The organism is Streptomyces sp. ITFR-6, assembly GCF_031844725.1.
In the GTDB taxonomy this organism is placed as follows: Bacteria; Actinomycetota; Actinomycetes; order Streptomycetales; family Streptomycetaceae; genus Streptomyces.
On record NZ_CP134612.1, the window covers coordinates 5,700,817 to 5,758,487 of the forward strand.

38 protein-coding genes, 1 tRNA gene and 4 pseudogenes (2 of these 43 only partly in view) are annotated in these 57,671 nt (G+C 70.7%); 13 read left to right on the forward strand and 30 right to left on the reverse strand.

All coding sequences use genetic code 11. From position 1 onward, the window contains the following. The 5 genes from RLT59_RS26060 to RLT59_RS26080 form a co-directional block, all read right to left on the reverse strand. A protein-coding gene (locus RLT59_RS26060) for an ABC transporter permease (protein ID WP_311305649.1) crosses the window boundary here: on the reverse strand, positions 1–479 show its 5' end (the start). It extends 577 nt beyond the left edge of the window; 479 of the gene's 1,056 nt are visible here — the first part of the coding sequence; the start codon lies at positions 477–479; its stop codon lies beyond the left edge, outside the window. Continuing rightward, complete coding sequence (locus RLT59_RS26065; RefSeq protein ID WP_311305650.1) at positions 476–2,017, reverse strand: sugar ABC transporter ATP-binding protein; 1,542 nt, start codon at positions 2,015–2,017, stop codon at positions 476–478. Before RLT59_RS26065 ends, RLT59_RS26060 begins: the two co-directional genes overlap by 4 nt. Before the next feature lie 370 nt (positions 2,018–2,387). After that, positions 2,388–3,242, reverse strand: coding sequence for an ABC transporter permease (locus RLT59_RS26070; protein WP_311305651.1), 855 nt, complete (start codon positions 3,240–3,242; stop codon positions 2,388–2,390). Continuing rightward, positions 3,202–4,062 carry an ABC transporter ATP-binding protein gene (locus tag RLT59_RS26075; RefSeq protein WP_311305652.1) on the reverse strand — a complete coding sequence of 287 codons (861 nt, stop codon included), beginning with the start codon at positions 4,060–4,062 and terminating at the stop codon, positions 3,202–3,204. Before RLT59_RS26075 ends, RLT59_RS26070 begins: the two co-directional genes overlap by 41 nt. Then, positions 4,059–4,514 (reverse strand): MarR family winged helix-turn-helix transcriptional regulator, encoded by a 456-nt coding sequence (locus RLT59_RS26080; protein WP_311305653.1) that lies wholly within the window; start codon positions 4,512–4,514, stop codon positions 4,059–4,061. The genes RLT59_RS26075 and RLT59_RS26080 overlap by 4 nt, the downstream gene beginning before the upstream one ends. A gap of 228 nt (positions 4,515–4,742) precedes the next feature. Here RLT59_RS26080 and RLT59_RS26085 point away from each other — a divergent pair. Continuing rightward, positions 4,743–4,943: pseudogene (locus tag RLT59_RS26085) on the forward strand (IS1380 family transposase); the annotation flags it as partial. Positions 4,944–5,280: 337 nt separating this feature from the next. On the opposite strand, the gene RLT59_RS26090 reads toward RLT59_RS26085, so the two are convergent. The 5 genes from RLT59_RS26090 to RLT59_RS26110 form a co-directional block, all read right to left on the reverse strand. Further along, positions 5,281–8,952, reverse strand: coding sequence for a discoidin domain-containing protein (locus RLT59_RS26090; RefSeq protein ID WP_311305654.1), 3,672 nt, complete (start codon positions 8,950–8,952; stop codon positions 5,281–5,283). Positions 8,953–10,044: 1,092 nt separating this feature from the next. After that, positions 10,045–12,123: a beta-galactosidase gene (locus RLT59_RS26095; RefSeq protein ID WP_311305655.1), complete on the reverse strand. Its 2,079-nt coding sequence runs from the start codon at positions 12,121–12,123 to the stop codon at positions 10,045–10,047. A 57-nt stretch (positions 12,124–12,180) separates the two neighbouring features. Further along, positions 12,181–13,518 (reverse strand): ABC transporter substrate-binding protein, encoded by a 1,338-nt coding sequence (locus tag RLT59_RS26100; RefSeq protein WP_311305656.1) that lies wholly within the window; start codon positions 13,516–13,518, stop codon positions 12,181–12,183. Positions 13,519–13,605: 87 nt separating this feature from the next. After that, positions 13,606–14,562, reverse strand: a complete 957-nt coding sequence (locus RLT59_RS26105; RefSeq protein ID WP_311305657.1) for a carbohydrate ABC transporter permease — start codon at positions 14,560–14,562, stop codon at positions 13,606–13,608. An 11-nt stretch (positions 14,563–14,573) separates the two neighbouring features. Continuing rightward, a complete protein-coding gene (locus RLT59_RS26110; RefSeq protein WP_311305658.1) occupies positions 14,574–15,500 on the reverse strand; it encodes a carbohydrate ABC transporter permease in 927 nt (308 codons plus the stop codon). Positions 15,501–15,789: 289 nt separating this feature from the next. Here RLT59_RS26110 and RLT59_RS26115 point away from each other — a divergent pair, with 289 nt between their 5' ends. From RLT59_RS26115 to RLT59_RS26130, 4 genes are all read left to right on the forward strand, one after another. After that, a complete protein-coding gene (locus RLT59_RS26115; protein ID WP_311305659.1) occupies positions 15,790–16,794 on the forward strand; it encodes a LacI family DNA-binding transcriptional regulator in 1,005 nt (334 codons plus the stop codon). Positions 16,795–17,439: 645 nt separating this feature from the next. After that, positions 17,440–17,592 (forward strand): helix-turn-helix transcriptional regulator, encoded by a 153-nt coding sequence (locus tag RLT59_RS26120; RefSeq protein WP_399126973.1) that lies wholly within the window; start codon positions 17,440–17,442, stop codon positions 17,590–17,592. Positions 17,593–17,838: 246 nt separating this feature from the next. Then, positions 17,839–18,078, forward strand: coding sequence for a hypothetical protein (locus RLT59_RS26125; RefSeq protein WP_311305661.1), 240 nt, complete (start codon positions 17,839–17,841; stop codon positions 18,076–18,078). Positions 18,079–18,171: 93 nt separating this feature from the next. Next, positions 18,172–18,954, forward strand: a complete 783-nt coding sequence (locus tag RLT59_RS26130; protein WP_311305662.1) for a tyrosine-type recombinase/integrase — start codon at positions 18,172–18,174, stop codon at positions 18,952–18,954. A gap of 263 nt (positions 18,955–19,217) precedes the next feature. On the opposite strand, the gene RLT59_RS26135 is transcribed toward RLT59_RS26130, so the two are convergent. Continuing rightward, positions 19,218–19,293, reverse strand: a tRNA-Arg gene (locus tag RLT59_RS26135). Positions 19,294–19,609: 316 nt separating this feature from the next. Here RLT59_RS26135 and RLT59_RS26140 point away from each other — a divergent pair. From RLT59_RS26140 to RLT59_RS26170, 7 genes and pseudogenes are all read left to right on the forward strand, one after another. Continuing rightward, positions 19,610–21,262: a dynamin family protein gene (locus RLT59_RS26140; RefSeq protein WP_311307860.1), complete on the forward strand. Its 1,653-nt coding sequence runs from the start codon at positions 19,610–19,612 to the stop codon at positions 21,260–21,262. Beyond that, positions 21,259–23,313, forward strand: a complete 2,055-nt coding sequence (locus RLT59_RS26145) for a GTPase (RefSeq protein WP_311305663.1) — start codon at positions 21,259–21,261, stop codon at positions 23,311–23,313. The genes RLT59_RS26140 and RLT59_RS26145 overlap by 4 nt, the downstream gene beginning before the upstream one ends. Positions 23,314–23,416: 103 nt before the next feature. Next, a pseudogene (locus tag RLT59_RS39445) lies at positions 23,417–23,800 on the forward strand (single-stranded DNA-binding protein); the annotation flags it as partial. A 447-nt stretch (positions 23,801–24,247) separates the two neighbouring features. Further along, the gene (locus RLT59_RS26155; RefSeq protein ID WP_311305665.1) at positions 24,248–25,702 is read left to right on the forward strand and encodes a Cys-Gln thioester bond-forming surface protein; all 1,455 of its coding nucleotides are present in this window, start codon (positions 24,248–24,250) and stop codon (positions 25,700–25,702) included. Positions 25,703–25,909: 207 nt separating this feature from the next. Beyond that, positions 25,910–27,574, forward strand: coding sequence for an energy-dependent translational throttle protein EttA (gene ettA, locus RLT59_RS26160; RefSeq protein WP_311305666.1), 1,665 nt, complete (start codon positions 25,910–25,912; stop codon positions 27,572–27,574). Between the two features lie 5 nt (positions 27,575–27,579). Beyond that, positions 27,580–28,002 (forward strand): acyl-CoA thioesterase, encoded by a 423-nt coding sequence (locus RLT59_RS26165; protein WP_399126114.1) that lies wholly within the window; start codon positions 27,580–27,582, stop codon positions 28,000–28,002. Continuing rightward, positions 27,999–28,691 (forward strand): DUF8010 domain-containing protein, encoded by a 693-nt coding sequence (locus RLT59_RS26170; RefSeq protein ID WP_311305667.1) that lies wholly within the window; start codon positions 27,999–28,001, stop codon positions 28,689–28,691. Before RLT59_RS26165 ends, RLT59_RS26170 begins: the two co-directional genes overlap by 4 nt. A gap of 22 nt (positions 28,692–28,713) precedes the next feature. On the opposite strand, the pseudogene RLT59_RS26175 reads toward RLT59_RS26170, so the two are convergent. The 18 genes and pseudogenes from RLT59_RS26175 to RLT59_RS26260 form a co-directional block, all read right to left on the reverse strand. Then, positions 28,714–29,675, reverse strand: a pseudogene (locus RLT59_RS26175) (ABC transporter ATP-binding protein). Further along, entirely contained in the window at positions 29,672–32,446 is a 2,775-nt protein-coding gene (locus RLT59_RS26180) for a permease-like cell division protein FtsX (protein ID WP_399126975.1), read from the reverse strand. The pseudogene RLT59_RS26175 and the gene RLT59_RS26180 overlap by 4 nt, the downstream one beginning before the upstream one ends. Before the next feature lie 16 nt (positions 32,447–32,462). Further along, positions 32,463–35,602, reverse strand: a pseudogene (locus RLT59_RS26185) (FtsX-like permease family protein). A 162-nt stretch (positions 35,603–35,764) separates the two neighbouring features. Then, positions 35,765–36,169, reverse strand: a complete 405-nt coding sequence (locus tag RLT59_RS26190) for a globin (RefSeq protein WP_073738979.1) — start codon at positions 36,167–36,169, stop codon at positions 35,765–35,767. A 110-nt stretch (positions 36,170–36,279) separates the two neighbouring features. Further along, a complete protein-coding gene (locus RLT59_RS26195; RefSeq protein WP_311305669.1) occupies positions 36,280–37,641 on the reverse strand; it encodes an FHA domain-containing protein in 1,362 nt (453 codons plus the stop codon). A 107-nt stretch (positions 37,642–37,748) separates the two neighbouring features. Then, a complete protein-coding gene (locus RLT59_RS26200; protein WP_311305670.1) occupies positions 37,749–39,107 on the reverse strand; it encodes a vWA domain-containing protein in 1,359 nt (452 codons plus the stop codon). Positions 39,108–39,196: 89 nt separating this feature from the next. Beyond that, positions 39,197–40,447 carry a PP2C family protein-serine/threonine phosphatase gene (locus RLT59_RS26205; RefSeq protein ID WP_399126977.1) on the reverse strand — a complete coding sequence of 417 codons (1,251 nt, stop codon included), beginning with the start codon at positions 40,445–40,447 and terminating at the stop codon, positions 39,197–39,199. Then, the gene (locus RLT59_RS26210) at positions 40,444–43,197 is read right to left on the reverse strand and encodes a serine/threonine-protein kinase (protein WP_311305672.1); all 2,754 of its coding nucleotides are present in this window, start codon (positions 43,195–43,197) and stop codon (positions 40,444–40,446) included. The genes RLT59_RS26205 and RLT59_RS26210 overlap by 4 nt, the downstream gene beginning before the upstream one ends. A 124-nt stretch (positions 43,198–43,321) precedes the next feature. Next, positions 43,322–44,653: a coiled-coil domain-containing protein gene (locus tag RLT59_RS26215; protein WP_311305673.1), complete on the reverse strand. Its 1,332-nt coding sequence runs from the start codon at positions 44,651–44,653 to the stop codon at positions 43,322–43,324. 66 nt (positions 44,654–44,719) lie between these two features. Then, entirely contained in the window at positions 44,720–45,772 is a 1,053-nt protein-coding gene (locus RLT59_RS26220; protein ID WP_399126117.1) for a glutamate ABC transporter substrate-binding protein, read from the reverse strand. Positions 45,773–45,783: 11 nt separating this feature from the next. After that, positions 45,784–47,199 (reverse strand): GlnX family signal transduction membrane protein, encoded by a 1,416-nt coding sequence (locus RLT59_RS26225; protein ID WP_399126119.1) that lies wholly within the window; start codon positions 47,197–47,199, stop codon positions 45,784–45,786. Between the two features lie 340 nt (positions 47,200–47,539). Further along, positions 47,540–48,514 (reverse strand): N-acetylglucosamine kinase, encoded by a 975-nt coding sequence (locus RLT59_RS26230; RefSeq protein ID WP_311305674.1) that lies wholly within the window; start codon positions 48,512–48,514, stop codon positions 47,540–47,542. Further along, positions 48,505–49,770, reverse strand: a complete 1,266-nt coding sequence (locus tag RLT59_RS26235; protein ID WP_311305675.1) for a 6-phospho-beta-glucosidase — start codon at positions 49,768–49,770, stop codon at positions 48,505–48,507. The genes RLT59_RS26230 and RLT59_RS26235 overlap by 10 nt, the downstream gene beginning before the upstream one ends. A gap of 5 nt (positions 49,771–49,775) precedes the next feature. Then, entirely contained in the window at positions 49,776–50,678 is a 903-nt protein-coding gene (locus RLT59_RS26240) for a carbohydrate ABC transporter permease (protein WP_311305676.1), read from the reverse strand. A gap of 1 nt (position 50,679) precedes the next feature. Then, a complete protein-coding gene (locus RLT59_RS26245) occupies positions 50,680–51,678 on the reverse strand; it encodes a carbohydrate ABC transporter permease (RefSeq protein ID WP_311305677.1) in 999 nt (332 codons plus the stop codon). An 11-nt stretch (positions 51,679–51,689) separates the two neighbouring features. Next, a complete protein-coding gene (locus RLT59_RS26250) occupies positions 51,690–53,030 on the reverse strand; it encodes an ABC transporter substrate-binding protein (RefSeq protein WP_311305678.1) in 1,341 nt (446 codons plus the stop codon). A gap of 133 nt (positions 53,031–53,163) precedes the next feature. Continuing rightward, entirely contained in the window at positions 53,164–54,324 is a 1,161-nt protein-coding gene (locus RLT59_RS26255) for an ROK family transcriptional regulator (protein ID WP_311305679.1), read from the reverse strand. A 289-nt stretch (positions 54,325–54,613) separates the two neighbouring features. Continuing rightward, complete coding sequence (locus RLT59_RS26260; protein WP_311305680.1) at positions 54,614–55,681, reverse strand: mechanosensitive ion channel family protein; 1,068 nt, start codon at positions 55,679–55,681, stop codon at positions 54,614–54,616. 355 nt (positions 55,682–56,036) lie between these two features. On the opposite strand from RLT59_RS26260, the gene RLT59_RS26265 reads away from it, so the two are divergent. Beyond that, a complete protein-coding gene (locus RLT59_RS26265; RefSeq protein WP_073738992.1) occupies positions 56,037–56,573 on the forward strand; it encodes an HNH endonuclease in 537 nt (178 codons plus the stop codon). 19 nt (positions 56,574–56,592) lie between these two features. Here RLT59_RS26265 and RLT59_RS26270 read toward each other — a convergent pair whose 3' ends face one another. Continuing rightward, on the reverse strand, positions 56,593–57,671 hold the 3' portion of the coding sequence (locus RLT59_RS26270; protein WP_311305681.1) for an FtsX-like permease family protein. Its footprint extends 265 nt past the window's final position; only the last 1,079 of its 1,344 coding nucleotides appear in the window; the start codon falls outside the window, past its right edge; the stop codon is at positions 56,593–56,595.

Consider the following 57,671-nt stretch of genomic DNA (forward strand, 5'->3'; position numbering starts at 1 on the left):
TGCGCCCACCAGTAGTCGACGCCCTGGATGATGTAGAGCATGCCGAGCGTCACGACGAGCGCCGGCACCTTGCCGAAGCTGACGAGCGCGCCGGAGACCAGCCCGCAGACCACCCCGATGGCGATGCCCAGCAGCATCACGGTGAGCACACCGTGGTCGGTACCGGCGACGAACTTGCCGCAGGCGAAGGCCGAGAGCCCGACGACGGAGCCGACAGACAGGTCGATGTTGCGGGTGATCACGACGGCCGACTGGCCGACCGCGAGCAGGACCAGGATCGATGAGTTGAGCAGCAGGTCCTTGATGCCCTGGTCGGACAGGAAGCGCGGGTTGGCCAGGTAGGTGCCGAGGATCAGCAGGAACAGCGCCCCGGCGATGGAGATCTCGCGGGCCCGGAAGACGGTGTCCACGAGCGAGGCCGCGCTGCGGGCCGGCGCCTCCGGTCCGCTGTCCGGCGGGCTTGCGACGGTGGTGGTCATGCCGCTTTCCTTTCACCGAGTCCGGTCGCCGCCGCCATGACGGTCTCCTCGGTGGCGTCCGCGCGCGGGAGTTCGGCGGCGAGCCGGCCCTCGTGCATGACGAGAACCCGGTCGGCCATGCCGATCACCTCGGGCAGATCGGAGGAGATCATCAGCACCGCGAGCCCGTCGGCGGCGAGTGCGGACAGCAGCCGGTGGACCTCGGCCTTGGTGCCGACGTCGATGCCTCGGGTCGGCTCGTCGACGATGAGTACGCAGGGTTCGGTCGCCAGCCACTTGGCCAGCACGACCTTCTGCTGGTTGCCGCCGGACAGGACTCCGGCGGAGTCGGCCAGCCGGTTGTACTTGAGCTGGAGGCGCAGCGCCCAGTCGGCGGCCCGGTCGTGCTCCAGGGCCCGGCTGACCAGCCCGCGGCGGCGGACCCTGCCGAGTCCGGTGAGGCCGATGTTGCGCTCGATCGACATCTCCATGACGAGCCCGCGCTGCCGGCGGTCCTCGGGGACGAGGGCGAGCCCGGCGGCCATCGCGGCGGTGGGCGAACCGGCGCGCAGCACCGTGCCGTTCACCCGTACCTCGCCCGCGTCGGCGCGGTCGACGCCGAAGACGGCCTGCGCCACCTCGGTGCGGCCGGCCCCGACGAGCCCGGCCAGTGCGACGATCTCGCCCCGGCGCACCTCGAACGACACGTCGTGGAAGACGCCCTCCCGGGTCAGGCGCCGCACGGAGAGGGCGACTTCCCCCACGGCGGCGTCCTGCTTCGGGTAGAGCTCGTCGAGGTCGCGGCCGACCATGAGCCGCACGAGCCCGTCCTGGGTGAGCCCGTCCAGCGGCTCCGTGGAGATCCACCGGCCGTCCCTGAGCGTGGTGACGCGCTGGCACAGCTCGAATATCTCGTCCAGCCGGTGCGAGATGAACAGCACGGCCGCACCCTCGGCGCGCAGCGCCCGTACGACCGAGAACAGCCGGGCGGTCTCGCTGCCGGTGAGCGCGGCGGTCGGCTCGTCCATGATCAGGACGCGGGCCTCGAAGGAGAGCGCCTTGGCGATCTCGACGATCTGCTGGTCGGCGATGGACAGCCCGCGGGCCGGCCGGTCGGGGTCCAGATCGACACCGAGCCTGCGCATCAGTCCCGCGGTCGTGCCGTGCACGGCTCTGCGGTCGATCCGGCCGAGGGAACGCCGGGGCTGGCGGCCCATGAAGATGTTCTCCGCGATCGACAGATCGGGGAAGAGTGTCGGCTCCTGGTAGATGACGGCGATACCGGCATCGCGGGCGGCGGCGGGGCCGTTGAAGACGACGGGCTTCCCGTCGAGCAGTACGACACCGTTGTCAGGGCGGTGCACCCCGGCGAGCGTCTTGATGAGGGTGGACTTTCCCGCGCCGTTCTCCCCGGCGAGTGCGTGCGCCTCACCGGGGAAGAGTTCGAGTGACACGTCTTGCAGGGCCCGTACGGCGCCGAAGGATTTGCGCACCTCCTTCAGCGCCAGCACCGGGGCCGGCTCCGGGGCCGAGTCCGGGCCCTTGGCGGACTTGTTCATGAGGGGCTCCTGAGCGGTGGACCGAACCGGCGGGAGGCCGTAAGGACCCACACGTCGTGAAAGGTTTCAACCGGGCTCCTCGGAAGCTAGACGGGGATCGCGGGCGTAGTCAATGGGTGGGCAGCGGTAATTTCCTGAGGTTGGAGGGAAGCGTGAAAGGGGATTGGCTGCCGGTGGCCCGCCTGGTCGCGGATGCATGGTGACGCTGCGGGGTGTCGATACCGGTGTGGATATCCACCACGGTGGTGAATCGATTCACATACGCAGTCGATGCCGGGCTGCCGCAGCGCGAACGCCGGTGCACGCGCGGGGTCTTGTGACGTACGGGATCGCGGGCCCCTGTACGGAGTACCGGATATGGGCGCCGGTGTCAGCGGGCGAGCCGGCCGAGCAGGGAACCGGCGGCCACGATGCCGACGGCGGCGGCGAAGGCCAGCACCCCGAAGTCCAGGCCGAGATGGGACGGCGTGCCGATGAGCAGGCCGCGCAGGGCGTCGACCTGGTAGCTCAGCGGGTTCACCTTGCTGACCGCCTGGAGCCAGCCGGGCATGAGGGCGACGGGATAGAGCGCGTTGGAGGCGAAGAACAGCGGCATCGTGATCGCCTGGCCGATGCCCATCAGCCGGTCACGGGTGAGTACGATCCCGGCGATCGTCATCGACAGGCACGAGAAGAACGCAGAGGCGAGCACGACGACCACGGCCACGCCGAGCAGATGCAGCGGGTTCCAGCTCATGCCGACGCCGAGCAGGGCGGCGATCACGATGACGACGACGGCCTGGATCACGGCCTTCACTCCGGCGGCGAACGCCTTGCCGGTCACCAGGGCCGACCGGGGGGTCGGCGTGACCATGAGTGTGGTGAGGACGCCGGAATCGCGCTCCCAGATGATCATGATGCCGTAGAAGATCGCGATGAACATGGCCGACTGGGCGATGATCCCGGGCGCGAGGAAGTCCAGATAGGGGACGCCGCCGGTGGGGATCGCGTGGATGCGGGAGAACGTCGTACCGAAGAGCAGCAGCCACAGCGCGGGCTGGACGGCACGGGTGTAGATATCCGTCCGGTCGTGCATCAGCTTCTGCAGTTCGACGGCGCACATCGCGCCGACCCGGGCCGGTACCACCCGCCAGCCGGTGCGCGGCGGTGGCGGGGCGAGCAGCAGGGCGAAGCGCGGATCGGGCTCAGCCGCGCCGGGTCGCGGTGCGGCGGGTACGGCGGACATCGTTGAACGCTCCCTTCTCCGCCTCGGACCCGGGGTCGTCCAGTCCGCTCCCGGAGTGGTACCGGAAGACGTCCTCCAGGGACGGCGGCGGGGTGGCGGGTTCGCCGGATTCCCGGCGGTGGGCGACCAGTTCGCCCTTCAACTCGACGGGGGTGCCGAGCGCGCGGAGCCTGCCGAGGTGCATCAGGGCGAGCCGGTCGCAGCGGCGGTCGGCCTCGTCCATGGAGTGTGTGGTCACCAGCACGGTCATCCCGGTGCCGGTCCGGATCTCGTTGATCCGGTCCCAGACGCTGTCCCGGGCGATCGGGTCCAGGCCGATCGTCGGCTCGTCCAGGATCAGCAGTCGGGGGGCGCTGACCAGGGCCTGGGCCAGTTCGAGGCGGCGCACCATGCCGCCGGAGTACGTGCCGGCGAGCCGCCCCGCGACATCACCGAGGCCGACGGCGTCCAGCGCCTGGGCGACCCGGGCCGCGCGCTCGCGGCGGGGCACGTCGTACACCCGGGCGAAGAGCTGGACGTTCTCCAGGCCGGTGAGCCCGGCGTCGGCCGACAACTGCTGCGGTACGTAGCCGAGCAGGCGTCGCACCGCCATCCGCTCCCGGGCGGCGTCATGGCCGAACACCTCGACGGCCCCGGCCGGGACGGGCAGCAGGGTGGTGATGGCGCGCATCGTGGTGGTCTTGCCCGCGCCGTTCGGCCCGAGGAGCCAGAACACCTCCCCGGGCCGGACCAGCAGGTCCAGCCCGTCGACCGCCTTCGAGCTGCCGAAACGGTAGGTCAGGCCGGTGCAGCGGACAGCGGGCGCGGTGTGTGTGGTCACGCGGTCTCATCCCCCTCACGCATGGACGCGGCGAGTCTGTGCAGGGCCGGGAGGGCGGCGGCGAGCGCCGCGCGGTCCTCGGCGTCGAGCCCGGCCAGGTGGTGGCGGAAGAGCGCCGCCCGGCGGGCGTGCCACTCACGCAGCCGCTCCACCCCGGCGGGCGTGAGGTACAGCAGCGCCGCGCGCCCGTCCCCTGGGTCCTTCTCCCGCCGCAGCAGCCCCTCCGCGGCCAGGTGGTTCACCAGTGTGCTCACCGAGTTGGCCGCCAGGGAGAGGCTCCGCGCGGCCGACGAGACGCGCACGCCGGGCTCGGTGACCACCAGTCGCAACAGCTCGGCGTGCGCCCCGCGCATCCGGGGAGCGGAAGAGCCGCTCCACAGTCTGCGCCGGGCGAGCCGCTGGATACGGGGCAGGAGTCCGGCGAGCTCGTCGGAGAGTTCGCTCGCCTTCACCGCTCCATTTTAGCTCTGCATACGAACTAATGTCAGCGGCTGCGACCCCGCTGTCATCGTTCGCGCCCCCGCCCGTACGCTGAATCAGCGCCCGCCGGCCGCGCGCCCAGGCCCGCGCCCAGACCTGTACCGGGTCTCGCGAACAGCCTTACGCCGTCACTACGCCGGACTGGCTAGCGTCCCTTTGGCCAGCGAAAAGGCCCTGTCGTGGGAGGGCCCGGCGTGCAGCTGACGCGCTTCGCCACCAACACCTCGGGCCGGCCGATCCCCGAACTTGAGCTCCGTCACCGACTGCGAGCCCTGGCCGAGGACCGCATCCGAAACGCCCGCGCCACCGGCCTGCGCAACCTTCCCCTGCACCACACCACCCAGAACCGGATCTGGCTGGAGATCGTGCAGATCGCCCTCGACCAGCTCGCACTCCTGCCAAACCCCGGATGACCAGCACTTTTCCCGTCCCTACGACAGCAGTCCGACACCGGAGCACTGGAACCCGGCGCCTCCCCGAGACGACACTCGTGCCCTCGACCTGCCCACGGCACGAAAACGGTTCACCGACTCCGTCGGCGGACCGTCATGAAACTTCGAGGTTAGAGCCCGCGGTCAGCAGACATGGGCGAGGGGCCCGTCCCAGCTTGGGTCGGGCCCCTCGTTACGGATGCTGCGTCGGTGCTGATGTCCAGCCGACTTGGCAGGCTGCGCGGCTCTCAAGCCCTGTTGCCTTCGCGCATCCTGCTGCCTGCCAAGCCAGCCGGCTTTGCGTGCTTCAGTGGCGGGTGCCGACGAGCTCTCCTGCGCTCAGGTTGAGTTGGTTGAGTGCTCCGACGACCTGCTGCTGGGTCTTGGGCGCGTCAGCGACACGCTTGGCGGTGTCGAGTGCGGTGTCGAACTCCTCCCACACCTTCGGCGTGTAGTTCTTCTCCTCTATCTTCGATGCCTGCTCGACCGCGTCTTTCAGCGTCGAGGCGTCGACGTGGGGAGCACTCGCCTTGACCGGCTGAAGGCCGGCAATCGCCTTCTTGATGGACTTCGTGGCCGCATCGACCTCAGCCTGTGTTGTGTCGGAGTCGTCTGAAGCCGCGAGGACCTTCTTGCCCTTCTTGACAGCGCTCTTGAGGTTCTGGATGGACTTCTTCGTGTACTGGTGGGGCCTGTCGAGCTTGGTCTCGCCGTTCTCGATGGCCTGCGCCAGCTTGGTGACGTCGACCTTCACCTCGGCGCCGATACCCTGCAGGTTCTTGATCGCGGTTGCGAGCGCGGTCGCAGCCTTGTCGGCCTCGGCCTGCGTGTGCTTGGTGCCCTGGCCCTCCTGCTGCAGCGCGTCGAGCAGGTCCTTGGCCGGCTTCAGCTTCTTGTTGAGCGCCGTGAGGCTCTCCTTGGTGAAGGTGTCGGTCATCGCCGAGAGCGTGGTGGCCTGCTCAACAGCCGGCTTCAGCTTGGAGACATCCAGGGGGATCACCTTCTTCGCCCTGATCGTCATCTCGTAGAGGCCGCGGGCCCAGTCGGCGCTCCTGTTGTGGACCACGTCGTAGCTGTCCTTGTTCTGCAGCTTGACGTAGCGGTACTGCTTCCCGGTGACGTCGTGGGCCTGGAAGCCGGGGAAGTTGTTCTGGTTGTTATTGACGATCGTGGTCCAGGTCTTGTTGTCGTTGGACCCCAGGATCGTGTAGCGGTGGGCGTTGTCGGACCCGCCGACGGACTTGAACGACATGGCGACGTTCGTCAGATCACGCTGCTGGCCCAGGTCCACGGTGACGTAGAACTGGTTGTTGCGCCCCTTGTACGCCTGCTCGGTTCCGTCGTAGTTGTCCATGTCGGAGTCCAGGCCGTTGAATGCCTGGCCGATGTCGTAGCGGTGGACGATCCCCTGCTGCTCCAGCTCACCACCGGGGCAGGTGACCCAGTCAGTGCTGCCTGAGACGCCGTTGGGGTCGTACTTGTCGCACTGGTAGTACTCGTCGGGCTTCTGGTAGTCGATCACGCGCGGCGTGTGGTTGGCGGGGTCCACCTTGCCCAGGTCGCCCTCGGCGGTGCTGATATGAACGGCCTCGTCGGTGCCGTCGCCAATGGTGACTGTGCGGTTGTTGAGGCTGATGCTGAGCTTCTCGGCGTACTTCACTGAGACCAGGCCCGGTGCCGGTGCGTAGGCCGGGGCCTTGATCTCTGTGCCCTCCTTGTCTTTCCCGATCAGGACCTGCTTACCGGTTGCCGCGCCGAGCCCCGGAGCGTTGTCGTCGATCGTCATCGGTAGCCAGACAGTGGTCGAGCTTTCGAGATCGCCGGCGATCCAGCGGCTGCCGTTGAAGAGATAGACGGGTTTGTCCTTGGTTCCCAGGTTCCACACCCCGCCGACCTGGCTGTTGTAGGTCGTGTTGTCGGCGAAGGGCTGCAGAGGCGTCCACTTGTCCTCGCCGTTGCGGTAACCGTACTTGTCACGTGCCGCGTCGAGGCCGTCCGCGAGGTTCTTGGTGCGGTTGTACATGGCCTGGTTCTTATACCAGCCGGACTGACCGGAGGTGAAGAGGTAGACGTACTTGCCGCCGGGGCTGCGGACGACCTGCGGGGCCTCCCGCTGGGCGGTGACGTTGATGTCGTACTCCTGGGCCGGCACGACGGACGTCATGTCTTCATTGAGTTCCCACACCCTCATGTAGAGGTGGTCCTGACCGGTAATCAGGTAGGACTTGCCAGTGCCGCCGAACTCCTTCTCGTCCGTGTACATGGAGTAGTCGCGGCTACCGAAGCCCAGGTTCTGGCCGTAGCGGGCCGGGACCGGGTTGGCGCCATCCATCGTGTAATAGACCTCGGCGTTGAACGTCGGAGACAGCACGCGCAGCTCTGCGTAGCCGAACATGCCGCTGTCGTTGTCCTGCCAGTCGCCCGACTTGAAGTTCATGACGGGCTCGAACACCGGTACATCTGCTGCCTGTTCGCTGCCTCCCTTGGCGAGGGTGAAGCTGGTGGTGGCGACGTCGGAGAACTTGGTGTTGTCGAAGTCCGCCGCCACCGTCTTGAACACCAGGCCGTCAGTGATGGGTACGTCCGGCACGTTGTAGCGGCTGTCCCACTGCCAAGCGGTCTCGCTCGTCCGGGGGTCGGTTCCGTCGGTCGTGACCAGAACCTTGTACTTTGCGGGGTCTATGTCCGCCGTCACGTAGGCGCGGTCGCCCTGGTTTGCGACGACCGACTTGCTGTCCTTGTTGACGCCGGTGTTCTCGTCCACGCGGGGCGCGATCTCCGGGGTGGCGAGCTCCTTGCGGGCGTCGCTGTCGTCCTCGACCGCCGTGTACTTCTCGCTTGCGACCGCGGAGTGGTCGATCTCGTCCAGGACCGGGGTGGTGTCGTCGTCCGGGTTGGGGTCGTACGCCTTGTCAGCGCTCTCGCCGTACCCCTTGGCCGAGACTCCTGCGGCCTTGGTGTGGTCGGACTTCGCGGCCGGGTATCGGACGATGTAGCTGCTCGCGTTCGGGCTGATCCCCGCAGCCTTCGCATCGTCGTAGGCGGACTGGTCGTACGGCGTCATGCGCACGGCGCTCGCCTTGAGCGTCATGTCGTCATGCAGGTCGTTGAAGTTGTAGATCCACCAGTTGCCCTCCTGCACCGACGTCCCGTACGAGCCTTCGTCGTTGCGACCGTCCGGCTTGTCCGGGTCGTAGCCGTCGCTTCTGGGACCACTGGGCTTGGGGAAGGTGGCGATCTGCGGCGGGTAGTCACTACCGGTAGCCGGGGCTTCCGCGCTGCCGTCGTACTCGCCGCTCTTGCCGGGGGTGTCGAAGTCCTTGCGCAGCTGGCCGACGCGGTCACCCATGGCGTCCTTGGAATCGGTGGACCCTGCCTCGCCCTTGGCGCCGACGTTCAGGCTCGCACCGGGGCGTGCGTGGGTCGTGACGATCTTGTACGGCCCCTCAGGCTTGTCGGAGACCAACGCCATGGTCTGCGATGCGTTGTAGGTCGCCTTGAGTTCCCAGTGCATCCAGATGACGTACTTGCCGCTCGGGGAGCGCTCGAAGTCGACGCGCTCCACCTTGGCGTTCGCCAGGGGGTGCGTCACCGTTCCGTCAGGCATGGTGTACGGGGTCTTGGGACCCACGACCTCGCCGATGAACTCCTTGTTCCGCCAGTCCTTTCCTCCGTAGAGGCCGAGGCTGGTCCCGCCTGCCGAGGAGTCGAGCTGGCTGGCGCCGATCGAATAGTACTTGCCGTCGACATCGGTGTTGTCGAGGCCGGGGCCAGTCATCGGACTGCCGTCCGATGCCAGGCCGGTCGAGTTGTCAACGGTCAGCGTGTCGTCGGCTGTTGCCGCAGGCGCGGTGTCCGCAGCGACGGCTGCCGCCGGCGCGAGGGCAACCGCCATCGACACCGCCAGCGCCATGCCCGTCCACCGCGCGGCCGTGCGTGCCACGGCCCGCTGCGGCTTGATTCCGGGATCGGTCCTCATCCGAGATCCTCCTTACCGCAACCGTGCTGCGGGTCGTCTGTGGTGTTCAGGTACGCCGTCCCGCACGGGACAGCTGCGTCCCCCGTCAGGGCGGACTGCCCAGCCTTGAGCAAAGCTGCAGCAGCGAAGGCTGCGGCGGCTTCCTTTGCGTTGGCCATGGTGGATCGAGATCCTCTCCAGCGCTTCCGACTCCCCTAGGCAATTCGGGAGTTGAGGTGTCATCACACAGCAGCGTGCGCAAATCCGTGGTCAGGAACCTGTTCCGTACAGGCACTGCGAAGCCCTGGATGTTTACGCAAACATAACGAGGAGGATGTCAAACCATCACGGCGTTAGGCAATGGGTGTGACAAGGGTTTTTGACTCAGGCGTGTGCGGCTCTGTTTGGTGATGAGCGTTCGATGCACATCTCCGCAGATGAGACGCGGTGTACCCCGAAGGGCCTCAGCTTCACTGCCTTGCAGAAGACTTATGCCCCAGCGGTCCGATCCGGCGATAGTGCGGGTCTCAGTCGCGTCTGACGCGCCACGCCTTGGGATTGTTGGTCCGGACCGCCGGGTCGGCTGTTCGTGACCGCCCATGCGCCGGACCGGCCCAGACCTCTTCGAGTGCCGGTTCCCGGGGGCGTCGCCCGTACGGAGGCGAGGCTTCCCACCCGGGAGGCTCTCGGCGTTTCGTCGAGGAAAGGGTGTTTTGTCGCGACAGGCGTGAATGGCGGCGACGATTCCCCATGCTGGTGGAAGATGTTTAAACCTGATCGCCTTTGCGTTTCGGGTAGTAGCTCGCTCGCGGGTGCCGAGAGTCGACGCACATCGGAGGGCCGTGGGACCAGGGTCGGGTTGAAGCGGCGCCCCCATCTTCGGTCACGCGTGCCCGCGTGACCGAATCGAGGCGTGGCGGCACGGGTCCGCTGCCATGCGTGGGAGCACGCCGAGTAGGGCCTTGGCGGTGAGCCAGGGCCCTTTGCGCACGCTACTTCCGACGTCCGGGGAGAGACGCGAGATGCTGCGGCGCAGCACAGGTCCCACTAGGCCATGTCACTGCCGGGGTGAGCGGCAGCTGCGCCGGCGAGTTTCCGGGGCTGAGGGCCGCCTCAGCCTGCCCGCTCGGTCCGCGGGACCGTGTCCTGCGGCGTCGGTTGCTGCAGGACTGCGACTTCTCCCGGCGGTAGCACGAGCCCCTCCGCCCCTGGCAGCCCCACGAGTACCTGACCCGTCAGGCCGGGCACGGGCACCGACACGTCGCTGCGGTTCACCAGGAACAGATAGCGGCTCTCGCTGTCGCATCGCACGACCTGCTCGATCACCCCTCGCGACTGTTCGGGCAGGTCGCTTGTCACGCCGGAGGGAAGGAGCAACTGGGGCAGCAGAGCGGCCAGGCCATCAACGCCCAGGCGCGTCGAGACATATGCCGCCGAACCCTGCCCTGTCGTGCGGCGGGTGACCGCCGGGCGCGAAGCATACGTCCCGCTGCGGTACCGCGCGAGGACCTCCACATCGGTGCCGGCCACGCTGATCCGGTCGGTCCACAAGGAGCCGGTTGCAGCGTTGTCGAGGTCGACGGTGTCACCGTCGAGCAGCGGCCCGAACTCCTCGATGCGAATGCCCAGCAGGTCGCGTAGGGCACCGGGGTAGCCGCCGAGCCAGACATGGTCGTTCTCATCCACGATGCCGGAGAAATAGGTGGTGACCAGGTGCCCGCCGCCTTCGACATAGCGGGTGAGATCCTTGGCGAGTGACTCTGCCACCACGTGCAGGACAGGTGCGATTACCACGTCGTAGGAGGCCAGGTCGGTGCCCAGCTTGGGTATCACGTCGGCACGGATACCCAGGTCCATCAGGGCGGAGTACCAGTCAAGGGCCTCGCGGTGGTAGTCAAGGAGCGACGTCGGGTGGGAGTCGTGCTCACTGCTCCACCAGGAGTCCCAGTCGAACAGGATCGCGACGCGGGCGGCTTCGCGCTGACTGCCCGCGAGGGGTGCGAGTGCCTCCAATGTGCGCCCCAACGCCACGACATCACGAAACAGTTCGCTGTCGGGGCCGGCGTGCGGGACCATCGCCGAGTGGTACTTCTCGGCGCCTGCTGCGGACTGGCGCCATTGGAAGAAGCACACAGCATCAGCACCGTGCGCGACGTGCAGCAGCGAGTCGCGGACCAGTTCGCCGGGCCCTTTGGCCAGGTTGACGGTCTGCCAGTTCACAGCACTGGTCGAGTGCTCCATCAGGAACCACGGGCGGTGGCTCGCGAGTCCGCTGGTCAGGTTGGCGCAGAAGGACAGCTCGTCGCGGCTTCGCGGGCCGGACACGGTGTAGTGGTCGTTGGATACGAAGTCGACTGAGCTCGCCCAGTCCGCGTAGTCCATGCCCTTGATCCCGCTCATCACCATGAAGTTGGTGGTGACGGGCACGGCGGGGGTGATCTCGCTCAGGATCTCGCGCTCGGCGAGCAGATGGTTCTTCAGCGCGTCCGAGGAGAAGCGCTTGAAGTCGAGCTGCTGCGTCGGATTGGGATGGGATGCGGCAAGGCGAGGCGGCAGGATCTGGTCCCAGTCGCTGTAACGCTGCGACCAGAAGTCCGTGCCCCAGGCGTGGTTGAAGGCGTCGAGCGTGGTATAGCGGCGCCGCAGCCACTCACGGAAGGCGAGCGCGGCGTCGTCGGAGTAGTCGTAGATGTTGTGGCAGCCCAGCTCGTTGCTGACGTGCCAAGCGACCAGGGCCGGATGGTCGGCGTAGCGCGTCGCCAACTTCCGGACCAGGTGCAGTGCGTGCTCGCGGAAGATCGGCGAGGTGGGACGCCAATGCTGTCGCGCTCCGGGCCACAGGGTCTCACCGGTGGCGGTCACCGGCAGGATCTCGGGGTGCGCGGTAGTGAGCCATGGCGGCGGTGAGGCGGTAGCGGTGGCAAGATCGACGCCGATGCCACCCGCGTGCAGCAGGTCCATCACCTCGTCGAGCCATTCGAAGTCCCAGGTCTCCGCAGTGGGTTGGATCCGGGCCCAGGAGAAGATCGCCAGGGATACGACGTTCACGCCGGCCTCACGCATCAGGCGGACGTCCTCCTCCCACACCTCTCGCGGCCACTGCTCGGGGTTGTAGTCGGCGCCATACCCGAGGCGTCGGATGCCGTCGCTGCCCGTCGGGTAGGGGAAACGGTGGGTAAGGGGCGAGGTCATGCAGGTCCTTCCATGTGCCGGTGGTTGAGAGAGGCAGGCTCGATCGGGCCACTGGCGCTACTTCTCAATAGTGAAGCCCTGCTCCTGGCCGTAGTCGAGGGACTTGTCCTGCCACGACTTCAGGCCGTCGACGAGCTTGGTGTCGGAGGCGTACGCCTTGCCGACGGTGTCGTTGAAGATCGAGTTGGAGTACACCTGGTACGGCAGGTACTTCCAGCCGGCCGGAACGGACTTCGCGGATTCGGCGAAGATCTTGTTGGCCTTCTGGCCACCGAAGTACGGGAACGCGGTGTCCTGGAACGCCTGGGAGTTCAGGTCCTCAGCGGTGGCCGGGAAGGCGCCGTTCCTGACGCGGGTCTGCACGCCCGCACCAGAGTTGGCGTACTCGACGAAGGCGTAGGCGAGCTCCTTGTTCTTGCCGAGCGTCGGGAGCGCGAGCGAACTGCCGCCGTTCTCCGCGCTGGAGTTCGCGCCCTTCTCCCACTGCGGAAGCGGGGCGACCCGCCAGTCACCGGCGGCATCCTTCACCCCGGAGGCGAAGTTGGCAGGCATCCACGCACCAGTGGCCAGCGTCGCGATCGTGCCGTCGCCGAGGCCCTTGTACCAGTCGTCGGACCAGCCCGCGATCGGCGAGACAAGCTTCTCGTCGATGAGCTTCTGCCAGGTGTTGGTGTACCTCTTGGCACCCGCGTCGGTGAAGTCGATACCGACCTTCGTGCCGTCGACCGTGTACGGGTGCGAACCCGCCTGCCACAGCAGACTGGTGGTCATGCCCGCGTCGCCGACGTCGCTCGTGATGTACGCCTTCGAGTCCGCCTTGCGCAGCTTGCGGCCGGCCTCGACGTACTCGTCCCACGTCGTGGGGACGGCGATCTTGTACTTGTCGAAGACCTTCTTGTTGTAGAACAGCGCCATCGGCCCGGAATCCATCGGCAGGCCGTAGACGCCGTCACCGGCCTGAACCGAGTTCCAGGGGCCGGGTGAGTACGATCCCTCCAGCTTGTCCGCCCCGTACGCCTTGAGGTCGGTGACCGACTTTGTCAGTGCGTACTGGCTGAGCGCGTAGTACTCCAGCTGCGCGACATCGGGAACGCCCTTCTCCGCCGAGATGGCGTTCTGGAGCGCCTTGTACTGGTCGTTGCCGGTGCCCGCGTTGACCAGTTTGATGTGGACCTTCGGGTACTTCTTCTCGAAGTCGGTGGCGACCTGCTTCAGGGTGGGCTCCCAGGCCCACACCGTGACAGTGCCGCCCTTCTTCAGTGCGGCCTGGAGGCCGGAGGCGCCGACCGGCTTCTGGCCGGAGTCGTCGTCCGAGCCGCCGCAGGCGGTCGCCCCGAGCCCCAGGACACAGACGAGACCGAGGCCGCGCAGCAGGCGGCGGGAGTGCTTGGGCATGGCGGAACTTCCACTTCCTCGTGGTTCAACAGGACTTATGGACAGGGGGAGGGAGAAGCGCTGTGTGTGCGCCGGTCCCGGACCGCGCTACTCCTTGACGCTTCCGGCGGAGAGCCCGGACTGCCAGTACTTCTGGAGCAGCAGGAACGCGGCGATCAGCGGCACAATGGTCAGCAGCGAGCCGGTGACGACCAGGTTGAAGACGGCCTCACCACCGGCCGTCGCCGCCTGCTTGTTCCATGCGTCGAGCCCGAGGGTCAGCGGATACCAGTCGGGGTCCTTCAGCATGATCAACGGCAGGAAGTAGTTGTTCCACGTCGCGACCGTGGTGAACAGCAGCACGGTGACCGTGCCCGGGGCGAGCAGCGGCAACGCGACCTGGAAGAAGGTGCGCAACTCGCTCGCACCGTCGATGCGGGCGGCCTCCATCAGCTCAGTGGGGATGGCCTCAGTGGCGAACACCCACATCAGATACAGGCCGAACGGTGAGATCAGCGACGGAATGATGACGGCCCACGGAGTATCCGTCAGGCCGATCTTGCTGAACAGCAGGAACGTAGGGACCGCGAGAGCGGTGGCCGGAACCGCTACCGCGCCGATGACGACCGCGTAGACGGCGCGTTTGCCAGGGAACTGGAACTTTGCCAGCGCGTAGCCGCCCAGAACCGCCAGGAATGTGGCACCGCCCGCTCCGACGACCACGTACAGCAGAGTGTTCAGGAGCCAGCGGCCGAAGACGCCGTCCTGGTAGGTGAACGTCTGGCTGATGTTGTCCCACAGCGCGAAGTCACCATCGAACCAGAGCCCGAACGACCGTGCCAGACCCGCCTGCGACTTGCTGGCGCTGATCAACAACCACAGCAGCGGCACCAGGCTGTAGAGGAGGACGACGCCGGTGAGCACGGTCAGCAGGAGACTGCGCCGGGGACGGCGGCCCGGTGTGCGTGGGCGGCGCGGTCCGCGCAGCCTGGGAGATCCACCGCGCGCCTCGTTGGCTGGACGAACCGCAACGGCCGGCCGCGGAGCATCTGTGGTGCTGCTCATCGTCATCCCTCTCACGCTCCCTTGCGCATGCCGCGCAGCTGAACGACATAGGCGACGGCCATGGTGATCACGCCCATGACGATGGCGACGGTCGCGGAGTAGTTGTGCTGCTGGCCGGAGAAGGACAGCGAGTACGTGTAGTAGTTCGGGGTGTAGTCGGTGGTGATCGCGTTCGGCGCGAGCTTCTGGAGGATGGCGGGCTCGTTGAAGAGCTGGAAGCTGCCGATGATCGAGAAGATCATGGCGATCACGAGGGCGCCACGGATCGCCGGGAGCTTGATTGCGGAGATGACACGCCACTGGCCGGCCCCGTCGATCTCCGCGGCCTCGTACAGCGAGTGCGGGATGACCCGCAGCGCGGCGTAGAAGATCAGCATGTTGTAGCCGACGAACTCCCAGGTCACGATGTTGCCGATCGACGCCAGAATCAGGTCCGATGAGAGCGGGTCGGGCAGCGAGACGCCGAAGGTGTCATTGATGTCGCCGACGAGGCCGAACCGGGGACCGTACATGAAGCCCCACATCAGAGTGGCGACGACGGCGGGCACCGCATAGGGCAGGAATACGGAGATCCGGAAGAAGTCCTTGCCGTACAGACGGCCGCTGTCGATCGCGAGGGCGACGAGGAGCGCGATTCCCAGCATGATCGGCACCTGAATCAGCAGAAACAGTCCGACGCGTGCGACGCCGCTCCAGAACTGACTGTCCTGCATGGCCTGCTGGTAGTTGTCGAAACCGACGAACGTGGTGCCACCGATCAGCTGCGTCCGGAACAGGCTCAGGTAGACCGAGTACGCGAGCGGCACCAGGAAGACCAGCGCGAAGACGAGTACGAAGGGGCCGATGAACCCCCACCCCGCCCATGAACGGCGCGGTCGCCGCACCGGTGATCCAGCCGGGCGGGCCCTTGCGGCCGCCGGCGGTTGAAGCGTCGTCATCTCGCGTCCCTCGCTCGTGCTTCGCCAAACCGAAACGGACGTCCACGCAAGCATTCCTGGGCACTGACCGGCTCGACCAATCTGCCGCGCAGGCGTTATGGTTACGTAAACATTCGATGGCGGCATGTCTACACTGCCCCCAGATGAGCGGTCAAGAGTCGCTCACGAAAGGCGACAGCGGATGAGGGAGACGGTGGACCGAACAGGCGAAGGCTTCCCGGCGGAGGGAACACCGCCGACCAGCCGAATCCCGGCAAGTCGGACCACGCAGCGCCACAAATCCGTGTCGATGGCAGACGTCGCCCGCATCGCTGGTGTCTCTTCGCAGACGGTCTCCCGCGTCTCCAACGGCTTCCCCGGCGTCAATGAGGAGACCCGCCAGCGGGTCCTCTCCGCGATGAAGGAGCTCCGCTACCGCCCCAACAGTGCGGCACGCGCACTCAAGCGCGGCGAGTTCCGCACGATCGGCGTCATCACGTTCACGCTCTCCACGACCGGCAATGTCCGCACCTTGGAGGCCATCGCCACCTCAGCCGCGCAGGAGGGCTATGCGGTGACGCTGCTCCCTGTCGCCGTTCCCACTCAGGACGAGGTGCGGGGCGCCTTCTCGCGCCTCGGTGAGCTCGCCATCGACGCGGCCATCGTGATCATGGAGGTGCACCTCCTGGACGAGGCCCGGCTGTCCCTGCCGCCACACGTGAAGGTCGTGGTCGCGGACTCGGACGCCGGGGACCGCTATACGGTAGTCGACACCGACCAGGCCGGCGGCACCCACGACGCCGTCAACCACCTGCTCGGCCTAGGTCACGCCACTGTCTGGCACCTGGCAGGCCCTGAGGAGTCGTATGCAGCCCAGCGGCGAACCGGAGCTTGGCGCGCTGCACTTGAGGAAGCCGGCCAGGTCCCGCCCCCGCTCGTCCGGGGCGATTGGTCAGCGGAGTCCGGTTACCATGCGGGTCTTCTGCTCGCCGAACGTCCTGACTGCACCGCCATCTTCGCGGCCAACGACCAGATGGCCCTCGGCCTCCTGCGCGCGCTGAACGAGCGAGGCCGCAAAGTGCCCGAGGACGTTTCCGTCGTCGGCTTCGATGACATCGCCGAATCCAGCTCGTTCCAACCGCCACTGACAACCGTCCACCAGGACTTCGCCGAGGTCGGCCGCCGCTGTGTCGAGGGAGTCCTCCACCATGTGCGGGAGAACGGGCTTGAGCACGGCACGGCCCTTGTCCCCACGAAGCTCGTGGTGCGAGCCAGCACCGCCCCGCCGCCCCGCAAAGTGATTCCGTGTTCCTGACCAGCGACTGCCGCCCCTTACCTTGTCGTTTATGGTCCGGGGTCGAACACGGCTCGAACTCAGTCGCGTTTTCGCAGTCGAGCGGACGTGGAAGCAGCCTTCGGCTGATCACAGGCGCTCGGGATTCCCGAGCGCCTGTGCCCCTTGCCGCGTTGTGGTGAATCTGGACCGGCTATCGGACGACGGTCTGCTAGTGGTCGCCTCACCCGGTGCGTCCGGATCCCCGTGCTCGTTTCTCCTTCCCCCCACCAATGGTGAGGCCGAGCAGGCGTTGGGCACGTGATGCGGCGCGCAACGTAGCCGACGATCGCCGGTTAGCCAAACCGGGATCGTCGCAACTATTGAGGTGTTCGCTTTTCGGCTGCGCTTGGCGGTGGAGCCGTGGCGGATGCAGGCAGCTTCGCGTTGGCAAGAGGAGGTGCGGAGCAGCTCTGCTGCGGCGGTCCCCGGCGTCGACCATGCGAGGGAGTGCTGCCGCACCCTGTCACTCCTCGCTTCTCAGCAAGGAAGCCCTGTCATGCACCGATTCGCGATACCCCCTGCCCTTTTCTGCCCCGAGATAGCGCCGAGCCCTGCCCTCGGAGATTGCGAGGTGACGGCGTGGCGGTAGCGGTGCGGTCTGGACCGAAGCCGACGGTCGATGACGTGTGCGCCGAGCTGGGAATTGCCCGATCCACCTTCTATGACTGGCGGCAAAAGGGGCGAGGACCGCGTTGTATCCGACTGCCCAACGGCAGTCTCCGGATACGGCGCAGTGATTTCGAAAACTGGCTTAGTGATTGTGAGGATGCGTCTTGATCGGGTAGCGCGTTTGACGTACGGATCTACAACATCGAGCGCCGAACGCGAGCGAACGGATACACCTACAAGGAGGTCTGGAAGGTAGGTGCAAAGAAGCACAGCAAGACCTACCCGACGAGGGCGCTCGCGGATGCCCGACGCTCCGACCTGTTGACCGCAGCCAACCGGCATGCCGATCTCATACTCCAGTAAGGCAGCGGATTCCAACTGGTATGACTGCGCCGTCGAGTTCATCGACAAGAAGTGGCCACAGTTCTCCGCCGGCCGGCGGAAGAACGTGGCCAAGGCGATGACCCCCGCGACCATTGCCTTGCTCCGGACACCCCCAAGCAGTTTGATCCGGTCAAGGTGCGTACCGCGCTGCGCGAGTATGCCTTCAACTACAAGCGCCGGACGAACCCCGAAGTACCGATACCCCACGAGGTCCGAGTCATCCTCGAATGGGTCCAGCGCAACACGTTGTCGATGGCCGCGTGGGAGTAGTCGGACCGGATCGACGCGGTCGTCACCGCGCTCGGATCCCTGCTGGACGGCACGGCAGTGGCGGCCAGCTCCGTCACCTGCCACCGGCGGATCATGAACCTGGCGATGGAACATGCCGTTCGGCACGGCATCCTGCGCCACAATCCCTTGCCAAAGGGTAAGGGTGGTGGAGGTGGCGGCCCCAAGGTCGCTCAGGCCATCGACAAGCGCTCGCTGCTGAACCCGAAGCAGGTCACCGCGCTCCTCGACTGGATCGGCAATCGCCCCTGGCGGGGGCTCGTCTACCGGGTCTTCTCCGTCACCCTGTGCTACGCCGGCCTTCGACCGGAGGAAGCCGTCGCACTGCATGTAAGCGACGCCACGCTCCCCGAGACGGGCTGGGGCGAGTTCATCGTCCATGGGGCCCGGCCGGACGTCGGCAGCCAGTGGACCGACAGCGGTAAGCCCCACGACGACCGCGACCTGAAGGGGCGAGCCGTGGGCGACACGCGGACCGTGCCCATCCATCCTGACCTCGTCGCGTTCCCCCGCGAGATCATCGACCGCTACAAGCTCAAGCCGACCGACCTCCTCTTCCCTGGGGAGAACGGCGGCACGCTGGCGGGTTCCGTGTTCCGAAGGGTCTGGGAGAAAGCCCGAAAGGTCGTTCTCAAGCCACACGAGCTCCAGTCACCCGCAGGCAAGCGCGTGTACGACTGCCGCAGCACCTGCCTTACGGCATGGCTCAACCAGGGCATCCCGCCAGCTCAGGTCGCCGGATGGGCGGGCAACAGCGTGCCCGTGCTCCTCGCCACCTACGCGAGGTGCATCAACGGCCAGCTAGCGAACTACCAGAAGCAGATCGAGAGCATCCGGTACGTCCCCGAGGCGGTGTAACCGAACATAACCGAGGGCGGTGTGGAACCCCAGGCAGACGGGGCTCCGCACCGCCCTTCGGCGTTCGTCGGCGGGGGTAGTTCGGGAGCATTTGGGTGGAGCAGGCTGGGGGACGCGTGGGGGACAGGCACCCGTAGAGGCTCAGTTTCAGCCGGTGTCAGCCGGACTTTCGCCCCTTCCGGTGAAGCGGCGTACGTCGGAAATCCGTCAGAGCCAGACATAGTCTGACCAGGCAAAACACGGCCCATCCGACGTGACGTCGGTGGCGCCCCCGGCAGGACTCGAACCTGCGGCCAAGCGCTTAGAAGGCGCCTGCTCTATCCACTGAGCTACGGGGGCCGGGTGGTGGCCTCGGTGACCTGGAGCCCTGGGACCCGGGCGGTCCGCGACCTGCCGGGACAAGGATAGGGCTCCGAACGCCTGGACCCGGTTGCTTCACCTGCGTGGCACGATGTGGAGGTTCGGTGAAGCGAAACGATAATCGCAGGTAGGTGCGATTCATGCATAGCTTTTGGCGCCTCACGCCCCGGGCGTTGTGCACTCGTTATGCCTGCGCCCCACTCGTCCCCTCTGTCCTGAGGAGGAACCGCCGCGCAGAGGGGGCTATACGCTTCAAAAAGGCGCCAAAATTGGGCATTCTTCGCATGTGGTGACCTTGGACGTACGGCCTCAGCTCATCGACGCACTCTCCGCCCTGCGCGACCGTGTCGCTGCCGTGCGTCTTCCACTCCCGCTGCCGGGCGCTCCACGCGCCAGGCAGACCAGGATCGAGCTGCTCGCCCAGCTCGACGACTACCTGCTGCCCCGCCTCAAGGACCCGGAGGCACCCCTGCTCGCGGTCATCGGAGGGTCCACCGGCGCGGGCAAGTCCACGCTCGTCAACTCCCTGGTGGGGCGCCGGGTCAGCGAGGCCGGGGTGCTGCGGCCGACCACGCGCACCCCGGTGCTGGTCTGCCATCCGGATGATCATCGCTGGTTCGCCGACATCCGGGTGCTCCCGCAGCTGACCCGGGTCTGGCTGTCGCCCGAGGAGTCCGCCAACCCCGGCCAGTGCGACCACCTCGACGGGTCCGAGGGGAAGGCCGCGGAGGAAGGGACCGCGCTCCGCGTCGAGACCGCCGCCGGGCTGCCGCGCGGGCTCGCCCTGCTGGACGCCCCCGACATCGACTCGCTCGTCGTGCGCAACCGGGTGCTGGCCGCCGAACTCGTCTGCGCGGCGGACATCTGGGTGATGGTGACCACCGCCGCCCGGTACGCCGACGCTGTGCCCTGGCACCTGCTGCGCACCGCCAAGGAGTACGACGCCTCGCTCGTCACCGTCCTGGACCGGGTGCCGCACCAGGTGATCGCGGAGGTGTCCCGGCAGTACGGGGCGCTCCTCACCAAGGCCGGTCTCGGTGAGGTCCCCCGCTTCACCATCCCCGAGCTGCCCGAGTCGGCGGGCGGCGGCAGCGGACTGCTGCCGACCACGGCGGTCGCCCCGCTGCGCGCCTGGCTCACCCACCGCGCGCAGGATCCGGCGGCCCGTCAGCAGGCGGTCGGGCGTACGGCGGCCGGGGTCATCGACTCGCTCGATGTCCGGCTGCCCGCGCTCGCCGGAGCCGTCGCGGCCCAGTACGCGGCCGCCGTGCGGCTGACCGGCGTGGTCGAGGACGCGTACCGGAAGGAGGGCGCACGGGTGCGGCGGCGGCTGCAGAACGGCGGGGCGCTCGCCGGGGACGCCCGCACCAGGTGGCGCGGCTACCCGCTGTACAGCACCACGGAGGAAGTCCTCGAAGCCTTGGTGGAGAGCCTCGCCGCACTTCTGGAGTGCGCGGTGGCGGCCGCCGACGAACAGATCCGGACGAACTGGCGGCAGGAGCCCGCGGCCGCGGTCTTCGGCTTCGAGGAGGTGGGCCGGGAAGAGGGCGGTTGGGGGCCGGCGGAGGACATCCGGGGCCGGATCGCCATGACCGTACGGCGCTGGCGCAGGGTCCTGGAGGAGCTGGCCGAGGAAGAGGTGCGGCTCATGGAACGCAACGCGGCGCCCGACGCGGAGACCGTCGCCGCGCTGCTGGCCGCCGCCCTGCTCGGCGGCCGGCGGGCCCGTACCGCCGGCGAACAGCTGGCCGAACGCATCGGCGCACAGGGCGCCCTGAGGCTCCGTGACAAGGGCGCGGCACTGCTCACCGGCTATCTCGACCAGGTGCTCGGGGGCGAACGCGACCGTCGTCTCGCCCCGCTGGACGCACTCGACGTGGCCCCCGAGCCGCAAGCAGAACTGATCGCCGCGCTGTCCCTACTGCAGAAGGAGAGGTGGCAGCGATGACTGCCGTCACTGACGAGGGTCCGGGCCGGGGACAAGGACCGGGGCCCGAGCCGCAGTTTGAGCCGGGACACGGCCCGGACGAGGGCTCCGCCCCCGGCGGGGACCGCCGGAAGGACCGGTCGAAGGGTTCGGCGGAGGGCGGTGCGCGGGGCCGGGCGAAGTCCCTGGCGGAGGACGGCGCGGACGACGGCGCGCACGACGGCGCACAGGACGGCGCGCCGGGCCGGGAGAAGGGCAGGGGGAAGGATCCGGGCGGGACGGGCAGTGGCTGGGACGACGGTCTCATCGCACGCCGTGCCGCCGCCGGAGCCGCCCCCCGGGAGACGCCGGCGGCCGCCCCGGAGGACGACAGCCGCCCCCAGGTCGAGGCGTACGTCCCCTCAGGCAGCCCGCTCAGCCCCCGCCTGGACGCACTGCGTGAGCTCGTCGGGCTCTCCAGGGCCCGGCTCGACCGGACCGACCTCGCGGAGGCGGGCCGGGTGCTCGACGAGGCCGCCGCGCGCCAGCGGCTCTCCTCCCGGCACACCGTCGTCGCGATCGCCGGAGCGAGCGGCAGCGGCAAGTCGACGCTCTTCAACTCCCTGGCGGGCGCGCAGATCTCCGAGGCCGGGCTGCGCAGGCCGACCACCGCCTCGCCCATCGCCTGCTCGTGGACGGACGGCGCCGCGGGGCTGCTGGACCGGCTGGCGATCCCGGGGCGGCTCAGGCGCCGGCCGCAGCCGGGCGGCGCGGGGGCCGACGAGGCGCTCCAGGGGCTCGTCCTGGTCGACCTGCCGGACCACGACTCGGCGGCGACCGGACACCGCGAACAGGTGGACCGGGTGCTGGCGCTGGTCGACGCGGTGGTCTGGGTCGTGGACCCGGAGAAGTACGCGGACGCCGCACTGCACGAGCGCTATCTGCGCCCGCTCGCCGGGCACGCGGAGGTCACCTTCGTCGTCCTCAACCAGATCGACCGGCTGCCCGGCGAGGCGGCCGACCAGGTCCTGGACGATCTGCGCCGACTGCTCGACGAGGACGGCATGGCCCTCGGCGAGCACGGCGAACCGGGCGCCACCGTGCTGTCCCTGTCCGCGCTCACCGGCGACGGGGTGGGCGAACTGCGCGAACTCCTCGGCCGGTTCGTCCAGGAGCGCACGGCCGCGACGCGCCGGCTCTCCGCCGATGTGGACGCCGCCGCCGCCAGGCTCCGCCCGGTGTACGTGGCCGAGGGGCGGACCGGGCTGGGGGAGCGGGCCCGGGAGGAGTTCGCCGCCCGGCTCGCGGAGGCCGTCGGCGCCTCCGCGGCCGGTCAGGCGGCGGAGCGCGAATGGCGCCGCAACGCGGGCCGGGCGTGCGGGACGCCGTGGCTGCGGCTGTGGCGCTGGTACGAGTCCACCCGGCAGCCCCGGCTGCTGGACCGGACGGCACTCACCGCCCCGCCGGAGGAGCAGCTCACCGCACGTCAGCGGGTCGAGCAGGCGGTACGCACGGTCGCGGACGAAGCCGTCGACGGGCTGCCGGGGCCGTGGGCGCAAGCGGTGCGCGAGGCCGCGGTGCACGGGGCGCGGGGGCTGCCGGAGGCGCTCGACGAACTGGCCGAGCGCGCCGGCGCGGCACCGGCGCGGGGTGCGGAGAACGACGCCGATGAGCCGGCGGAACCCGGCGCGCGGGCCGGGGCGCCCCGGGGGCGGGCCGGCAACAGGCCCCCGCGCCCGGCCTGGTGGCCTGCGGCCGTACTGGCCCAGGTGGCGATGACGCTGCTGCAGATCTTCGGCGGCCTGTGGCTGGTCGGCCAGATCGTCGGCGTCCTCGAACCGGGGTTGCTGACGCCCGCTCTGGTGATGCTGGCGGGGATCGTCGGCGGCCCGCTGGTGGAGTGGTCGTGCGCGGCGGCGGCCCGGGGGCCCGCGCGGCGGTACGGCCAGGAGGCCGAACGCAGGCTGCGCGAGGCGGCGGCCGCCTGCGGGCGGGCCCGGGTGCTCGATCCGGTGGCGGCGGAACTGGTGCGCTATGGCGAGGTGCGGGAACGGTTTGTGGCGGTGACGGAGTTTTCCACAACGGGCCGTTAGTCCACAGGCGCCAGCAGGAATTCCGCCTCCCCCTCAGCATGGGATCAGCGACCGGCCGCTAGGGCGCGGGTCGCTGAATCCAGTGTGAGGGGGAGGCGGAGTCATGAACGAGACCTTGGTGACGCTGGTGGGCAATGCGGCCACCGGTGTGGAGTTCCGGGAGACCCAGAGCGGGGGAATGGCGCGATTCCGGTTCGCGGTGACGCCGCGGCGGTGGGACCGGGAGAAACAGCTCTGGGCGGACGGGCACACCAGCTTCTACACCGTGTGGGCATGGCGCACTCTGGCGTCCAATCTGACGGGTTCCGTCTCCGTCGGGGAACCCCTGGTGGTGCACGGCAGGCTGAAGGTGCGTGAGGAGGAACGGGAGGGTCAGCGAAGGACGTTCGTGGACATCGAGGCGACGGCGGTGGGCCACGATCTGACCAGGGGCACGTCGGCGTTCCGACGGGTGGTCAGGGCGGACCCGGGGCTGGTGTCGCGCACCTGGGGTGCGTCTGCGGCCGAGCAGGACCGGTGGGCGACGCCACCGCGGGAGCGGCCGGAGCGAATGGGGCAGCCGGATCAGTCAGGTCAGGAGGGCCAGGCGGATCAGGAGGACCAAGGGGACCAGGGGGGCCAGGAGGATCGGCAGGGAGGGCGGGCCGGTCGGCCGGACCGGGTGGAACGGCCGGCGGCCAGGCGCCGGGTGGTGCGCCGCAAAAGCGGGCCCGAACTCGTGTCCGCGCCCTGACCGGTGGCACCAACCAACACCGGCCCAGGCGTTGGCGGGGATAACGATTCTGAGTCGGAATGGTTATCCGAAGGTGTGACGGGGGACTGTGCTCCGCTTCGTACTTAGGATTCCCCAGTACTCACAGGGCACTTGAGTCGGCAGGCGGGACATTCCCCACACGCGCACCAGGCGCGAGGGTCTCGCCCGGAGGGGAATTCTGTGTTTTTTGCTTCTTCAGCGACCATTTCGTCATCCAGGGCGACGGTCGAATCCCGACGGATCCGGGGCATATCCCGCCTGGCGGCGTCGGTGGTGGCATCCGGTCTGGTCATCGCCGGCACCCTCGCCGGTGCGGGCGGCGCGGCTGCCGACGAGGCGCCGCAGCACCAGGGCGGCGCGAGCGCGGTACTGGACGGGTTGAAGACGTACGACGCCGCGGTGCTGCACGCGGACGGCAAGGATCAGCGGCTGCCGGCCGGGCTCTTCGAGATGACCGTCGACGGCGGCGGCAAGCTCAAGACGTACTGCATCGACATCCACAACCCCACCCAGGACCAGGCGAAGTACCTGGAGACCCCCTGGGCCCAGACCTCGCTCGGCGGCAACGAGAACGCCGGCCGGATCCGCTGGATCCTTGAGCACTCCTACCCGCAGGTCGACGACCTCTCGGCACTCGCAGAGGCTGCGGGCACCGGCCCGCTCACCGAGAAGACCGCGGCCGCGGGCACCCAGGTGGCCATCTGGCGCTTCTCGGACAACGCCGACGTCGACGCGTCCGACAGCCAGGCGGAGAAGCTCGCCGATTGGCTGCAGAAGTCCGCCACCGACACGGCGGAGCCCAAGGCGTCCCTCTCCCTGGACAACGCCGCCGTGTCCGGCCGGTCCGGTGAGCTGCTGGGCCCGGTCACCGTCCGCACCAACGCCGGTCAGGTCTCGGTGGCACCGCCCGCCGACTCCGCCAGCGGCATCGAGGTCACCGACAAGAAGGGCAAGGCCGTCACCACGGCGGCCAACGGCACCGAGCTCTACTTCGACGTTCCGTCCGCCGCCGCCGACGGCTCGGCGTCGCTGACCGTCCAGGCCACCACCTCGGTACCGGTCGGCCGGGCCTTCGCCGGTGTGACCAAGAGCCAGACCCAGATCCTGGCCGGCTCCAGTGAGTCCACGGTCGCCGCGAGCGCCACGGCGACCTGGGCCAAGAAGGGCGCGATGCCCGCGCTCTCCGCCAAGAAGAACTGCGCCAAGGGCGGTGTGGACGTCACCGCGAGCAACAAGGGCGACGAGCCGTTCACCTTCGAGCTGGCCGGGGCGAAGCACACCGTCGCGGCGGGCAAGTCCGCGACCGTGACCGTGCCGGTCGCGGAGGACCAGGCGTACGACTTCACGATCACCGGTCCCGGCGGGTTCACGAAGACGTTCACCGGCGTGCTGGACTGCAAGACCAGCGGTCCCGCCACCACCACCGGCGGCCTCGACACCCAGACCGCCGAGCAGCCCAGCACGACCACCGCCACCGCGGGCGGCAGCTCCACGGGTGCGGAGGGCGACCTCGCAGAGACCGGAAGCTCCAACGCCACCCCGGTCATCGCGGGGGTCGCGATCGCCCTCGTCGTCATCGGCGGCGGCGCGGTCTTCTTCCTCCGCCGGCGCAAGGGCCAGACCTCCGGCCAGTGATGAGCCGTAGGCACACGGTGACGATGTGCTGATGACAGCCCCGGGACGCGACCGCGTCCCGGGGCTGTCGCGTACCCGGGGTACGGGCCGGGCCCTTCCGGGGAGCGCGAAGGCGAGTACCGCGGGCAGTACTGGTTTCCATCCGGGGGTGGCCGTCAGGCAAGATGGGGTGTATCTGCCCACTCATCGATTGCCGGACGGTTTCTCTTGGCTGAGTACATCTACACGATGCGCAAGACACGCAAGGCGCACGGCGACAAGGTCATCCTTGACGACGTCACGCTGAGCTTCCTGCCCGGCGCGAAGATCGGTGTGGTGGGTCCCAACGGTGCCGGTAAGTCCACGGTGCTGAAGATCATGGCGGGCCTGGAGCAGCCGTCCAACGGTGACGCCTTCCTGTCGCCCGGGTTCAGCGTCGGCATCCTCATGCAGGAGCCCCACCTCGACGAGTCGAAGTCCGTCCTGGAGAACGTCCAGGACGGCGCCGCTGAGATCATGGGCAAGCTCCAGCGGTTCAACGAGGTCGCCGAGGAAATGGCGACCGACTACACCGACGCGCTCATGGACGAGATGGGCAAGCTCCAGGAGGACCTGGACCATGCCAACGCGTGGGACCTGGACGCTCAGCTGGAGCAGGCCATGGACGCCCTGGGCTGCCCGCCCGGCGACTGGCCGGTCGTCAACCTCTCCGGTGGCGAGAAGCGCCGCGTGGCGCTCTGCAAGCTGCTCATCGAGGCGCCGGACCTGCTGCTGCTCGACGAGCCCACCAACCACCTCGACGCCGAGTCGGTGAACTGGCTGGAGCAGCACCTCTCGAAGTACGCGGGCGCCGTGGTGGCCGTGACCCACGACCGGTACTTCCTGAACAACGTCGCCGAGTGGATCCTCGAACTCGACCGCGGCCGCGCCATCCCCTACGAGGGCAACTACTCCACGTACCTGGAGAAGAAGGCCACCCGCCTCAAGGTCGAGGGCCGCAAGGACGAGAAGCGCCAGAAGCGCCTCAAGGAAGAGCTGGAGTGGGTCCGCTCCAACGCCAAGGGCCGGCAGACCAAGTCCAAGGCACGTCTCGCCCGGTACGAGGAGATGGCGGCCGAGGCGGACAAGATGCGGAAGCTGGACTTCGAGGAGATCCAGATCCCGCCGGGCCCGCGGCTCGGTTCCATCGTCGTCGAGGTCGAGAACCTCTCCAAGGCCTTCGGTGACAAGGTCCTCATCGACGACCTGTCGTTCACGCTGCCGCGCAACGGCATCGTCGGCATCATCGGTCCGAACGGCGCGGGCAAGACCACGCTGTTCAAGATGATCCAGGGCCTGGAGACGCCGGACTCCGGCGCCATCAAGGTCGGCGACACGGTCAAGATCTCCTACGTCGACCAGTCCCGCGCCAACATCGACCCGAAGAAGACCCTCTGGGCCGTCGTCTCGGACGAGCTGGACTACATCAACGTCGGCCAGGTCGAGATGCCCTCGCGGGCGTACGTCTCCGCGTTCGGCTTCAAGGGCCCGGACCAGCAGAAGCCGGCCGGTGTGCTCTCCGGTGGTGAGCGCAACCGCCTCAACCTGGCGCTGACGCTCAAGGAGGGCGGCAACCTGCTGCTCCTCGACGAGCCCACCAACGACCTCGACGTCGAGACCCTCTCCTCGCTGGAGAACGCACTCCTGGAGTTCCCGGGTGCGGCCGTGGTCATCTCCCACGACCGCTGGTTCCTGGACCGCGTCGCCACGCACATCCTGGCGTACGAGGGCGACTCCAAGTGGTACTGGTTCGAGGGCAACTTCGAGTCGTACGAGAAGAACAAGGTCGAGCGCCTCGGTGCGGACGCGGCCCGTCCGCACCGCGCCACGTACAAGAAGCTCACGCGAGGCTGATCGTCTTGGCACGTCACATCTACAGCTGCCCGCTGCGCTGGTCGGACATGGATGCCTTCGGCCACGTCAACAACGTGGTCTTCCTCCGCTACCTGGAGGAGGCGCGCATCGACTTCATGTTCCGGCTGGCGCCGGGCGACGGTTCGCCGTCGTTCGCGGGCGGCTCCGTCGTGGCCCGGCACGAGATCGACTACGTCCGGCCGCTGGTCCACCGGCACAGGCCGGTCACCGTCGAGTCCTGGGTCACGAAGATCGGCGCCGCGTCGCTGACGATCGCCTACGAGATCAAGGACCCCGACCAGGTCTACGTACGGGCGTCGACCATCGTCGTGCCGTACGACCTGGCCGAGGAGCGCCCTCGGCGGATCTCCGCGGAGGAGAAGCTCTTCCTCCAGAAGTACCTGGCCGAGGAGCCCGCTGCGGCATGACCGTGCCCGTGCAGTCGCTGCTGTTCGCCGACGCGAGGGAGGCCGCGGATCTCGCGGCCTTCCTCGGCCGGCTGCTCCACTACGACCGGGCCGCCGCCGTACGCCTCCAGGCGGGCGGCGGGGCGCTCGCCGTGTTCGGCCGACCGCCGTCGTTCGAGGTCCTGGCGATCCGGGCGGTGCGCCTCGCGGACACGCATGACTTCGACGTCACGGTGTCGGCCGGCGAACTCCTCGGATCGCTGGACGTCGAGGGACCGGACGCCGGTGCCGGGGCGCTGCCCCAGCCGGTGACCGGACCGCCCTGGACGGGCGTGCTGCCCCCGCGCGGCGGCTGGCAGGAGTGCCGCCACCCGGCACTGCCCGGCCCCGTCGCCCTGGGCACGGCGCTGAGCGCCGCCGTGAAGGAGTTCCGGGCGCGCGACGAGGCACTGCCGAAGGACCGGCGCACGCGGGCGGAACGTGACCTCATCGGACACGACATCTGGTCCCGGACCGTCGGCGGCACGGAGCTCCCGCTGCGTGCCGTGCACGCGGCGCAGTCCCTCGGTTTCCTCCGGTCCGCGCCCGGCTTCCCCGTCGCGCTGCTCTCGGCCGGGGCGTGGCTGCGGCTGCGCACCCCGTTCGGCGCGATCGCCCTGCGCCGGGCCGGTGCCGGGCTGGGCCCGCTCGGCGTCTCCGTGGGCGGCTAGGGCCTGACGGCTCCGGCCCGCCTCACTCCGGCTCGCGGGCGTCCGGCCATACCCCGATGTGGTCCTGCTCCAACTCCAGCAGCACGCGGTGCTCCATGCCCAGCGACTCCGTGTAGTCCGCGGGCAGTTGCAGCCGGCCCGCCCGGTCGAGCATCGCGTACTCCCGCGCCACCTGGGACTCCTGGCCCGTCGCCGCGTCGACCTCGGTGCGGCGCAGCACCTCGAAGGAGGTGCGGCCGTCCCGGATGGCGACCGTGCGGCGGACCTCGTTCGCGACCGCCTGGTCGTGCGTGACGATCACGATCGTCGTGCCGAGCTCCTCGTTGGCGCGGCGGAAGGCGGCGAAGACCTGTTCGCCGGTGGCCGAGTCCAGCTCCCCGGTCGGCTCGTCCGCGAGCAGCACCGAGGGGGAGTTGGCCAGCGAGACCGCGATCGCCACCCGCTGCTGCTGGCCGCCCGACATCTGCCTCGGGCGCCGGTCACGGCAGTCCGCCACCTCCAGCATCGCGAGCAACGACTCGGCGCGCGCGGCCCGTTCACGGTTGCGCCCGCCGCCGCGCAGCTGCATCGGCAGCGTGACGTTCTGGATCGCCGTCAGGTAGGGCAGGAGATTGCGGGCGGTCTGCTGCCAGACGAACCCGACGACGTCCCGGCGGTAGCGGAGCCGCTCCTTCTGCCCCATCGACAGCAGATCGCAGCCCGCCACCTTCGCCGCGCCCGCCGTGGGCACGTCGAGGCCCGCCAGGATGTTCATCAGCGTCGACTTGCCGCTGCCGGACGCGCCGACCAGCGCCAGCAACTCGCCCTCGGCGACCAGCAGATCGAGACCCTGGAGGGCCTGCACCTCCACTCCGTCCGTGGTGAAGATGCGCACCAGCCGGTCGCAGGAGATCAGCGCGTCGTGCCCGTAGGAGGGCCGGTCGCGGCTGCGGCGGCCCGCTGTTCGAGCTCCGCCAGTGTGGAATCGGTCGACGGAGTCGTCATCGGGAGTCTCCTGCCCTGAGTTCGGTGATCGAGCCGCGGCGGCCGGTCCACCAGGCCTGTACACCGGCCACCGCGGCGGTGAGGACGACCACGCCGAGTGCCGGCAGAACCATGGACCACACATCCGCCCGCAGCGGTGCGTCGTCAAGCAGACCGGAGCCCGTCCCGCTCGCGAGCGCGAGGTGCACCAGATCGACACCCGGTGCCAGCAGCGCGATGGTGGCCCGGCCGACGAGCAGGCCGCCCACGGCGGCGAGCAGCGCCTGCGGCATCGCCTCGTAGCCCAGCAGGCGTCCGCCCTGCCGGGTGCCGATGCCCATGGTGCGCAGCCGGGCCAGCAGCGTGGTGCGCTCCGGTGCGGTCCGGAGCAGCGAGAGGAGCACGGCGAGCAGGGCGTAGCCCGCGCCGGCCGCGATCGCCGCCGTGTAGATCCGCTCCGCGCCCACCTGCATGGGGGTGTCCACGTAGGCCGCGCGCGCCTCTGAGCGCAGCCGCACGGTGAGGCCCTCGCCCGCTTTGTGGACCGCCGCGCGCAGTGCCTCGGCGTTCAGCCGGTCGCCGGTGAGGAGCAGCGCGGTGGTCTGCCGGTGGGTGAGGGCCGAGGCGTCGACGACCATGAAGGAGGTGTCGGTGACGGCCGGCGTGTGCACCACCGTGCCCGCCACCCGGACCTTGAAGTCCCCGGCCAGCGACTGGAGATCGCGCGGCCGCTCCCCGAGCCGCTGGGCGACGGACGGCGAGGCGAGAACCGGCAGCACCCGGCCCTTGGCGGGCATCGTGCCCTTCGGCGTCGGCGGGCCGGTGTACTTCAGCCGGTCCGCGGTGAAGGCACCGACGCCGGTGGACCGGGCCAGCCGGGCGTAGCTGACCGGGTCGACGCCGATCAGGGTGGTGCCCTGGGCGTCCTCGAAGCCGTGCTCGGGCGGCGGCAGCGAGACGCCGTACTCGATCTGCACGGGCGCCACCTCCCGTACGCCGTCCGCCCCGGACACCGTACGGACCAGGCTGTCCGGCAGTGGTGCGGAGTCGGCCTCGCCGCTGATCCGGGCGTCCGCGCCGGTCGCGAGGACCGCCGCGGTGTCCCGGGCGGCCGCGACCCCCGCTAGGACCGAGCCGCCGAACGCCGCCGTCGTCAGCGCCACCAGCAGCGCGAGCAGCGGCAGCGTCCCGGCGGCGGAGGAGCGTCCGGCGCGGGCCAGCGCCAGGAAGCCGATGGCGCCGCGCAGCCGTGCCACGGAGCGCAGCGCGAGCCGCAGCGGCAGCGGGTAGAGCCGGACGAGCATCAGCGCCGCGATCAGCGCGACCAGCACGGGGGCGGCGCTGACCAGCAGGTCGGTGCCCCCCTCACCACCCGTGCCGCGCCGGCGCAGGGCGACGACCGCGCCGACGGCCAGCACCAGCAGGGTCAGCTCGGCGACGGTGCGCCGCCGCGACGGCCGCACGCTCACCAGGTCGTCCCGGCCGCCGTGCAGCCGCGGTCTGCGGTGCAGCAGCACGGTATGGACCGGAAGCGCGGCGCAGACCAGCGCGCCGACCGCCGTCGCCCCGGCGGCCGAGGGCCACCGCCGCCCCCCGTCGGTCACCAGCACCGCGAGCAGCAGGCCCAGCGCGGCGGCGGGCACGGCTGTCACCGCGGTCTCGGCGAGCAGCCGGCCCCCGATGGACCGCAGGGAGCCGCCCCGGGCCCGGAGCAGGGCGAGTTCGTCGTGGCGCCGGCCCGCGATCAGCCCGCCCGTCATCAGCAGCACGACGGCGGCGACGGTGACGACGGGGCGGATCGCCTGCCGCGTCCCCTCGTACGTGCTCACGATCTCGTCCAGGTCGGTCGTCACCGTCGCGGTCGCACCGGCGGACGCGCGCACCTTCAGCAGCTCCGGCCCGCCCTCCAGGGAGGCCACGGACGAGCGGATCCGGTCCGTGTCGAGGGTGGTCAGCCGCGAGACGTCCGGCATGAGCCGCCAGTACGCCTCGGGCTGCCCGGTGGTCGTGAGCAGCGCCGGCGCCGCGTCCGGAGGAAGCAGCAGCGCCGCCGTCCAGTAATAGCGCGGCTCGGTCTTCGACGGTTTGGCCACCAGCGAGGGGGTGCGCAGCAACTGCTCGGCCGACCAGTAGGCGGCCTCGGGGTGCAGCGGGGTGACGATGCCGGTGATCCGTACCGTGAACCGCCCGCCCCCGGAGGCCGGGACGGAGACGGCCGAGCCGACCTTGATCCGCAGCGCCTTCGCGGTCTCCTCCGTGACCGCCGCCTGCACCTCCTTGGTGGCGGCGGTGACCTTGCCGCAGACGGTCGGCCACCTGCCCGCGCGCAGGGTGGCGTGGTCGGGCAGTCCCGACTGCGTCGTGTACGTCAGCTCCGGGTCGATGCCGTAGGGGCGGGGGAACCAGGACTCGGTGGCGGGGATCGGCTTCGTCGTCCGGAGCCCGTACGCGGACTGGCCGCTGTCGGCCCGCAGCGGACCTGGCAGCCCGGCCAGCAGCGCCCGGTGCACGGAGCCCAGCGACTCGTCCCGCACCGCCTTCTCGCGCGCCACCTCCGGGAGCTGGAGCCCCGGCGGCGGACTGCTGACCTCCAGGACGCTGCGCCTGGGGGAGGCGGCGTCGAGGTCGTGGCGCAGCCCCTCGCCCTCGTACCGGTCGACGGCCCGTGGGAACGCGGCCGCCAGGAACGCCGTCAGCAGCACCAGCAGCCCGAGCGCGCAGGCCGCCCCCGGGGCGGTGCGCAGCCGGGTCCGTACCCATGGCGCGCACGCCGCTGTCGTACGGGAGGACATCGGACGCGGGCTCATGTCAGTTGTCCCCCTGGTGGCGCAGCGAGACCGCCGGGTCCGTGCGCCGGAGCGCGAGGACCGCGACGATCAGCACCGGCAGGGCGGCGAGGGCGGCGAGCAGCACCGCGACCTGTCCGGCGGGCAGTTGCACAGAGACGTCGGGTACGGGCCGGGCGGCCTGTCCGGTCAGCACGACGAGCGGCACCACCGCCCGGGTCAGCAGGGCCCCGAGGACCGCCCCCACCAACAGCCCGATGGCGATCAGCACGCCCTGTTCGGCGGCGATCATGCGGGCCAGCCGCCGCCGTGGCGCCCCCAGCGCCCGCAGGACCGCGAACTCCGCGGACCGCTCGCGCCGCGAGCCGACCGCCGTCACCGCGAAGCCGACCCCGGCCAGCGCCGCCGCCACGACCGCCACCGCCAGCAGCGCGGACCGCGGACCCGCCCCCAGCGGATCGCTCACCAGCTCGTCCGCGACCTCGTCCCGTACCTGGACCTGCGCCGGGTCGGTGTCGGCCCGTGCCCGGAGCGCGGCCGCCACCTCGGTACTCCGGCCGGGAGCGGTGCTCAGCCACCACTCGGAAGCGGTGAGCACGGCGTTCGGGCGCTCCGCGAAGACCTGGCTGACGGCCCTGAGGTCGAGGAGCAGCGCGCCGCCGTCCCGGGCCGCCCGCGTCTGCCCGGAGGACAGGGAGGTGGCGGACAGGGAGGCGGTGGAGCCCGGACCGGTCGTCGGGAGGGCGTGGACGGTCCGCACGATCTTCACCCGGACCGTCTCACCGGCCAGCGTCACGTCCACGCTCTGGCCGGTCCTGGCACCGGAGGCCTTCAGATAGGCGTCCGTGGCCACACCGTTCAGCGTGGCCGCCGGGGACCGGGACCGGCCGTTCGGCGCCGCCCCCGGTCACCGTCCGCAGCCCGCTCACGGTGAGCCGGTGCGATTCGTCCCGCCCGACCGGCTGCGCGCTGTCCAGTTCGAACCCGGTCACCGACAGCTCACCGGCCGGGTCCACCTGCAGCGAGAGCGGATGCGCCTTCCCGTCCACCGGCACGGAACCGGCGACCACCCGGTACGGGATGCCGTAACGGTCCTCCAGCAGCACGGTGACCACCGGACTCGTGCCGGAACGCGGGGTGCTTCCCGCCTTCGGGCCGGACGCTATGCGCAGATCGAGGCGGAGCCGGGTGCTGCCGGGCGGCAGCAGCAGCCCCGCCCGTGTGGTGTGAGAGGGCGCGAGGGAGCCGAACAGGCGGCCCGTGGCCCCGTCGGCGAGGTCGTCGCGCATCAGCATCCGCTCGTCGGCGTGCCCGGTGTCCAGGGCCAGCACCTCGGCCGTACGGCCCCCGGAGAGCTCCACCGACGTACGGAACGCGGGCGCCGCCTGCCGTACCCCCGCCAGCCGCGCGTACGCGCCCGAGCGGGCCGGATCCGCGTTGACGCCGCCCAGCATCCGGACCGGGGCGCCGGACCTGAAGTCCGCCTGGTCCTGCTGCGAACGGTCCCACGAGGCGCTCTGGCCGATCGCCAGCATGCCCATCGCGACCGACAGCACCAGCAGCAGCACCGGACCCGCGCCGCGCAGCGGCCGGCGGCTGAACTGCCAGCCGGCCAGCGCCGTGACGAGCCCCCGGCCGCCGGCCGCCCGGCGCTCCGCGAGCCTGGCCGCGGGCGGCAGCAGCCGCAGCGTCACCACGGTGGCCGCGAGCAGGGCCAGGGTGGGCGCGACGACCAGCAGCGGATCGATGCCGAGGCCGCCCGCCCGGTCGTCGCTGAGGGCGCCGCTGCCCCCGCCCCCGGTCTGCCGGTCGAGCTGCCAGTACGCCACCCCCGCGACCGCCAGCAGCCCGACGTCCGCGCCCGCGCGCACCGGCGCGGGCAGGGCGGCGGCGCGGGTGGAGCGGCGTCCGCCGGCGCTCGCGGCGAGCGCGGGCGCCACCACGGCGAGCGCGCACGCCAGCGCGGTCACGGCGGCCACCAGCCAGACGGTGGAGGTGGGGGCCCCACCGAGCCGCAGCCCGATCCGGGACAGGCCACCCCGGTCGGCCAGCAGCCGGGTCAGCGGATCGCTGAGCAGCGGGGCGACCACGGCGGCGGGCAGCGCGAGCAGCAGCGCCTCGATCGCGGCGAACGAGGTGATCCGGGCGCGCGATCCGCCGCGCGCCCGCAGCAGTTCCGTCTCGCCGCCGCGCTCACTGCTCAGCAGCCTGGCCACCAGCAGCAACGTGTATCCGGCCAGCAGCACCAGCTGCACGGCCACGATCATCAGCGTCGAGCGGGAGACGAGCAGCCCCCGGTCGATCTGGTCGAGAACGGTGGGCAGCTGGGTCCGGGCGCTCGCCCCGCTCTTGAGCTCGGGTGCGGCGAGCAACTGCTCGGGACCCTCGGCCGCCGCGTCGCGCAGCGCGGCCATCCGGTCCGTGGTGAGGGTACGGAAGTCGGCCGACGCCAGATAGGAGACCTCGCCGGAACTGGTCCGGCCCGAGCCGAGCACCGCGGGGTCGGTGAGCAGCGGTCCGTACGTCATGAAGACGACCCGGCGGACGCCGCGCCCGCCGGCCGGGTCCAGCTGCCCGTACGGATCGGCCTGGTCCGCGGCCTCGTAGGGACCGGTGACGAGGATCTGCTGCCGCTTGCCGCCGATCCGGTCGGTGAGCGTCAGCCGGGCGCGCGGCTTCAGCCCGAGGGCCTTTGCGGCGGTGCCCGGCAGCGCGACCTGGACCGGCTCTCCGGGCTTCCCCGCCCCGGCCGAGGGCATCCGGCCCCCGGTGAGCCGGACGCGGCTGAGGTCGAGCGAGGCGAAGTGGGTGAGGTCGGGATCGCCGCGCCGGGCGGCCGGGGTCTGGAGACCGCGCGGCAGCGCGTACGGGCCCGACGCCTCCAGCTTCCGTACGGTCACCGGAAGGCCGTCGAACGTGGTGCGGGCGGCCTTGCGCGCCGAGGCGTCGACGGCCTCCCGCTGCTCGGGCGCGACCTGCGCCGATATGAGTAGGGACGCGTCGGCGGCGGACCGGTGGGTGAGGGTGTGGCGCGGCGTCGCCGATGGAGCCGGAGAAGGCGGTGAGAGCGGCCAGGACGGAGGTGGTGAGCAGCACGGCCAGCACGGCCGCAGCGAGGAGGAGCCGGTGCGCCCTCACCCGCAGTGGAACGAACCCCGTCACCCTGCCCCACCCTCATCTCATGAACACGCCCCCCCCGGCGTTGCATGGATGCTTTCAGAGTGGACCTGCCTCGGTATACCGCCCATGGCCACACCTTGATGGGATAGTGACCGTTATCCGGCGGCGGAGTACCGGATTCCGCACAGGTGGGGGCCGGAGGACTCAGCCCTCGGTGTTCACCATCGAGGCGGCCGCGTAGGTGAGGTAGTCCCACAGCTGCCGCTCGTGCTCCGGGGCCAGCCCGAGCTCGTCGAGCGCCACTCGCATGTGGCTCAGCCAGGCGTCGTGCGCGGCCCGGTCCACCCGGAACGGCACGTGCCGCATCCGCAGCCGGGGGTGTCCGCGCTGGTCACTGTAGGTGCGCGGCCCGCCCCAGTACTGGATCAGGAACAGCGTGAAGCGCTCCTCCGCCGGGCCCAGATCCTCCTCCGGGTACATCGGCCGCAGCAGCGGGTCCCCGGCCACGCCCTCGTAGAAGCGGTGGACCAGGCGCCGGAAGGTCTCCTCGCCGCCGACCAGCTCGTAGAAGGTCAGCTCCTGCACCGTGTCGCGCGGGTTCTCAGTCACCTGTCCATCGTCGCAGACGCCGCGCCGGGGGACAGGGGCCCGGGTGGATCCCGATGATCACAACGGCCGGTGAGGGCGTCCCTCACCGGCCGTGTGTCGTGCCCGAAGCGTCAGCCCCGGCGGATCGTGATCGTCGTCCACGCCCCGACGTGCACCTGGTCGCCGTCCTGGAGCGGAACGGGGACGTAGGGCTGGATCGGGTCCTCCGCGCCGTTGAGCGTGGTGCCGTTGGTGGAGTTCTGGTCGACCACGGCCCAGCTGTTGTCCGGCTGCTGCACCAGCACCGCGTGCTGGTGCGAGACACCCGGGTCCTCCGGGGGCACGGACAGGTCGATGTCGGGTGACTCGCCCGTGCTGTGCCGGCGGCGGCCGATGGTGATCTGGCTGCCGGTCAGCGGAAGGTGCTGCTCCGGGGAGTACGCGGGCAGGTTGAGCCCGGTGGCCTCGGGACCGCTGCGCTGCATCATCGCCAGGAAGTAGTCACGGTCCGGAGCGACGACGGCCCCCCAGCTCGTGGACGCCTGGTCCGGTCCCTGACCTGGTCCCTGGCCCTGACCGGGTACCTGCCCCGGCCCCTGGTCCTGGCCCGTGCCGGGGCCCTGGTTCTGCCCGGGGCCGGGGTAGGGCTGCTGGTGCATCGGCTGCTGCGGCGCCTGGGGCTGCGCGGGCGGCGACAGCATCCAGTCGTCGTCGCCGGGCCGCTCGACCTGCGGCGGGGGCGGCGGGGCGGGCGGGTCGAAGACCGGGGGAGCCGTCTGCTGGAACGCGGGAGCGGCACTCTGCTGCTGGAACGAGGGCGGCGGCGGCGAGCCCTGCGAGGAACTCTGCTGCTGGGCGTGCTGCTGTCCCTGCGGGAACCCCTGCTGTCCCTGCGGGAAGCCCTGTTGGTTCTGCGGACCGGGCTGTCCCTGCGGGCCCTGACCCGGGCCCTGCTGGAACGGCGGCGGAGGCGGCGGAGGCGGCGGGCCCTGCTGCCCGTGCTGCCCCGGGAACGGCGGCCGACCGGGGCCGGGCTGACCGGGGCCGGAGGAGAGCGGTTCGGCCGGCCGGTTCACCTGCGAGGGGCGCGAACCCTGGTACTCGAACGGGTCGCGCGGCTGCGGCGGTGCGGGCGGCTGCTGGCCGGGGAAGCCCTGGGGCGGGGTGATCCCGGGACCGCCGGGGCCGGGACCGCCGGGGCCGCTCGGTCCGCCGTGCTGCGGGGCCAGCGGGGTGTAGGAGGTCGCGGTGTTCGTGAGGAAGTTCCAGCGGCACTCCTCGCAGAACGGCGCCATCGCCTCCCTCGGGGTGCGGCACTGCGGGCAGATGTCGGCCTGGGCGGTCGCGTCCGGGCCAGGGCTCGGCGGGTATCCGTAGCCGGGCGCGGGCGGCGGGGGAGGAGGCGGCGGGACAGCGGCCCCGGCCACGCGATGGCCGCAGACCTCGCACCAGTCCTCGGAACCCGACTGGTGTCCGTTCGGGCAGGTCGGCATGTCGGCGCTTCCCCCTCTCCTCGTCCGGCCCAGGGGGCCGTCATCTTTCTTGCTTCGCCGCCCGGCGGACGCATCCGGCCGGGCGGCTCATCAGTGCGGATATGTGGTTACTTCTTGACGCGGACGGTCTTCGTGGAGCGCGTTTCGAGTGTCATCTCGTCCGCTTCCGCGACCTTCGCCTTCAGTCGCACAGTACCTGTCGCCGCGTCGACGACGTCTACCACCTTCGAAAGCAGTTTCGCGGTGTCCGCGTTCCCGGACGCCGACGCCAGCTGCACCGCGCGGCCCAGTTTGGCCGTCGCGCCGTCGAAGTCTCCCGACTTGCGGGCATCGAGCCCCTGCTGGATGACTTGTGCCAGTTCCGCCTGACCCGTGTAGTGCGCGACCTGCGGATTGATCGACGTCGAGGCCACCATGTCGTCCGTCCACACCGCCCGTACCAGCCCCTGCGAAAGGGTCTGGGGCGCGCCGCCCGAGGGGTCGGGAAGGATCAGCGAGACCCGGGCCGCCAGCATCTCCTGACCGATACCGGCCTCCGGTACCTGCACGCACACGTGGTAGTCACGGGACTCGTCGCCCCAGGAGCCGGTGGGGTAGTCGCCCGCGCGCGGCCCCGCCTCCGTGCGGCGGTCGGTCAGCTCGGCGACCGTCGGCGCGACCTGCTTGACGAACTTGATCTCCACGCCGACCGGGGTCCAGAGCCGCAGCGCGACGTCCGCGACCTCCTTGCCCATCGCGTTCTCCATCATCTGCGTGAAGTCCGCGGCCAGTCCCGCCGGATCGGCGACGATGTCGGCGGTGCCGAGCAGCGCCGAGGCGATCGCTGTGACCTCTTTCACTTCCCAGTCGGTGCCGACCCCGCGGGCGTCACAGGTGAACCGGCCCGCACACGCGTCGAGCGCGGCCCGCAGGTCCTCCGGTGCCTCGTGCTCGTTGCGCCCGTCGGTCAGCAGGATGCCGTGCCGGATGCTCACCTCCGCGGCGCCCAGCAGCCGGCCGGCCAGCCGCAGCCACGTCCCGATCGCCGTACCGCCGCCCGCGCTGAGCCGGCGCAGCGCCTCCTTCGCCTGGGCCCTGGTCTGCGGACCGGCCGTGGCGAGCCGTCCGCCGCCCGGATAGACCTCCTTGGCGACGTGCGTACCGCCGATCACGGCGAAGGAGGTGCCGTCGCGCAGGGTGTCGATGGCCGCCGACGTCGCGTCGCGGGCGTTGCGCATCTTCGTGGGCGGGTAGTCCATCGAACCCGAGCAGTCCACCATGACCACCACGGCGGCGCTCGGCGCCTGTCCCGGCAGGTGCGAGGAGGCCTGGGCGGCGCCCGTCAGCGGAACCCCGCCCGTGGTGCCGCCACCGGTCGAGGTGACGGTGATGATGCTGTTGACCTCGCGGCCGCCCTCCGGCAGGAATTCGTTCTGGTACACCTCGACGGAGAACTGCGGCACGTTCGACTTGGAGAAGTTGGCCATCTGATCGGCTCCTTGAGGCTCCATGTGTCAGATGAAGACAGATTTACGGACAAAGACATCGGAGGGGCAAGGGGCGGACGGAACAGGACTCAACCGTCGCTCCGGGCGGATCCTGCCCCTTGCGCCGGTACGGCGAACGGCAGCAGTGCCACTGTTACGTTGTCGTGGCCCCCGCCGTCGAGCGCGTGACCCACCAGTACCTGGGCACCGTGCAGCGGCCGTTCGTGCGCGTCCTCGGGCAGCGCGGCGGCCATCTCGGCCGGGGACTCGGCGTAGTTCCACAGGCCGTCCGTGCAGATCACCGCGGTGCCCGGCCGGTCCGGCTTGAACGAGGCGGTGTGCGGCTCCAGTTCGTAGGAGTCGGCGCCCAGCCAGCCGGTGATGGCATGGGCCCGCTCGTCCGCGTACGCCTCCGCCTCGCTCATCAGCCCGGCCGCGACCATCTGCGCGGCCCACGAATCGTCCTCCGTGAGCCGGGCCGGCGGGCTGCTCCGGTCCTCCGGCACCCAGTACACCCGGCTGTCACCGACCCAGCCGACGATCAGCAGCCCGTTGGCCATGATCGCGCCGACCAGGGTGCACGCCGGGGCGTTCTGCTGGCGGTGCGGGTCGCGCTCCGCGGCCCGGCCGGGCTCCTGGGCCAGCCGGTTGACCGACTCGGCGGCGGCCACGATCGCCTCGTGCATCGCCTGCTGCGGATGCGTTCCGCGCGGCAGCGACTCCAGCAGCGACTCGTTGGCGGCGGTCGTCGCGGCGGCCGACGCCTCGTCGGGACGGCTGGCGGAGGACACCCCGTCGCAGACGATCGCCACCACGGCCGGGGTGCCGTCGGGCAGCGCGGTCGTCGAGATCGCGAACGAGTCCTCGTTGCGGTGGTGGCGCAGCCCGCGGTCGGTGACCGCGGCGACCGAGCCGAGCTCCTGCTCCATGTGATCGCGCTCGCGGGGCTGGGCATGGCCGCAGTTCTCGCAGTAGCCGTCGAGGTCGACCCGGCCCGCCCGGCAGGCCACGCACACCTTGGTGCCGGCCGGTGGCGTCGGGGCGGGCTCCGCGACGGCACGGGGATCGGGCGCCGCACCCCCAGCGGCGGCCGCCGCTCCCGCCGCGGGCGCCGCCAGCTCGAAATCGCCGGACGCGGCCGGCGCGGCGACCGGACCGGGCTCTGCGGGGGCGGCCACCGGGGTGCCCATCGCGATCGTCGGGTGGTCCTGCGGCGGTTCGGGCACGGACGACAGGTCGTACCCGCACGCACCGCAGAACAGATCCCCCGGCTCCAGCGGCTCCTGGCAGCCGGGACACCTCGACAAGGCAGCCTCCTGGTCGTTCTGCGACATCTTCACACCCACGTTCGGGGGCGGAAACGGTTTGCCCGCTCCACCAGTTCGATCCTCTCGGCACCGGGCTCCGCAAGCCGGGCGAGCATCCGGTACGAACGTTCGAGCCCGAACCGCAGGCCGCGCTCGTTCAACTCGACTCCGAGCAGCGTCCCGGGCCCCTGCCCGCCGCTCGCGGGCGGGGCCGGGGGACGGGCCGCGGGACTCCCGGAGAGTACCCAGTCGAGCGCCGTCCCCAGCACCTCGGTCGACAACTGCTCCCGGCGCACCGCGTCCAGACCGAGACCGGCCAGCCCGGAGACCTGGGCGGAGGCCGCCATCAGATCGGTGATCAGCGGCTCCTGCGGGGCCCGGTCGCGCAGCCGGGCCCGTACCGCCGCGACCCGGGCCGCCGTGTAGTGGATCGACGCCTCCGGCACGGACTCCAGCGATCTGACGGCCCCGCCCCGGTCCCCGGCGGCGATCTGCACCCGGGCCAGGCCGAACGCCGCGTTCACGAAGCTCGGGTCGGTGGCCCACACCAGCCGGTAGTACTCGGCGGCGTTGTCCAGCTGGCCCAGCACCTCCGCACACACGCCCAGGGCCAGCTTCGGCGCCGGTTCCCCGGGAAACGCGTCGTAGACCGCGTCGAAGGAGAGCGCCGCGTTCTCGTTGTCACCGGTCACCAGGGAGGTGATGCCCCGGTACCAGACCACCCGCCAGTCGTCCGGGTGCTTCAGCTCAAGGGTGGCCAGCGTCTCCTGCGCGGCACCCAGGTCGTTCATCTCCAGGGAGGCGCGCAGCTCGCGCAGCCGGGTCTCCAGCGAGGCGGCCGGTACGGACTGCAGCGCGGCGATCAGCTCGGCGGGCGCCGACGCCATCAGCCCGGCCAGGAAACCCGCGTTGGGGTCGTTCGCGTCGACCCGGGGGACCGGCAGCGCCAGCGACGTGCCCCGCACATCGAGCCCGGCCAGCCGGGGCCCGCCCGAGCCGGACGGGCCGAACGCCCCCGGTCCGGCGCCGGTGTTCGCGGCGGGGGACCGGGGAGCCGGAACGGCGGCCGCCGGCTGCGGAGGGGCGGGCGCGACGGCGTGCCCGGCGCCGCTGACATGGGTGGCGGGCGAGGACACCGGGCCGACGCCCGCCGCGTACCCGGGAGGCGGCCCGGCGGGCAGCGCGCCCGGGACACCGCCCGGCGGCGCCACCGCGGCCTGCGTCGGCGCGGCAGGCGCGGCCGGGAGCGCCCCGGCGCCCTTGCGCCGGCCGAAGCGCCCGGAACCGCGCGTCGCCGCACTCCGCGCCCCGAGACGGGAGACCTCGCCCGTCATACGGCTGAACAGCTCCGTGTCGGTGACCCTCATCTCCGCACCGAACAGCGTCGACAGCGCCGGACGCGGGCGCCCCGTCTGGAGCGACACCACCTCCCGCAACACGCCCATCAGCTGCTCCGCCATCTCGGAGGCAGAGGCGAACCGCCGGGCCGGATCGGGGTCGGTGGCCCGGACCAGCAGCCGGTAGAACGACTCGTACGACCGGAACACCTCGATGTTGTCCGGGTCCGGCAGCGAGTCCACGAAGACGTTCGTGTAGCCCTGGAAGTCGAAGGTGAGCACCGCCAGCGTCCGCGCGACCGTGTACAGGTCGGAGGCGACCGACGGGCCGACCTCCGCGACCTCCGGTGCCTGGTACCCCACCGTGCCGTAGATGGCCGACTCGTCGTCGTCCATCCGGCGGACCGCGCCCATGTCGATCAGCTTCAGCTGGTCCTCGGTCTGGATCGCGTTGTCGACCTTGAAGTCGCAGTACAGCAGGTTGCGGCTGTGCAGGTGCCCCAGCGCCTCCAGCGCCTCGATGCCGAACGCGCACGCCTGCTCGACCGGCAGCGGATCCCGCTTCCCGGCCGGGGTGCGCCGCTCGTTGGCGATCTCCTTGAGGGCCTTGCCGCCCACGTACTCCATCACTATGTAGCCGTCCAGCGAACCGGTGCGCTGGTCGAGGTGCTCGACGAAGTTGTAGATACGGACGATGTTGGAGTGCTCGATCTCGGCGAGGAACCGGCGCTCGGAGATGGCCGCCGCCATGGCGTCCTGGTCACCTGTGTCGAGCAGGCCCTTGAGCACCACCCAGCGGTCGGAGACCGCCCGGTCCACCGCGAGGTAGACCCAGCCGAGCCCGCCGTGCGCCAGACAGCCCGCGACCTCGTACTGGCCGTGCACGACATCGCCGTCCTGGAGCTTGGGCGTGAACGAGTACGGGTGGCCGCACTTGGTGCAGAACCCCTCCGTACGCCCTGGCTGCGCGCCCCTGGCCCGGCCCACCGGCGCCCCGCAGTCCGAACGCGAACAGAACCGCTTGCGCTCGGGCACCTCCGGGTTCTCCATCACGGCGGTACGCGGATCCGGACGCGGCACATCCGGTACGAGCACCAGCCCGGCACCCAGCCGGTTCCGCCCGGAGACACCGGTCGAGGAACCGGAGGAGCGCACCGAGACCGAACGCGAGGACCCGCTCGCGGAGACCGCGCGCGAGAGCCGCCCCGACACCGACCGCCGCGACGTCGACGAACGCGAGGACGCCCTCGACGACGCCCGCGAACTGCCGCGTGCAGAGGAGCTGGAGCTGCCCCGCCCGCCGCCCGCGATCCCGGTGGGCGGCGAACTCACCATACCCGTGGGGGAGACGACCGGCGCCAGACCGCAGGTGTCGCAGTACAGCTCACCGCCGCCCATGTCCTCGTAACTGCCCTCGCACGCGGGGCGCTGGCACTGCGTACTCATGGTCATTCCCCCTGTTCGCCCCGCCGCCGCGGCGGCCACGTCGATCCGATACTGCCCGTCCCGCCACCGCCTGTCCCGCCACGGCCCGTCCGGTCCGGCGGATGCCCCTCGGGCACCAGCGGCCTCACCGGCCCCGCCGGTCTTCTGGTCCCGACGCCCGCCGCTGCCCCATCAGTTCCAGCGCCGCGTCCTGATAACGCTGCACCGCCTGGGCGGCGACCCGCAGATCGCAGGGCGCGCTCCACAGCATCCGGCGCGCCGCGTCGTACCGCTCGATCAGGACCGGGTCCTCCGCCAGTCCGTGCCGGGCCACCTTCGCCTTGTACGCGTCCAGCCGGCCACGCAGCTCCGCCCGCACGGCCAACGGGGCGGTGACCGCCGTCAGCTGCTCCCTGGCCCGCAGCAACTCCTCCTCCGCCTGCCGCTCCAGGGTCTCCAGAAGCGGCGAGAGCCGGTGCCACTGCGCGTGCCTGCGGTACTCGGAAGCGGCGGCGAGACGCTCCTGGAGCGCGGTGGGCGGGCCGTTGACCGCGGGCACCTCGGACGCGGCGATCTTGGCCAGCACCTCGCCGCGCGCCGAGCGGGCCTCGGCCAGTGTGCGGTCCGCCCGGGAGAGCACGTCGCGCAGCTGGACCAGCCGCTGCTCGGCGTCCTGCCGGACCGCGAGCACCGCCTCGATCTCCCGCCGCACCTCCTCCAGCGCACGGGCCGCCCGGTCGTAGCGCGTGGTGTCGGGGCGTCCGCCGCCGGGCGCCGAACTGCCGGGCCCCGGCAGCCAGAACGCCAGCGGATCGGAGATCACCTGCACCCGCAGCGTGGCCAGCTCCTGGGTGATCGACTCCAGATCGTCCCCCGACGGGTGCTCGCCCGGCCGCACCCCGACCGAGTGCGCCAGCGAGCTGGTGCGGCGCAGTTCGGCGGCGAGCAGATCTATCCGGGCGGGCATCGCCGACCACACGGAGTCGGAGGCGACGACCATGTCCAGCGAGCGGGCGTACAGCTCGTTCATCCGGTTGACCAGCTCCGCCAGCGTGAACCGCTCGGAGAGCCTGGCCGGGCCGGTGATCGACGGATCGGGACGGGCGGCGGCATGCGCCACCGTGACGCCGTCGCCGCGCAGCAGTTCGGTCAGGGCCGTCAGGTCGTCCCGGTTCGGGTGGCGCCGCCTGGCCCGCACCTCACGGGCCTGGTGCAGCACCCCCGCGTAGGCGTCGAAATAGCTCCACAGCAGCGTGATCGACTGCTCGGTGACGCTCCAGCGCTCCCTGGTGACACCGGTCAGCTCCGCGCCCTCCAGGAGCCGGCGTCCGGCGTGGTCCTGGAGGGCGAGCAGCGAGGTCTCGATCGCCTCGTGCTCCGCGCCGAGCCGGGCCAGCGCACGGTCCGCCTCGTCCCGGTCCATGACCGGGCCGGGGGGCCGGGCCGCGTAGCTGGGGAAGGGGCCCGCGACGCCCATCGATCACCTCTCCGCTCTCCCTGCCGGACGGGCCCGGCAGGTTCCGCCTGATCCGAGGACCAGGCCCTAGTTGCTGCGGTACTTGGGCACCGGCGGTGCCGTGATTCCGGGCAGACCGTCCTGCAGCCAGTTGCGGTAGGACCGCATCCACGGGCTGTTCTTGCCGCCGGCCCGGTAGTCGACCAGCACCTGGTTGACCCGGGCCACCAGATCGTCCGCGCCCTTCTTCGTGGCCACGCCGTAGTACTCGGTGGTGAAGGGCTTGTCGCCCTTGAGCTCCACGGCCGGGTCCTGGGCGGCCTGGCCGGCCGCCAGGGCGTTGTCCGTGACGATCGCGTCGACCTCGCCCATCTGGAGCCGCACCAGGCAGTCCAGCTGGTTGGGGACGGTGAGCAGGTCCTCGTCGGCGTCGGTGCCGTCGTGCTTGTCCTTGAACACCGAGCCGAACGACTGCTTCTGCAGCGCCTCGTACGCCGTGGACCCCTCCGCGGTACAGACCCGCTTGCCGGCCAGCGAGGAGTCGTAACCCGTGATCGTGGATTCCTTGGGGGCCAGGACCTGCTGCCCGGCCTGGAAGTAGGCGGTGGAGAACGAGACCTGGTCGAGCCGGGCGCAGTTGATCGTCATCGTCCGGACGACGACGTCTACCTTGTCGTTCTCCAGGGCGGCGATCCGCTGGTTGGTGGGGATCGCCCGGAAGATCACGTCGTCCGGGTCGCCCAGGATGTCCTTGGCGATGGCCCGCACCAGATCGATGTCGAAGCCTTCGAGACCCCGGGACTCCGGATTGCGGTACCCCCACTGGAAGCTGTTCTGGTCGACGCCCGCGATCAGCTTCCCGCGCGCCTTGATGCGGTCGATGGCGGCGCCGCCGGAGACGGACGGCGGCAGGCTGGCGTCCGGATCGGTGCAGTCGTCGGCCCGCGCCTGCACGGCGCGTGCCGCGCCCGGTCCCGAGGCCCCCTCGCCGAAGGCGTCGCCGCCGCTGTGGGAGAGCGGCAGCAGGGTCAGCGCCGCCGTCATCGCGCAGGCCACGGCCATGGCGGTCACACCACCCCAGCCGCGCAGCCTGCGCAGCGGGCCCGCGGGCCCCGTCCTGGGCTCGTCCTTCCCTGTCATCGCTCCCCCTGTCACCGGAACTCCGAGAGCCTGCGGTTGACCCCGACGATCGCGGCGACCGCGCCCAGCACGGCGAGGGCCGCCGCGCCTATCGGCAGCCCGCCCAGCGCACCGCGCCCGTCCCGCGCGGCCCGGGTGAACTCTTCCTGCTCATGGGCGAGCGCCCGCTGCAGCGCGTCGTCCACGCGGTTGAACGACTCACCGGTCGAGCCCTTCGTCGAGTCCGCCGTCCCGATGATCTGGGTCAGCGCGGTGTCGTAGTCGCCGCTGTCGTCGGTCTTGCGGGCGGTCCGGTGGCGGCTCTGCCACTCGGTGACACCCGTGATGGCCTTCGCCACCGGTTCGCCGCCCACTGTGTCGCCGGTGTCCTCGGCGAGCTTCGCGGCCCTGTCCAGCTCCGCGACGAGTGCCTTCATGCCCGTGCCGTAGTCGGTCTCGTACTTGTCGTTCTTCCCGTCCGCGGTGAGCACCGCACCCCGGGCGACCACGGTGAGGGTCTCGTTGGCGCGCGCCTTCAGCGAGTCGATGCGCGCCCGGTTGAGCACGTCCAGCGACTGCTGCCCGCGGGTGTTGGCGTCGGACAGATCGGAGCGGGCCACCGAATGCCCCACCGCCAGCCACAGCAGGACCACCAGCGAAGCCGCGGTCGCGGCCAGCAGGCCCTGGTTGAGCACCCGGTTCGTCCGCTGGAAGTTGCGCCGCTGCGCCCAGAGCAGCACGATCAGCGCGATCACACCGATGGCGAGCGAGAAGAACGGCCAGGTGCGCGCGGAGTCGTAGTCCTGGCCGAGCCGGCCGGTCTCCGCCGCGTACAGCCGCTCGGCGGCCGGCAGCATGTCGTTGGCCATCTTCTGGTTCGCGTACCGGAGATAGGCGCCGCCCAGCGGCAGCCCCTGCCGGTTGCTCGCGCGGGCCCGCTCGATCAGCCCGGTGTAGCGCGGGAGTTCCTTGTTGAGGGTGGTGATCTCGTGGCCGGACTTCGTCGAGGAGTCCGTGTTGGCCGCGGCCTTCACCAGCAGCCGGGAGGCCTCGTCGATGTCCGCCACGTACTGCTCGTGGACCTTGCTCGGCTCCTGCGGCCCGGCCAGGAATCCGCTCGCCGCGGCCGCGTCGGCGTCGGCCAGCGAGCGGTAGATGTCGGCGGCGTCCGCGCTGAGCTGCTGACTGTGCGTCAGCACGTCGTCGGCGGAGGCTGCCCGGCCGGAGACCTCGAACGCCGTCACGGCCCCGAACGCGATGACGAGCAGGGCCAGTACCGCCCCGATGATCTGGAGCCGGCCCGGTTCGGTCGTCGCCGCGGCGCGCAGCCGCTCCGTGACCACCGCGCGGCCACCGCGCTGCGGCGGCACGGCTGCGGGAGCCGGCGCGGGCGCCCGCTCCGGCGCGCGTCGCGGCGGCGCAGGCCGCACATTCGGCGGGTGTGTCACTTGACCTCCCCCTCGGTCACTGACGGCGGCCCGCCCCCCGGCCGATCGGGGGACTGGTACCCGGCCAGAAGTATGGCCGCAGGGAACGGCGTCCATACAACGAACGCCCGGATCCCGCACCGGTCCACGAACGCGGCGACCCGCGGACAACCGCACCCAACAGCATTCGATCAAGGCCGACGCCGCCGATCAAGACGATCGACGGCGCAATCATGCGAAGTCCTACCGGTCTCCCCAACAAGGAACACGTTCGGGGCGGCTGATCGGTTCCCCGCGAGAGGGGCGCCCCGAAGCACGAATGCTACGGGACGCCCCTGCTGCCCTCCGAGGTCACACCGCGTCAGGCGTACTGCGCCCGCAGCCTCTCGTGCACCTCGGGCGCCGCACCCGTGTGGTCCAGGCCCAGCAGCCCCGCGCCCAGCACCGGGGACTCCTCGACCACCCGGACCGCCGCCTTCGGGGCCCGCTCCGCGAGGAGTTCGGATATCCGGCCGTCCAGCTGCGGATGGCGCGCGGCCAGCACGCTGCCGCCCAGCACCACCGGGGCCTGCTCGTCCAGCAGCCCGAGCCGGTCCAGGGCGACCGAGGCCATCGCCACGACCTCCTCGGCCAGCCGGTCCACCAGGCCGCGCGCCACCGGGTCTCCGGCCGCGCCGGTCGCGAAGAGCACCGGCGTCAGCTCGTGCCGCCGTTCGAACGCGATCCGGCCCAGATGCAGCGCCTCTATCAGCGCGTACATCGAGCCGAGCCCGAAGTGACCGGGCAGCGTACGGGCCAGCTCGGTCGGCTCGCCCCGGCCGTCCGCCGCCCGCGCGGCGAACCACAGCGCCTCCTCAGCCAGCCCCGAACCCCCGCCCCAGTCACCGGATATCCGGCCGATGGCGGGGAAGCGCGCGGTGCGCCCGTCCGGCACCATGCCGACGCAGTTGATCCCCGCGCCGCACACCACCGCCACGCCACGCGGCTCGTCGACCCCGGCCCGCAGGATCGCGAAGGTGTCGTTGCGCACCTCCACCGTGCGGCCCCAGCCGCGCTCGCCCAGGGCCTCGGTCAGCTGCTCCTCCTCGACCGGCAGATCGGCGTTGGCGAGGCAGGCCGACACATGGGCGACGCTCTCCGCCCCCACGCCGGCCGAGGACAGCGCCCGCTCCACCGCGGAGCCGAGCGCGTCGACGGCCGTGCCGATGCCGACCACGGGTGGCTGGAAGCCGCCGCCGCGGGCCGTGGACAGCACCGTGCCGTCCGCACCGATCAGTGCCACATCGGTCTTGCTGTTCCCCGCGTCGATCGCGAGGACCGAACCGTTCACGCCCACAGGAGGTGCTCCCGGTTGTGCGCGATCAGCTTGTCCGTGAGTGCTTCCGCGTACTCGAACTGGCCGATCAGGGGGTGCGCGAGCAGGGCCTTGAACACCCGGTCGCGGCCCCCGCGCAGCGCGGCCTCCAGCGCGAGGTCCTCGTACGCCGTCACATTGCCGATCAGCCCGGCGTAGAGCGGGTCGAGCGGTGCGACGGCGAGCGGCACCGCACCCGTTCGGTCCACCGAGGCCTGCACCTCGATCACCGCGTCGTCGGGGAGGAACGGCAGCGTCCCGTTGTTGTAGGTGTTGACCACCTGGTGGGTGGAGCCGCCGCTGCCCAGCAGCGAGGCGGCCAGGTCCACGGCCGCCTCCGAGTAGAAGGCGCCGCCGCGCTTTCCGAGCAGCGCGGGCTTCTCGTCCAGCGCCGGGTCGCCGTACATGGCGAGCAGTTCCTTCTCCATCGCGGCGACCTCGACGGCCCGCGAGGGCTTGGTGCCCAGCTCCCGCACGACCTCGTCGTGCGCGTAGAAGTAGCGCAGGTAGTACGAGGGGACGACGCCCAGGCGGTCCACGATCGCCCTCGGCATGTGCAGGTCGTCCGCGATCGCGTCGCCGTGCTCCGCGATCAGCCGGGGCAGCACGTTCTCGCCCCCGGGGCCGCCGAGGCGCACCCCGGTCTCCCAGGTCAGGTGGTTCAGCCCGACGTGGTCGAGGTGCACCTCACCCGGGGTCACGTCGAGCAGCCGGGCGAACTTGCGCTGGAAGCCGATCGCCACGTTGCACAGGCCGACCGCCTTGTGACCGGCCTGGAGCAGCGCCCGGGTCACGATGCCGACGGGGTTGGTGAAGTCGATGATCCACGCGTTCGGGTTGGTGCGCCGGACGCGCTCCGCGATGTCCAGGACGACCGGGACGGTGCGCATGGCCTTGGCGAGGCCGCCGGCGCCGGTGGTCTCCTGGCCGACGCAGCCGCACTCCAGCGGCCACGCCTCGTCCTTGGCACGGGCGGCCTGGCCGCCCACCCGGAGCTGGAGCAGCACCGCGTCGGCGCCGGCCACCCCCGCGTCGATGTCGGTGGTGGTGACGATCCGGCCGGGGTGGCCCTGCTTGGCGAAGATCCGCCGCGCCAGGCCCCCGACGAGTTCGAGCCGGTCGGCCGCCGGGTCGACGAGCACCAGCTCCTCGACCGGCAGGGTGTCCCGCAGCCGTGCGAATCCGTCGATCAGTTCAGGTGTGTAGGTGGACCCGCCACCAACTACTGCGAGCTTCATGGTTCTCAGCCCTTTACTCCGGTGAGGGTGACGCCTTCTACGAAGGCCTTCTGTGCGAAGAAGAACACGATGATGACCGGCGCCATGACGAGCAGCGTCGCGGCCATGGTCATGTTCCAGTTGACCGCGTGGGCGCTCTTGAAGGACTCCAGGCCGTAGCTCAGGGTCCAGGCGCCGGGGTTCTGCGCGGCGTAGATCTGCGGGCCGAAGTAGTCGTTCCAGCAGTAGAAGAACTGGAAGAGCGCCACGGCCGCGATCCCGGGCTTGGCCATCGGTACGACGATCTTGAGCAGGGTGCGCAGCTCACCGCAGCCGTCGACCTTCGCCGACTCGATGTACTCCTGCGGAATGGTGAGCAGGAACTGCCGCAGCAGGAAGATCGAGTACGCGTCGCCGAACGCCATCGGGATGATCAGCGGCCACAGCGAGCCCGAGAGGTGGAACTGCTGCGCCCACACCAGGTACATCGGGATGATGATGACCTGCGGCGGCAGCATCATCGTGGAGATGACGAGGATCATCGCGGTGCGCCGGCCGCGGAAGCGGAACTTGGCCAGCGCGTAGGCGACCGGCACCGAGGAGCACACCGTGAACACGGTGCCCACCACCGCGTACATCAGCGAGTTGCGCCACCAGTCGAGGAATCCCGGGGTGTGGAAGACGGCCGAGTAGTTCGACCAGTGCCAGGAGTCCGGCCACAGGTCGCCGCTCATCGCCTGCCCGTCGCTCATCACCGAGGTGAGGAAGACGAAGACGAACGGCAGGACGAAGAAGAGGGCGAGCGCGAGGGCCACGGAGTGGACCGCGATCCAGTTCAGGACACGCCTGCGGCGGTGTCTGGCCGCGTCACGGCCGTCCCCGCGGCTGGGCGCGGTGGTCTGCGGCCTGGTCAGGGTAGTGGTGGTCATCTCAGTCCTCCGCCGGAACGAGGCCGACGCTCTTGCGCATCAGCAGAAGGGTGACGGCCATGGCAATGGCGAAGAGCACGAGCGAGAGAACGCACGCGGCACCGGTGTTGAAGTTCTGGAAGCCCATCGAGTAGACGAGCTGGGGCACGGTCAGGGTGGAGTGGTCCGGGTAGCCGGGCTGGATCACCGTGCCGGGACCGATGGAGACGCCGGAGGCGAGCTTCCCCGCGACGAGGGCCTGCGTGTAGTACTGCATCGTCTGCACGACGCCGGTCACGACGGCGAACAGCACGATCGGGGTGATCGCGGGCCAGGTGACGTAACGGAACTTCGTCCAGGCGCCCGCGCCGTCCAGTTCGGCGGCCTCGTACTGCTCCTTGGGCACGTCCAGCAGCGAGGCCATGAAGATGACCATCAGATCGCCGATGCCCCAGAGGGAGAGCAGGACCAGCGAGGGCTTGGACCAGTTGGGGTCGTTGAACCAGCTGGGGCCGCTGATCCCGATCCACGAGAGCATCTCGTTGACCGGTCCGGTGGACGGGTTGAGCAGGAAGACGAAGGAGACGGTCGCCGCGACCGGCGGGGCCAGGTAGGGGATGTAGAAGGCCGTACGGAACAGCCCCACGCCCGACTTGATCTTCGTGATCAGCAGACCGACGCCGAGACCGAACACCACGCGCAGCGCGACCATCACGACGACCAGCCACAGCGTGTTCCACAGCGCCGGACCGAACAGCGGCATCTGGTCCAGCACGTACTTCCAGTTCCGCAGCCCGACGAAGGTGGGGGCCTTGATCTGGTTGTAGTGCATGAACGAGAAGTAGACGGTCGCGATCAGCGGGTAGCCGAAGAAGACGGTGAAGCCGACCAGCCAGGGGGAGAGGAATCCCAGGGTGCGCAGCCGCTCGCGGTTCTTCTTGCGTCGCAGGGGGGAGTTGCGGGGGGCCGGTTCGGTCGCCCGCCCGGCGGACTTCGCCGAGGTGGAGAGGGAAAGTGCCATGACTCGGCTCCTCAGTTTTCCGACTGGACGTTGTCGGCGTCGATCTGGTCGTCGAGTTTCTTCAGCGCGCCGTGCAGGTCCTTGGTCCTGCCGGCCTCGACCGACTGCGAGAAGTCACCGAACGAGTTGATGTACTGCCCGCCGTTGTTCGAGGGCGGGACGGCCTGGCTGTGCGGGTTCTGCGCGATCTTGATGAAGGCGCGGAAGGCCGGGTCGGCGTCCAGGTCGGGCGACTTGAGCGCGTCGAACGTGGACGGCACGTTGTGGATCGCGTTGGCGAAGTGGACGACCGGCTCGGTGTCGATCGTCAGGTACTTCACCAGCTCCCAGGCCGCGTTCTGGTGCCGGCTGCTGTGCGCGATGCCGGCGACGGTTCCGGTCAGGTAGCCACGCCCGTAGGTGTCGGCCTGGTCGTCCGGGACCGGCAGCGGGGCGACGCCCCAGTCGAACTTCGCCTTGGCCTCCTTGAGCATCAGCCCACGCCACTCACCGTCCAGATGCATGGCGAGCTTGCCGGTCAGGAAGCCGTTCTGGGACGACATCTCGTCGCCGAAGGTGGCCCGGAGCCGCTCCATGGCCTGATAGCCGCCCTGCGCGTCGGACAGACCGCGCATGGTGGAGAAGAACTGCTCGGTCTTGGGCTCGTCGGCGAGCCTCGCCTTGCCCTGACCGTCGAAGTACTGCGGGCCCCACTGGGCGAACATCCGGTCGGGGGCGTTCTGGTAGAGCCGGAAGTTCGGCATGAACCCGGCGCGTTCGAGCGAGCCGTTCTTGCTCTTCCGCGTCAGCTTGACCGCGTCGGCCTTCATCTCGGACATGGTGTGCGGGGGCCGGGCGATCCCGGCCTCCTTGAAGGCGTCCTTGTTGTAGTACATGCCGAACGCGTCGGCGAGCAGCGGCGTCGCGCACTGGACGCCCTCGTACTGGGTGTAGTCCAGCAGGGTCTTCGGGAAGACCTTCGTCTTGTCGATCCCGCTCTTCTTCATGAAGGGGTCCAGGTCCGCCCACATGCCGGAGGAGCAGTACTGGCCGACGTTGTTGGTGATGAACGAGGTGACGACGTCGGGGGCGTCGCCGCCGCCCGCGCGCAGCGCCTGGTTGATCGTCTCGTCGCTCACGTTGCCGGTGGAGACGACGTGGATGTTCGGGTGGAGCTTCTCGAAGCGGGCGATGTTCTCGTTGATCGCCTTGGCCTCGCTGGGGGCCGACCAGCCGTGCCAGAACTTCAGCGTGACGGGCTTCGTGGGATCGTCGGTGTTACTGCCGGTGCTCGGGTTGGCGCAGCCGGCCAGCAGCAGAGCGGCTGCGCCGAACGCCACGGGCACACGGGTGCGTATGTGCCATCGCGCCATGTCGGACTTCCTTTACGGGGGAGGGAAGGGCGTGGGAACCCAGCCGGGGGGGGGACGGGGGCGGGGGGTGTGCGGGCATGGGGGTGCCGTGCGGCTTGCCGGGCCGGGGACGGTGGCAGGGGTGGCGCGTCGCTCAGGCGGTGTCGAAGGTGGTGTCGCGCGCCTGGGCGAGAGCGGTGCGCAGTGCGCCGGTCAAGATCGGGTCGCCCTCGATGTCGCTGATGCGCAGCAGCGGTCTCGGCAGCGCGAGGCCGGTCAGCTCGGCCTCGACCCGCTCGCGGAGGGCCTCTCCGCCGGCCTGGGCCACGACACCGGACAGGACGACCAGTTCGGGGTCGACGACGGCCACAATGGCGGCGAGGCCGGTGGCCAGCCTGCGGGCGACCTCGTCGCGGACGGCCTCGTCGGCCAGGGCCTCGGCCGGCGGCCTGCCGCCCGCCAGGTCCTGTACGGCTGGGGAGGAGACCAGGCTCTGGAAACCGCCGCCCGCGTCCGGCCTCGCCCAGTCGGCCGCGTTGCCGCGGGCGAGCGGGGCACCTGGCAGCGGCATGTAACCGATCTCCCCGGCGCCGCCGGTGGCCCCGCGCAGCAGGGTTCCGCCCAGCACGATGGCGGCGCCGACGCCTTCGTCGAGCCAGGCGAGCACGAAGTCGTCGTGGTCCTGCGCGGCGCCCTCGTACTGTTCGGCGATGGCGGCGAGGTTCACGTCGTTCTCGATGGTGACCGGCCTGCCGACCACCTCCGCGAGGTCGGCGAGCAGGGTGCGCGAGTGCCAGCCGGGCAGGTGCGGGGCGTAGCGCAGCTGGCCGGTGTGCCGGTCGATCGCGCCCGGCGTGCCGATCACCACGCTCTGCAGATCGTCATGGCCGAGACCGACCCGGTCGAGGGCGCCGTCCACCGCTTCCGCGACGAGCTGGGCGGTGCGGTGGCGTACGTCCTCCTCGACCGCCTCGGCCTCCACGCGGCACGAGCCGACCACGGTGCCGGTGATGTCGGCGACGACCGCGTCGATGCCGGTGGGCCCGACGGAGAGCGCGGCCACATGGGCGGCGGACGGGTTGATCTCGTACAGCACGGCATTCGGGCCGGGGCGCCCGCCCTGGCTGCCGGTCGAACGGACCAGCCCCGCGGCCTCCAGCCGGGTCAGCAGCTGGGACGCGGTGGGCTTGGAGAGCCCGGTGAGCTCGCCGATCCGGGTCCGGGTGAGGGGCCCCTGGGCGACCAGCAGGTCGAGGGCGGCCCGGTCGTTCATGGCCCGCAGAACGCGGGGGGTTCCCGGTGTGGTTCCGGCCATGACCACTGCACCTGCCCTCTGTTAGGAAACTTTCCTATTCGGTGTGAGGACCGTAGGGCGCGTGTCACCGGGGCGTCAATGGGCTGCAGCGCTGTGGCAACCAAAGCGTTACCTGGACGGTGGGCGGTGCGGATCCTCGCCCGTCGGGAGGCGCCTGAGGAGGCATTCCCAACAGGGCGCCGCCCGAACCGAGTTGACGGCAGGGCATCCAGCGGCGGCCGCTGGAGACAACGAGTGAGGGGCACCCCGCAGGCCTTCGCGGGGCACCCCTCACTCGAACGGAAGAGCGTTACTTCGCGATGTTCGGGGGCTGGACTATCGGGGTCGCCGCCAGGGACTGCGGCGAGGTGGCGGAGGCGTACGCGGACGGGGCGGCCATACCGGCCGTCGGGTCGGCCGCCGCTGCCTCGTCGGGCTGGGCCGGGATGCCGCCGATCATCCGGATGCCCGCCTCGTCGAAGGCGTGCTTGATCCGCCAGCGCAGCTCGCGCTCCACGCCCACGGCCTGCCCCGGCATCGTCTTGGCGGTCACCCGGACCGTCATCGAGTCCAGCAGCACCGTGTCCAGGCCCAGGATCTCCACCGGACCCCACAGACGCTCGGTCCACGGGTCGTCCTTGGCCATCAGCTGGGCGGCCTCCGTGATCACCGTACGGACCTGGTCGAGGTCCTCCGTGGGGCGCACCTGCACGTCGATGCCCGCGGTGGACCAGCCCTGGCTGAGGTTGCCGATCCGCTTCACCTCGCCGTTGCGGACGTACCAGATCGCACCGTTCTCGCCGCGCAGCTTGGTGACCCGCAGGCCGACCTCGATGACCTCTCCGGAGGCGACGCCCGCGTCGATGGTGTCGCCGACGCCGTACTGGTCCTCAAGGATCATGAAGACGCCGGAGAGGAAGTCGGTGACCAGGTTGCGGGCGCCGAAGCCGAGCGCCACCCCGGCCACCCCGGCTGAGGCCAGCAGCGGGGCCAGGTTGATCTGGAACGCGCCCAGGATCATCAGGGCGGCGGTGCCGAGGATCAGGAACGAGGCCACCGAACGGAGTACGGAGCCGATCGCCTCCGAGCGCTGGCGGCGGCGCTCGGCGTTGACCAGCAGCCCGCCCAGCGCGGTGCCCTCCACCGCCTGGGCGCTGCGGTTCATGCGCTCGATGAGCTTGGTCAGGGTACGGCGGACCGCGATGCGCAACACGATCGCGATGGCGGCGATGAGCACGATCCGCAGACCGGTGTTCAGCCAGGTGGACCAGTTCTGCTCCACCCAGCCCGCGGCGTTGCCTGCCTGCTTGGCGGCTTCGTCCAGCGAGCCACCCGGCTCGGGTGACTGGGCTGCGGCCAACAGGGCGGACAGGGACACGGCGAAACCTCCAGTTGGGCGAGCGCTGACCAACCACACTAACGGGGCATCGGGCGTGCTCCGTTGCCGTGATCCGGGGGAGAGACGCGTCTCACCCGGGGATATGGAGGAGGTAAGGGTCCCGGTCTGCGGCGCCGCGTGTGGCCGATCGCACACCGGGTGCGGCGGCCGGCGGCAGGGCCCCCGAAGCGCCTGTTCCGGTGCCTTTCCGCCGCTGGGACGGCACGGCCGGAAGGAAAATCCTTCCGGCCCGTTACCCGGACGTGGTGGCGCTTTGACCAGGCCGGAGGGGAGACTGAGATCGGATCGTCCCGGCGCGAGCCACGCGCCGCCGGCGTACAAGGAGGCATCAACCGTGCCGCACGTCCTGGTTCTCAACGCGTCGTACGAGCCGCTCGGCGTCGTACCGCTCCGCCGCGCGCTCGTCCTCGTCCTGGAGAACAAGGCCATCTGCCTTGAGGAGTCCGGCGCCCTCATGCACAGTGCCACCCGTGCCGTTCCGGCCCCCAGCGTCGTCCGCCTGAAGCGGTTCGTGCGCGTCCCCTACCGGGGCCCCGTCCCGCTGACCCGCCGGGCGCTCTTCGCCAGGGACGGCGGGCGCTGCATGTACTGCGGCGCCGCCGCGACCAGCGTCGACCACGTCATTCCGCGCAGCCGGGGCGGGCAGCACGCCTGGGAGAACGTGGTGGCGGCCTGCCGCCGCTGCAACCACGTCAAGGCCGACCGCCACCTGCCCGAACTCGGCTGGCGGCTCCACCAGCCGCCCGCCCCGCCGACCGGACTCGCCTGGCGGATCATCGGCACGGGCCACCGCGACCCCCGCTGGCTGCCCTATCTGCAGCCGTTCGGAGCGGACGACGCGATGGCTCGGATCGACGGAATCTCCGCCTGAGCCGGTTACCGGCCAGCCCTCAGGTGAACCGCAGCTCCGCGGGGCGCGCCATGCGCCGCAGCAGCGGCAGTGCCGTCGCGGCGGCCAGCAGGCAGGCGGCGTACACCGCCACGGGCACCAGGAGCGGGAGCATCGAGGGGAAGCTGCCCGGGGTGACGAGGGTGGCGTACGCGAGGTGCACCGTCATGCCACCGATGCCCGCCAGCAGCGTCGCCGGGGCCAGCGGCAGCGCGGTCTCCAGGAGCAGCGCCCTGGTCAGCACCGCTCGCGGCACCCCGGCCGCGGCCTGCGCGGCGAGCCCCCGGCGGCGGGTGGCGAGGGACTCCGCCGCGCCCACGACCAGCCCGCAGAGGCCGACGAAGAGGGCGACCAGGACGGCTGCCCCGGTGAGGTCGAGGCCGGTGGTGTAGAAGTCCAGGTCCACCGGTGCGTAGCCGTCCCGGTCGCGCAGGACGGCGAGCATGACCTCCCGTACTCCCACGAAGCCCGTGCCGACGACGGTCACCAGCAGCAGCGCGGCGTGGGTGCGCGCGGCGGCCCATGGGTCCTGACGCAGCCGGCCGGCGGCGATCAGCACCGCGGGGCTCCTCGCCCCGGCCGTCAGACGGCGGCCCATGAAGGCGGCCGAGGCCCCGGCCGTCCAGAGCGCGCCCCCGGACGAGAGCAGCACCAGGGAGACCACCAGCGGCAGGAGCGGGCCGACGTCGGAACGGCCGTCCGAGAGGAAGAGGAGAAGGGCCGCCGCGGCGAGTACGACCCCCGGAAGCAGGAGCGCGAGCGCCGTTCGCCGGCCGGGCTCGTGCCCTGTCCGGCGCAGCCGGCCCAGCGGTGCGGCGATCACCCTGCGCAGCGCGAACCCGCTGACCAGCGCGGCGGCCACCGGCACGCCGAGCACGACCAGCACGAAGCCCGCCCAGGCCGGGGGCGGCGGCGTACGGTCGGAGCCGGCGAGGACCGAGGCGAACACGGCGGCGCCGGCGGCCGCGCCCACCAGGCAGGCCGGCCCGGACTCCAGAGCGGCGATCCGCCGCACCTGCCGGGGTGACGCCCCGGCGAGCCGCAGCGCGGCCGTCCGCCGGTCCCGGTGAACGGCGCCGA

Coding starts and splice junctions, on each gene's coding strand:
- RLT59_RS26245 (WP_311305677.1), bottom strand. CDS start 51,678: ATGGCACTTTCCCTCTCCACCTCGGCGAAGTCCGCCGGGCGGGCGACC.
- RLT59_RS26255 (WP_311305679.1), bottom strand. CDS start 54,324: ATGGCCGGAACCACACCGGGAACCCCCCGCGTTCTGCGGGCCATGAAC.
- RLT59_RS26145 (WP_311305663.1), top strand. CDS start 21,259: ATGACTGCCGTCACTGACGAGGGTCCGGGCCGGGGACAAGGACCGGGG.
- RLT59_RS26235 (WP_311305675.1), bottom strand. CDS start 49,770: ATGAAGCTCGCAGTAGTTGGTGGCGGGTCCACCTACACACCTGAACTG.
- RLT59_RS26250 (WP_311305678.1), bottom strand. CDS start 53,030: ATGGCGCGATGGCACATACGCACCCGTGTGCCCGTGGCGTTCGGCGCA.
- RLT59_RS26065 (WP_311305650.1), bottom strand. CDS start 2,017: ATGAACAAGTCCGCCAAGGGCCCGGACTCGGCCCCGGAGCCGGCCCCG.
- RLT59_RS26180 (WP_399126975.1), bottom strand. CDS start 32,446: ATGTCCTCCCGTACGACAGCGGCGTGCGCGCCATGGGTACGGACCCGG.
- RLT59_RS26210 (WP_311305672.1), bottom strand. CDS start 43,197: ATGAGTACGCAGTGCCAGCGCCCCGCGTGCGAGGGCAGTTACGAGGAC.
- RLT59_RS26105 (WP_311305657.1), bottom strand. CDS start 14,562: ATGAGCAGCACCACAGATGCTCCGCGGCCGGCCGTTGCGGTTCGTCCA.
- RLT59_RS26115 (WP_311305659.1), top strand. CDS start 15,790: ATGGCAGACGTCGCCCGCATCGCTGGTGTCTCTTCGCAGACGGTCTCC.
- RLT59_RS26170 (WP_311305667.1), top strand. CDS start 27,999: ATGACCGTGCCCGTGCAGTCGCTGCTGTTCGCCGACGCGAGGGAGGCC.
- RLT59_RS26195 (WP_311305669.1), bottom strand. CDS start 37,641: ATGCCGACCTGCCCGAACGGACACCAGTCGGGTTCCGAGGACTGGTGC.
- RLT59_RS26240 (WP_311305676.1), bottom strand. CDS start 50,678: ATGACCACCACTACCCTGACCAGGCCGCAGACCACCGCGCCCAGCCGC.
- RLT59_RS26090 (WP_311305654.1), bottom strand. CDS start 8,952: ATGAGGACCGATCCCGGAATCAAGCCGCAGCGGGCCGTGGCACGCACG.
- RLT59_RS26100 (WP_311305656.1), bottom strand. CDS start 13,518: ATGCCCAAGCACTCCCGCCGCCTGCTGCGCGGCCTCGGTCTCGTCTGT.
- RLT59_RS26130 (WP_311305662.1), top strand. CDS start 18,172: ATGAACCTGGCGATGGAACATGCCGTTCGGCACGGCATCCTGCGCCAC.
- RLT59_RS26110 (WP_311305658.1), bottom strand. CDS start 15,500: ATGACGACGCTTCAACCGCCGGCGGCCGCAAGGGCCCGCCCGGCTGGA.
- RLT59_RS26220 (WP_399126117.1), bottom strand. CDS start 45,772: ATGACAGGGAAGGACGAGCCCAGGACGGGGCCCGCGGGCCCGCTGCGC.
- RLT59_RS26215 (WP_311305673.1), bottom strand. CDS start 44,653: ATGGGCGTCGCGGGCCCCTTCCCCAGCTACGCGGCCCGGCCCCCCGGC.
- RLT59_RS26095 (WP_311305655.1), bottom strand. CDS start 12,123: ATGACCTCGCCCCTTACCCACCGTTTCCCCTACCCGACGGGCAGCGAC.
- RLT59_RS26200 (WP_311305670.1), bottom strand. CDS start 39,107: ATGGCCAACTTCTCCAAGTCGAACGTGCCGCAGTTCTCCGTCGAGGTG.
- RLT59_RS26070 (WP_311305651.1), bottom strand. CDS start 3,242: ATGTCCGCCGTACCCGCCGCACCGCGACCCGGCGCGGCTGAGCCCGAT.